General features: G+C 35.8%; 50 protein-coding genes and 1 pseudogene (1 of these 51 running past the window's edge). 18 read left to right on the top strand and 33 right to left on the bottom strand.

Annotation, left to right across the window (positions count from 1 at the left end; all coding sequences use genetic code 11):
- Positions 1–459: the end of an LptF/LptG family permease gene (locus NBX25_RS00255; RefSeq protein ID WP_123909321.1), read on the top strand. It extends 654 nt beyond the left edge of the window; only the last 459 of its 1,113 coding nucleotides appear in the window; the start codon falls outside the window, past its left edge; its stop codon occupies positions 457–459.
- Here NBX25_RS00255 and NBX25_RS00250 read toward each other — a convergent pair.
- On the bottom strand, positions 453–1,169 hold the full coding sequence (locus tag NBX25_RS00250) for a biotin--[acetyl-CoA-carboxylase] ligase (protein WP_250252221.1): 717 nt from the start codon (positions 1,167–1,169) through the stop codon (positions 453–455). The genes NBX25_RS00255 and NBX25_RS00250 overlap by 7 nt on opposite strands.
- A gap of 87 nt (positions 1,170–1,256) precedes the next feature.
- Between NBX25_RS00250 and rsfS the strand changes: the two genes are divergently transcribed.
- The 9 genes from rsfS (at position 1,257) to NBX25_RS00205 (ending at position 10,324) form a co-directional block, all read left to right on the top strand.
- Positions 1,257–1,622, top strand: coding sequence for a ribosome silencing factor (gene rsfS, locus NBX25_RS00245; RefSeq protein WP_123909319.1), 366 nt, complete (start codon positions 1,257–1,259; stop codon positions 1,620–1,622).
- A gap of 21 nt (positions 1,623–1,643) precedes the next feature.
- Positions 1,644–3,665 (top strand): ATP-dependent zinc metalloprotease FtsH, encoded by a 2,022-nt coding sequence (gene ftsH / locus NBX25_RS00240; RefSeq protein WP_123909318.1) that lies wholly within the window; start codon positions 1,644–1,646, stop codon positions 3,663–3,665.
- Positions 3,666–3,801: 136 nt separating this feature from the next.
- Entirely contained in the window at positions 3,802–4,383 is a 582-nt protein-coding gene (locus tag NBX25_RS00235) for an LUD domain-containing protein (RefSeq protein ID WP_164464417.1), read from the top strand.
- A gap of 24 nt (positions 4,384–4,407) precedes the next feature.
- Positions 4,408–5,280 (top strand): phosphatidate cytidylyltransferase, encoded by an 873-nt coding sequence (locus NBX25_RS00230; RefSeq protein ID WP_250252219.1) that lies wholly within the window; start codon positions 4,408–4,410, stop codon positions 5,278–5,280.
- Positions 5,281–5,284: 4 nt separating this feature from the next.
- On the top strand, positions 5,285–5,941 hold the full coding sequence (locus NBX25_RS00225) for a phosphatidylserine decarboxylase family protein (RefSeq protein WP_250252217.1): 657 nt from the start codon (positions 5,285–5,287) through the stop codon (positions 5,939–5,941).
- 453 nt (positions 5,942–6,394) lie between these two features.
- Positions 6,395–7,387 (top strand): Two component regulator three Y domain-containing protein, encoded by a 993-nt coding sequence (locus NBX25_RS00220; protein WP_250252215.1) that lies wholly within the window; start codon positions 6,395–6,397, stop codon positions 7,385–7,387.
- Positions 7,388–7,484: 97 nt separating this feature from the next.
- The gene (locus tag NBX25_RS00215) at positions 7,485–7,898 is read left to right on the top strand and encodes a transposase (protein ID WP_250252213.1); all 414 of its coding nucleotides are present in this window, start codon (positions 7,485–7,487) and stop codon (positions 7,896–7,898) included.
- Entirely contained in the window at positions 7,898–8,215 is a 318-nt protein-coding gene (locus NBX25_RS00210; RefSeq protein ID WP_250252212.1) for a helix-turn-helix domain-containing protein, read from the top strand. The genes NBX25_RS00215 and NBX25_RS00210 overlap by 1 nt, the downstream gene beginning before the upstream one ends.
- Before the next feature lie 297 nt (positions 8,216–8,512).
- Entirely contained in the window at positions 8,513–10,324 is a 1,812-nt protein-coding gene (locus NBX25_RS00205; RefSeq protein WP_250252210.1) for a phage tail-like protein, read from the top strand.
- Positions 10,325–10,373: 49 nt separating this feature from the next.
- Here NBX25_RS00205 and NBX25_RS00200 read toward each other — a convergent pair whose 3' ends face one another.
- From NBX25_RS00200 to NBX25_RS00185, 4 genes are all read right to left on the bottom strand, one after another.
- Positions 10,374–10,721 carry a DUF1801 domain-containing protein gene (locus NBX25_RS00200; RefSeq protein ID WP_250252208.1) on the bottom strand — a complete coding sequence of 116 codons (348 nt, stop codon included), beginning with the start codon at positions 10,719–10,721 and terminating at the stop codon, positions 10,374–10,376.
- Between the two features lie 22 nt (positions 10,722–10,743).
- The gene (locus tag NBX25_RS00195; RefSeq protein ID WP_123858658.1) at positions 10,744–12,582 is read right to left on the bottom strand and encodes an ABC transporter ATP-binding protein; all 1,839 of its coding nucleotides are present in this window, start codon (positions 12,580–12,582) and stop codon (positions 10,744–10,746) included.
- Between the two features lie 231 nt (positions 12,583–12,813).
- The gene (locus tag NBX25_RS00190) at positions 12,814–13,737 is read right to left on the bottom strand and encodes a M28 family peptidase (RefSeq protein ID WP_123858659.1); all 924 of its coding nucleotides are present in this window, start codon (positions 13,735–13,737) and stop codon (positions 12,814–12,816) included.
- Between the two features lie 176 nt (positions 13,738–13,913).
- The gene (locus NBX25_RS00185; protein ID WP_123858660.1) at positions 13,914–14,303 is read right to left on the bottom strand and encodes a DUF4293 family protein; all 390 of its coding nucleotides are present in this window, start codon (positions 14,301–14,303) and stop codon (positions 13,914–13,916) included.
- Between the two features lie 143 nt (positions 14,304–14,446).
- Here NBX25_RS00185 and rho point away from each other — a divergent pair, with 143 nt between their 5' ends.
- A complete protein-coding gene (rho, locus tag NBX25_RS00180; protein WP_250252206.1) occupies positions 14,447–16,273 on the top strand; it encodes a transcription termination factor Rho in 1,827 nt (608 codons plus the stop codon).
- Between the two features lie 28 nt (positions 16,274–16,301).
- On the opposite strand, the gene NBX25_RS00175 is transcribed toward rho, so the two are convergent.
- Positions 16,302–17,051: a 4-hydroxy-tetrahydrodipicolinate reductase gene (locus NBX25_RS00175; RefSeq protein ID WP_123909311.1), complete on the bottom strand. Its 750-nt coding sequence runs from the start codon at positions 17,049–17,051 to the stop codon at positions 16,302–16,304.
- Positions 17,052–17,328: 277 nt separating this feature from the next.
- Between NBX25_RS00175 and NBX25_RS00170 the strand changes: the two genes are divergently transcribed.
- Positions 17,329–17,925, top strand: a complete 597-nt coding sequence (locus NBX25_RS00170) for a superoxide dismutase (RefSeq protein WP_123909310.1) — start codon at positions 17,329–17,331, stop codon at positions 17,923–17,925.
- A 70-nt stretch (positions 17,926–17,995) separates the two neighbouring features.
- Here NBX25_RS00170 and NBX25_RS00165 read toward each other — a convergent pair whose 3' ends face one another.
- Together NBX25_RS00165 and NBX25_RS00160 are read right to left on the bottom strand one after the other, a co-directional pair.
- On the bottom strand, positions 17,996–18,427 hold the full coding sequence (locus NBX25_RS00165) for a DUF6146 family protein (protein ID WP_123909309.1): 432 nt from the start codon (positions 18,425–18,427) through the stop codon (positions 17,996–17,998).
- A gap of 49 nt (positions 18,428–18,476) precedes the next feature.
- Positions 18,477–19,676 carry an endonuclease/exonuclease/phosphatase family protein gene (locus NBX25_RS00160; protein WP_250252204.1) on the bottom strand — a complete coding sequence of 400 codons (1,200 nt, stop codon included), beginning with the start codon at positions 19,674–19,676 and terminating at the stop codon, positions 18,477–18,479.
- Between the two features lie 414 nt (positions 19,677–20,090).
- Between NBX25_RS00160 and NBX25_RS00155 the strand changes: the two genes are divergently transcribed.
- The 3 genes from NBX25_RS00155 to NBX25_RS00145 all read left to right on the top strand — a co-directional run bounded on the left by NBX25_RS00155 (position 20,091) and on the right by NBX25_RS00145 (position 25,543).
- Complete coding sequence (locus NBX25_RS00155; protein WP_250252202.1) at positions 20,091–22,835, top strand: TonB-dependent receptor; 2,745 nt, start codon at positions 20,091–20,093, stop codon at positions 22,833–22,835.
- 12 nt (positions 22,836–22,847) lie between these two features.
- Entirely contained in the window at positions 22,848–25,007 is a 2,160-nt protein-coding gene (locus NBX25_RS00150; RefSeq protein WP_250252200.1) for a DUF5689 domain-containing protein, read from the top strand.
- Between the two features lie 215 nt (positions 25,008–25,222).
- Positions 25,223–25,543 carry a hypothetical protein gene (locus tag NBX25_RS00145; RefSeq protein ID WP_123909305.1) on the top strand — a complete coding sequence of 107 codons (321 nt, stop codon included), beginning with the start codon at positions 25,223–25,225 and terminating at the stop codon, positions 25,541–25,543.
- A gap of 63 nt (positions 25,544–25,606) precedes the next feature.
- Here NBX25_RS00145 and NBX25_RS00140 read toward each other — a convergent pair whose 3' ends face one another.
- From NBX25_RS00140 to NBX25_RS00120, 5 genes are all read right to left on the bottom strand, one after another.
- Positions 25,607–26,077, bottom strand: coding sequence for a DUF6702 family protein (locus tag NBX25_RS00140; RefSeq protein WP_228407579.1), 471 nt, complete (start codon positions 26,075–26,077; stop codon positions 25,607–25,609).
- A 58-nt stretch (positions 26,078–26,135) separates the two neighbouring features.
- A complete protein-coding gene (locus NBX25_RS00135; protein ID WP_123858671.1) occupies positions 26,136–26,888 on the bottom strand; it encodes an LOG family protein in 753 nt (250 codons plus the stop codon).
- Positions 26,889–26,896: 8 nt separating this feature from the next.
- Positions 26,897–27,610 (bottom strand): nucleotidyltransferase family protein, encoded by a 714-nt coding sequence (locus NBX25_RS00130; protein ID WP_250252198.1) that lies wholly within the window; start codon positions 27,608–27,610, stop codon positions 26,897–26,899.
- A gap of 58 nt (positions 27,611–27,668) precedes the next feature.
- Positions 27,669–28,082, bottom strand: a complete 414-nt coding sequence (locus NBX25_RS00125; RefSeq protein ID WP_123858673.1) for a RapZ C-terminal domain-containing protein — start codon at positions 28,080–28,082, stop codon at positions 27,669–27,671.
- Positions 28,083–28,164: 82 nt separating this feature from the next.
- Positions 28,165–29,181 carry an aminoglycoside phosphotransferase family protein gene (locus tag NBX25_RS00120; RefSeq protein WP_123911791.1) on the bottom strand — a complete coding sequence of 339 codons (1,017 nt, stop codon included), beginning with the start codon at positions 29,179–29,181 and terminating at the stop codon, positions 28,165–28,167.
- 240 nt (positions 29,182–29,421) lie between these two features.
- On the opposite strand from NBX25_RS00120, the gene xrtF reads away from it, so the two are divergent.
- Together xrtF and NBX25_RS00110 are read left to right on the top strand one after the other, a co-directional pair.
- Positions 29,422–29,952, top strand: a complete 531-nt coding sequence (gene xrtF, locus NBX25_RS00115; protein WP_123909303.1) for an exosortase family protein XrtF — start codon at positions 29,422–29,424, stop codon at positions 29,950–29,952.
- Positions 29,939–30,373, top strand: a complete 435-nt coding sequence (locus tag NBX25_RS00110; protein ID WP_250252196.1) for an exosortase F system-associated membrane protein — start codon at positions 29,939–29,941, stop codon at positions 30,371–30,373. The genes xrtF and NBX25_RS00110 overlap by 14 nt, the downstream gene beginning before the upstream one ends.
- Positions 30,374–30,434: 61 nt before the next feature.
- Here the strand turns inward: NBX25_RS00110 and NBX25_RS00105 are convergent, their stop codons facing one another.
- The 19 genes from NBX25_RS00105 to NBX25_RS00015 form a co-directional block, all read right to left on the bottom strand.
- A complete protein-coding gene (locus NBX25_RS00105) occupies positions 30,435–31,433 on the bottom strand; it encodes a cation diffusion facilitator family transporter (protein WP_123909301.1) in 999 nt (332 codons plus the stop codon).
- Positions 31,434–31,490: 57 nt separating this feature from the next.
- On the bottom strand, positions 31,491–32,483 hold the full coding sequence (locus tag NBX25_RS00100) for an aspartate-semialdehyde dehydrogenase (protein ID WP_123858677.1): 993 nt from the start codon (positions 32,481–32,483) through the stop codon (positions 31,491–31,493).
- Between the two features lie 67 nt (positions 32,484–32,550).
- A complete protein-coding gene (locus NBX25_RS00095) occupies positions 32,551–32,982 on the bottom strand; it encodes a hypothetical protein (protein ID WP_250252194.1) in 432 nt (143 codons plus the stop codon).
- Between the two features lie 85 nt (positions 32,983–33,067).
- Positions 33,068–35,743: a TonB-dependent receptor gene (locus NBX25_RS00090; protein WP_250252192.1), complete on the bottom strand. Its 2,676-nt coding sequence runs from the start codon at positions 35,741–35,743 to the stop codon at positions 33,068–33,070.
- Between the two features lie 208 nt (positions 35,744–35,951).
- Positions 35,952–36,812: a carboxylating nicotinate-nucleotide diphosphorylase gene (gene nadC, locus NBX25_RS00085; RefSeq protein ID WP_250252190.1), complete on the bottom strand. Its 861-nt coding sequence runs from the start codon at positions 36,810–36,812 to the stop codon at positions 35,952–35,954.
- Positions 36,813–36,822: 10 nt separating this feature from the next.
- The gene (locus tag NBX25_RS00080) at positions 36,823–37,392 is read right to left on the bottom strand and encodes a hypothetical protein (RefSeq protein ID WP_250252188.1); all 570 of its coding nucleotides are present in this window, start codon (positions 37,390–37,392) and stop codon (positions 36,823–36,825) included.
- 89 nt (positions 37,393–37,481) lie between these two features.
- The gene (gene nadB / locus NBX25_RS00075) at positions 37,482–39,053 is read right to left on the bottom strand and encodes an L-aspartate oxidase (protein ID WP_123909296.1); all 1,572 of its coding nucleotides are present in this window, start codon (positions 39,051–39,053) and stop codon (positions 37,482–37,484) included.
- 30 nt (positions 39,054–39,083) lie between these two features.
- The gene (locus NBX25_RS00070; protein ID WP_250252186.1) at positions 39,084–39,710 is read right to left on the bottom strand and encodes an NAD(P)H-dependent oxidoreductase; all 627 of its coding nucleotides are present in this window, start codon (positions 39,708–39,710) and stop codon (positions 39,084–39,086) included.
- A 123-nt stretch (positions 39,711–39,833) separates the two neighbouring features.
- A complete protein-coding gene (locus NBX25_RS00065) occupies positions 39,834–42,098 on the bottom strand; it encodes an FIDD domain-containing protein (RefSeq protein WP_123909294.1) in 2,265 nt (754 codons plus the stop codon).
- A 36-nt stretch (positions 42,099–42,134) separates the two neighbouring features.
- A complete protein-coding gene (locus tag NBX25_RS00060; protein WP_250252184.1) occupies positions 42,135–44,402 on the bottom strand; it encodes an FIDD domain-containing protein in 2,268 nt (755 codons plus the stop codon).
- Between the two features lie 162 nt (positions 44,403–44,564).
- On the bottom strand, positions 44,565–45,041 hold the full coding sequence (gene rnhA, locus NBX25_RS00055) for a ribonuclease HI (RefSeq protein ID WP_123909292.1): 477 nt from the start codon (positions 45,039–45,041) through the stop codon (positions 44,565–44,567).
- A 24-nt stretch (positions 45,042–45,065) separates the two neighbouring features.
- Positions 45,066–46,652 carry a replicative DNA helicase gene (gene dnaB / locus NBX25_RS00050; protein WP_123909291.1) on the bottom strand — a complete coding sequence of 529 codons (1,587 nt, stop codon included), beginning with the start codon at positions 46,650–46,652 and terminating at the stop codon, positions 45,066–45,068.
- 152 nt (positions 46,653–46,804) lie between these two features.
- Positions 46,805–48,904: an FIDD domain-containing protein gene (locus NBX25_RS00045; RefSeq protein WP_123909290.1), complete on the bottom strand. Its 2,100-nt coding sequence runs from the start codon at positions 48,902–48,904 to the stop codon at positions 46,805–46,807.
- Positions 48,905–48,938: 34 nt separating this feature from the next.
- Positions 48,939–49,526 carry a hypothetical protein gene (locus NBX25_RS00040; RefSeq protein ID WP_123909289.1) on the bottom strand — a complete coding sequence of 196 codons (588 nt, stop codon included), beginning with the start codon at positions 49,524–49,526 and terminating at the stop codon, positions 48,939–48,941.
- Positions 49,527–49,824: 298 nt separating this feature from the next.
- Positions 49,825–51,060 carry an MFS transporter gene (locus tag NBX25_RS00035; RefSeq protein WP_123909288.1) on the bottom strand — a complete coding sequence of 412 codons (1,236 nt, stop codon included), beginning with the start codon at positions 51,058–51,060 and terminating at the stop codon, positions 49,825–49,827.
- Positions 51,061–51,152: 92 nt separating this feature from the next.
- Positions 51,153–51,515, bottom strand: coding sequence for a hypothetical protein (locus tag NBX25_RS00030; protein ID WP_123909287.1), 363 nt, complete (start codon positions 51,513–51,515; stop codon positions 51,153–51,155).
- Between the two features lie 69 nt (positions 51,516–51,584).
- On the bottom strand, positions 51,585–53,084 hold the full coding sequence (locus tag NBX25_RS00025; RefSeq protein WP_250252182.1) for a GH3 auxin-responsive promoter family protein: 1,500 nt from the start codon (positions 53,082–53,084) through the stop codon (positions 51,585–51,587).
- A gap of 139 nt (positions 53,085–53,223) precedes the next feature.
- The gene (locus NBX25_RS00020) at positions 53,224–53,520 is read right to left on the bottom strand and encodes a hypothetical protein (RefSeq protein ID WP_123909285.1); all 297 of its coding nucleotides are present in this window, start codon (positions 53,518–53,520) and stop codon (positions 53,224–53,226) included.
- Positions 53,521–53,696: 176 nt separating this feature from the next.
- Entirely contained in the window at positions 53,697–54,092 is a 396-nt protein-coding gene (locus NBX25_RS00015; RefSeq protein ID WP_123909284.1) for a hypothetical protein, read from the bottom strand.
- A 251-nt stretch (positions 54,093–54,343) separates the two neighbouring features.
- Here NBX25_RS00015 and mfd point away from each other — a divergent pair, with 251 nt between their 5' ends.
- A complete protein-coding gene (gene mfd / locus NBX25_RS00010; protein WP_250252180.1) occupies positions 54,344–57,607 on the top strand; it encodes a transcription-repair coupling factor in 3,264 nt (1,087 codons plus the stop codon).
- Here the strand turns inward: mfd and NBX25_RS00005 are convergent.
- Positions 57,546–57,671: pseudogene (locus NBX25_RS00005) on the bottom strand (methylated-DNA--[protein]-cysteine S-methyltransferase); the annotation flags it as partial. The gene mfd and the pseudogene NBX25_RS00005 sit on opposite strands and share 62 nt — an antisense overlap.

The following is a 57,671-nucleotide window of genomic DNA, read 5'->3' as shown; positions in this document are numbered from 1 at the left end:
GAAAAGACCATCAATAAAGATAATACAGAAAAGCTGAGTAATGGGATAGAGCTTAGGAAAAACTATAGCCATTCCCCTGAAGAGCTTTTCCCAAATGAACTTTTAGGACAGAATAAAACAACACCCGAACTTTTAAAATTCATAGAAAGAGAAAAAGCCAGAGGAAACAGTAACCTGAACTCTTATCTGAATGAGCTTCATCAGAGGACATCAATGCCTGTTTCTATTATTATTTTGACCTTCCTTGCGCTTTCTCTGTCTTCTCAAAAGAAGAGAGGGGGATTAGGGATTAACCTTGCGATAGGGATTTCATTGGCCTTCCTGTTTGTCTTTTCATTTGAAGCTTTAAAAGTGGTTTCAGAAAATAAAAGCTTATCTCCGGCTTTAGCGATGTGGTTGCCTAATCTGGTATTTCTTCCGCTTACTCTATATCTTTATATCAAAAGAGCTAATCAATAGAGGAGTTTTACCTCCTTGTGGTAAAAAGAACGCATACCGTCTTTTTCCAATTCGATCCAAAGTTCTCCTTTGTCATCTGCATTGCGGATGATGCCATTTTGTCGCTCTTTTTCAATTTCAAAAACAGAGATCTCATCCTTTCGAAACAGACTCTCATTGAAACGATCCAGTATTTCCTGGTCAGAAGGGATGTTTTTTAGTTTTTCTGACAAGAACTCATGGAGGTTAACACTAAGCTCTTCAAGGTTGAATTCATGCCCTGTCTGCGTCAGAAGTGAGCCGGCATTTGAAATTTCTTCAAATTTGTCCTGAAGGATATTGATTCCGGTTCCAATGATGAAGTAATTATTTTGATTAATTTTTTTCTTTTCAATCAAAATTCCAACGATTTTTTTACCTTTAAGGATAATATCATTCGGCCATTTAATTTTTACATCATAATCAGCCAAATTGGCAAGGAAATCCCTGACAATAATTGCGGTATAATAATTGAATATAAAGTCGGAGCACAGGATGTTTTGAGTATTCACTGCCAGCGTATATGCCAGGTTTTTTCCGGCAGTCGGAATCCAGACATTTCCATACTGACCACGACCTTTAGTTTGGCTAAAAGTATGTAATCCTATAAAATCTGAATTTTCGTAAAGTAAAAACTTTGATATTTCGTCATTAGTAGAAGAACATTCTTTCAGATAGAAGAGTTGGCTCATTTAAGAAAACTTTAAGACATTAAGGAGGTAAAAGTAAGGTTAAAGTAAAGAAAAAACAATAAATTTGCAGATTATAGTATTTTTTTAATGAATAAAACAGCAGAAAAACAAGCACTAATAGATAAAATCGTTGAAGCACTTCAAGATGTAAAAGCAGAAGATATTATGATCTTTGATCTTTCAAACATTGAAAATTCAGTAGCGGAAACGTTCGTAATATGTAGCGGTAACTCGAATACACAGGTTTCAGCATTAGCTGGTAGTGTAGAAAAAAAAGTAAGAAACGACCTGAAAGACAGACCTTGGCATGTAGAAGGTACGGAAAATGCAATGTGGGTATTGGTAGATTACGTTTCAGTAGTGGTTCACATATTCCAGAAAGATGTTCGTGAGTATTACGATATAGAAGAACTTTGGGGTGACGCAGTCATTACCAAAATTGAAAATGAATAATAAAAATTTTAAAAAGTCTAAATGAATAACAAAGGATTCAACTGGTTCTTTCCTATTGCAATCATAGCTCTTTTGCTTTTCTTTGGTTCCAATTTCCTTGGTGGAGATGCAGCAAAAACTATTGATGAAGATGGTTTCTTTAGAGAAATGCAGGCGGGTAAAGTCCAGAATATTATTATATACAAAGACATAGAGAAAGCTGATGTTTTCCTTACCAAAGAAGCAAAATCAGCAATGGTTTCCAAAACCGGAAAGGAAAATAACCCTTTTTCAGCTTTAGATATGGCCCCAAAAGCAGATTACTCTGTAAAATATGGGGACCTTCAACTTTTTCTTCAGAAATTTGAACAGATCAAAGCAACTAATCCGGCTATTAAAACTGCTAAAGATTATGGAACCGGAAAAAGTCCTTTCGCAGATATTCTTATATCTGCATTAATCTGGATTGCAATTCTGGGATTATTCTACTTCCTTCTTTTCAGAAAGATGGGTGGAGGCGGAGGTCCTGGCGGACAGATCTTCTCTATTGGAAAATCTAAAGCTAAGCTTTTCGATGAAAAAGAAAGAATTCAGGTAACGTTTAAAGATGTTGCAGGATTAGAAGGTGCTAAAGAAGAAGTACAGGAAGTGGTAGACTTCTTGAAAAACTCTGAAAAATACACAAAATTAGGAGGTAAGATTCCTAAAGGAGTACTATTGGTAGGGCCTCCGGGAACAGGTAAAACCTTATTGGCAAAAGCTGTTGCTGGTGAAGCTAAAGTTCCATTCTTTTCCCTTTCAGGATCTGATTTCGTGGAAATGTTTGTTGGAGTAGGTGCTTCAAGAGTAAGAGACCTTTTTGCTCAGGCTAAAGCCAAATCTCCGGCGATTATCTTTATCGATGAGATTGATGCTATCGGACGTGCAAGAGGAAAAAATAACTTCTCAGGCGGAAACGATGAAAGAGAAAACACATTGAACCAGCTTCTTACTGAAATGGACGGTTTCGGAACAGATACGAATGTTATCGTAATGGCTGCAACCAACAGAGCGGATATCCTTGATAAAGCTTTGATGAGAGCAGGACGTTTTGACCGTTCGATCTATGTAGACCTTCCGGAACTTCACGAAAGAAGACAGATTTTTGATGTTCACTTGAAGAAAATCAAACTGGATGACAATGTAGACAGAGAATTCCTTGCTAAGCAGACTCCCGGATTCAGTGGAGCAGATATTGCTAACGTTTGTAACGAAGCAGCGCTTATTGCAGCAAGAAATAATCATACTTCAGTAACAAAACAGGATTTCCTTGATGCTGTAGACAGAATCATAGGAGGTCTTGAAAAGAAAAATAAAGCTATCAAACCTTCTGAAAAGAGAAGAGTAGCTTATCACGAGGCAGGACACGCAACTATTTCATGGTTGGTAGAACATGCTTCACCACTTTTAAAAGTGACGATTGTTCCAAGAGGACGTTCACTAGGAGCAGCTTGGTATCTTCCGGAAGAAAGACAGCTTACGACTACTGAGCAGATGTTGGATGAAATGTGTGCAACATTAGGAGGTAGAGCAGCTGAGCAGGTAATCTTCAACAATATCTCTACAGGAGCCCTTTCTGATTTGGAAACGGTAACGAAGAGAGCACAAGCAATGGTAACCATCTACGGATTAAGCCCGAACATCGGTAATATTTCTTACTATGACAGTTCAGGTCAGTCTGAATATTCATTCGGAAAACCATATTCTGAAGAAACAGCTACTAAGATTGATGCAGAGATCAAATCGATTATCGAAAATCAATATGAAAGAGCGGTTAGAATTCTTGCTGATAACAAAGATAAATTAGATGCTCTAGCGAATAAACTTTTAGAAAAAGAAGTAATCTTCCGCGAAGATTTAGAGGAAATCTTTGGTAAAAGAGCTTGGGATCCTGAATTGACAGAGAAACCGGTTACCAATACGATTCCTGCAAAAGATCTGCCGGAAGTGCTAGAAACACCTCAGATTAAAGAAAAAGAGGATGAAAGCGAAATACAGGCTCCAGAAAGCCCAACACAGCTTTAAAAATCCTTACAAAATAGGAATTATAAAACCTGACAACTTTAAAATTGTCAGGTTTTTTCATATTTAAGGAGATATTTTGGAATCTATTGTAATTTATTTTCTATTTTTGTATAAAGTTGACTAAAAATAAATTAAGTTGAATTTATTCAAGAGGATTGTAAGCAAACTTACCAACCAGCCTGAGGAAGAGGATAAACAGAGCCTGGAGAAGCTTGGGGATTCGCTAAAAAATGCGGATCTCGACTATAAGTTTGCGCAATTATTTACGCATTCGGGGGGATTTTTTAATTATTGTGCAGATGAAGCGGAGGCTCTACAAACTTTAAATCAAATTATCAAAATAGAAGGTATTAACAACCTGTTCTGTTGGGATAAGGAACTTCAGAACTTTTTAAATGTTGTGAAGAGTTCTTATACTTCAGAATTGCAGCCGTCTAATGAAGCCGCATTTATCACCTGTGAATACCTGATTGCCTATGACGGAAGAATTATGCTTTCTCACAATAATATTCTTCATTATCATTCTTCAAGGCTGCCGGATAGAATTATCATCATTGCCAATGTTTCACAGATTGTAAACAATCTGAATGATGCCATGGGGAAAATAAAAAGAAATGGAAATATAAAGAACCTTACTTCCATCAGCGGAAGCCAGTCAAAAATGGACAGTTCTTCCAATTCCAATACAAAACTGTTTTTATTGCTGCTTGAAGATTAAGCATCCACTACTAAATTTTAAATTTTGGACAAAAACCTCATTCAAAGAACCGTTTCAGGTCTCGTATATGTAGCCATTATCATTCTTTGTTCGACTCCGCTAGGGGCGCAACTTATTAACAGTGTTTTCCCTGGTCTTATTCAGCAACAATATCTCTATCATGGATTGATGAGTTTTTTGTTGGTTGTAGGTACCTGGGAATGTGTTAAAATAATGAAGTTTGGAAAAGGCTATGAAAAATGGGTAGTGTATCCATTGGTCATTTTTATATTTTACATTTTTTCCAAAAGATACTTCCATCATGATTTCTTTTTTGATTTCAGATTGAGTGAAATATTAGCTCTTGCTCTCATTGGTATCGCTATAGTCACTTTATTTAAGTTTCCTAACGAATTATACTTCGATAGCGGAAAATTGATTTTTACCGTTATTTATGTTGCCTTGCCATTCAGTTTTGCGTTGGGATTGCCTAAGTTCTCAAGCTATAATGATAGTTTCTCTCTGGAAGTTCTTTTCCTTTTCATACTGATCTGGAGTAGTGATACTTTTGCTTATCTCGTAGGAAAGTTCTTTGGAAAACATAAGATGGCCCCTAAAATTTCACCTAAAAAAACATGGGAAGGATATGCTGGAGGTGTTGTTTTAACCTTGGTTTTATCTTACTTTATAGAGCATTATCAGCCAGAGTTAAGAGGGAACTGGATGGTTGTTGGATTTTTAGTGGCAGCTTTTGCTCCATTGGGAGATTTGGTAGAAAGCCAACTGAAGAGAAACTTCGGTGTGAAGGATAGTGGAAACATTATTCCTGGACATGGAGGAGTATTAGATAGGCTGGATAGTTTTATTATCTGCGTTCCTGTCGTATATTTGTACTTTATTTTAGAAAAATTTATTTAATCTCATGAAATTACATAGAGAATCAAAAGGGACGATTACCGTAGCCACGATACTTTTTCTGGTATTAGGGGCATTAGCTATCTATTTCCTTAAAATATGGTCTTTGCTGATCATTGCACCTTTGTTGGTTATTTACTGTCTTGTATTCTGGTTTTTCAGAGTGCCGAACCGTACTATTCTTGACCACAAAGAGAATGTAATCGCTCCGGTTGACGGAAAAGTGGTAATGATCAAAGAAGTGGAAGAAAATGAATTCATTAAAGGAAAGGCCATTCAGGTTTCTATCTTCATGTCTCCTTTGAACGTTCATATTTGTAGATATCCGGTTACAGGGAAGGTAGTCTATAAAAAATATCATCCTGGGAAATACCTGGTAGCGTGGCATGAAAAGTCATCTACAGAGAATGAAAGAACAACAGTTGCTATTGAAACTGAAACCAATCATAAAGTGGTTTTCAGACAGATTGCAGGATATGTAGCCAGAAGGATCGTATTCTATTGTAATGAAGGAGATCAGGCGAAAGCCGGACATGAGTTCGGATTTATCAAATTCGGGTCAAGAATGGATATATTCCTGCCTTTGGATACTGAGATCATTTGTAAGATTGGAGACATTACCAAAGGAGGTTTGGATGTTGTTGCCAAACTGAAAGAAAATTAAAATTTTTATTGAATATAAATGTAAAAGAGGGTCGTTTAGGCCCTCTTTTCTATTTGATTACTATAATGCCCTCATTTAATCATTGAGTTTAACTACGCGTGAGTAACATTGCGTATCGAGGCGTTAAAGTTTTTAACTCCGGATCAATACTTTTGCAGCTACAAAAACACAGGTTATTCATGCTTTTATGCTATACGAGGGATAACTGAGTATATTTTATGGTTTTTAGTGTTGATTTTTTATCATTAGTCATATTTTGTTTAATAATTTAATCTGATTTTTAGTAAATTAGAACTGAAAAACACAAATCATATTCTTTTATCTCTGAAAATTATGGACAGATATTTTGTTTTGTAAGTTTTATGTGATCTAAAAGCGATTAATATTGGGAAATTTATGCTTTCAGTAGTACAAATGCCAACTTGAGCTTGTGAAAACATAAAAAACAACAAGATGATTTATAAGTATTTCTTTAAAGTGATTAACGATGAAGCGGAGAAAATGGATGATGATTATGACAGCAATTATCTTCATCTCATTAATCGGTATCTGCTTTTACTGTTTTTCATATTTCTGTTTTATTCCATTTTTATCATAACCTTTTTCGGGGATATGTTCATCTCAACGTTTCTTACAGTTATTACTTTTTTCTGGTTGTTTTTAATGGCTATAAAAGGAAAAACGAAACGGTTTAAAAAGATTCTGAAACCTGTTATCATCGGGATATTTGTTTTGCTCACTTTTATTGTAAACTTTTTTAATATTTATACTTATAAAAATGCAGGAGTAGAATACTTTTATTTCTGCCTTCTGTTTGCTGTTCCATTCTTTTTGAATTATAAAAAAGATGCTCTGTCTATCTTTTTTATAACGTTTATGATCAGTATTAATTTTATTGTATGTCTGTATTTTGATTTTGATTTCCTGCCAAAGAGCAGATTTATAGAGTCGGAAGATTTTAAAACAATAAAGCTCCTTAATATTTTATTTTCTATTGCATCTTTTCTTATGGACATTGTTTTCATTACCCAGAAAGATCAGCTCATTCATGGTTTGATTACCGATAAAAGAGAGAAAGATTCTACCATCAAAGACCTTGTTAAAACCAACACGGAGCTGATGAAACATCAGATGTTTATCAACCATCTTTCAGAAGAAAATATTGAGGAAATTTTAGGTCTGGCTGAGCATAATTCTCCCATGTTTTTTGAAAAGTTTCAGGTGTTTTTTCCTCATTTTATTCCAGGTATTTTAAAGATAAATCCTAACCTTATTCATTCTGAACTGTATTTCTGTGCTTTGATGAAACTTGATTTTGATACCAAGAAAATAGCACAGTGTACCAAAAACAGTATTCGTGCTGTTGAAAGCAAAAAATACAGGATCCGGAAAAAACTGAATATTCCCTCTGAGATTAACATTAATAGCTTTTTGATTAAAATTTAAATATAATTTCGATTTTTGTTACGCACACGTAATGTTGAGTGGTAGCAGATGGTGTTTTTTATTTCTCTTGTCAATATTTTTACTTAAAAATAGTGTGATGAATATTAAGAACATTCATATTGGAAATCTGCTCAGATCCAAAGTGGAAGAGCATCAGATGTCAATAGAAAGAATTTCCAGGTTTTTAGACAAAACGGAAAATGAAATAGAAAAGATGTATCATGCAAAGAGCATGGATACTGATGTTCTATTGAAATGGTGTAAGCTGTTAAAATTTGATTTTTTCAGATTTTATACCGGTCATTTAATTTTGTATGCGCCACAGACAAGCCTTGATAACACTGCCACTCAGGAAAATAGTACGATAGTCTTCAGAAAAAATATCTATACACAGGAAGTAAAGGATTTTATACTGGAAAAAATAAGAACCGGAAAAATGACAGCTCACGAAGTTGTTGAAAGGTATAAAATTCCCAAAACAACCCTGTATAAATGGATAAAAAAAGTATAATGCCGGATTACAAGCAGATTTATAGCGATATTCTTACAGAAAAGTTTCCTGAAAAATTAATAGATAGCGCTGTTAAGCGTAAGCTGGAAACATTGGATTCTGCCATTGATGTTTTAAAGTTTAATCAATTAATTTTTGGTGACCCAGACTATGTTATTGGACGTAATAATCAAAGGCTTCGGTCTTACGATGAAGCGTCTATTTTGAAAATCCTAAGATACCAGAAAAGAAATGAGCTTACCAATCTTCAACTCAGTACTCATTTTAAAATAAGCAGAAATACAATTACCAAATGGAAAAGCATTTTCAAATTGTAAATGAATATTATGTTTTGTGCAATCAAAATATTTTATTTTTTTTAAATTAATGTCAAATAATGGAATTTGATTATTGATGAAAATGGTTTTTAAAATTATGTTTAGTTTTTATTAAATAATTCAAATTTTTATTTGTTGTTTTTATTGCTGTAAGTGATTGATGTTTTGTGAGTTTTACTACGCGTGAGTAGTATTGCGTATCTGGATTTGATATGATAAATAGCTGTGGATGATAATTTTGTGTCGGTTAAATGACTTAACTGGATTTTTAATCATTAAACATTAATAACTCATACAATGATGGACACAAAATTTACAATGTCCTCAATCAAAGTCTTGTTAATAGCAATGCTCTTTGGTTTTGGAAAAACCTATTCACAGACCAATAATGGTGCTGTAGGGATTAATACTACATCACCCAATTCAAATTCTGTTTTGGATGTGGTTTCAGGAAATAATAACAAAGGAGTACTTATTCCCAGATTAACTGAAACGCAGCGAAATACAATTGTCATTACCCCATCCAAAGATGATGGTTTGACCATTTACAATACTTCAGAAGATTGTATCAATTACTGGAGTCTTGCAGATAACGAATGGAAAAGTGTCTGCGGACAGATGGGGAAATCTGTTTTTACTGTAGACTGTTCCACATCAAAAGCAATGGGAAGCTATGTAAAAGGTAAAGAACTTACCAATTCAAATTACCTGAGCATTACAGTGAATGTAACAAAAGTGGGTAATTATACAATTTCCGGAACGACTTCTAACGGATATAATTTTTATGGAACCGGAGTTTTCCTTAATACCGGAACACAAACAATACAAATTTCGGGACAGGGTACTCCTGTGAATATCCAGACAGATAATGTCACATTGGCAGCAAACGGAGCAGACGTTACATGTACACCTGCAATTTCTATTGTGGTTCTAAGCCCTGCTGGAACTTATACTATGAGTTGCGGAACTGCAACCGTAAACGGAGTTTATAAAGTAGGAACAGCTCTTACCGCTTCCAATACGATTACTTTACCTGTGAACGTGGCGGCATTAGGGAGTTATAATATTACAACGAATACTGTTGACGGAATTTCTTTCAGCGGATCAGGAACATTTACTGCTACAGGAAATCAGAATGTTACGCTGCAAGGTACAGGTTCTCCTTCTTCCACAACTGTAAAAACAATAACAATCACTTCGGACAGCCAAGGTGGAGTTTCAACAACCTGTACAGTAAATGTGATCGTAGTTGTTCCAAAGAAAAAGCTTTTGTCGATCGGAACAGCACCAAACGGTTGTGGCTACAATGTATCGGGAACTTCACCGTCAGGTATGGTGACCAAAGCCGCAGCTAATTTTGGAACATTGGCCAATAGTATCGTAAAATATGAGGGCTGGGATCAGATCATAGATGGTACAGACAGCCCGAATGCTACACAGTTGACAAACTGGACAACCGGAGCCAATCCTGTAGATATTATCGTAATAGGATATGCATGGGGAATGAATGCTGCAGAAGCACAGGTGTTAAAGAACTATCTGGCAAAAGGAGGTGTAATTGTTGCTTATTCTGAAAGCAATAGTGGTATGCAGAATCTTTTCAGAAATGTTTTTGACGGATCGGTAAATACAGGAAGTGTAAACAGTGCTGGGGCTATCTATAAACTGCCACTGACTAATGATGAAATATTGAATGGTCCCTTTGGAGATATACGAGGACTACAGTGGGGAGAAGATGCTTCTGCTACAACGTATGCAACAGGACTGCCTTCGAGTGAAATTACAGTATATTCAGGCGACACGAACATCTCTACCGCTTCACCGTCAGGAACTATAGGCAGAGTAACAGCATTTAAACACAATACGCTTAACTTCATCTGGGTAGGAGATGGTGGATTCAACTCTCAGTGTGGAACCGTTGCTTCCCCAAATACGTCAGATACGATATGCCCGTTCTACGCAGATACTAACTATAAGCCAATTGCTAAACCCAATTATGGAAATGGAGTGGCTGCTTATGAAATGAATGTGTATAACTCAATATTCTATGCAAATGCTCTTGCCTGGGCGATTAAAAAGGCAGAATTCAGTGGAATAAACACAAAATGATAAGGTTTTTTAAAGATAACTCCGGTACGAATATTCGTACCGGAGTTTTTTATTTGATATAAATTTTTATTTCTTCTAGAAGGCCCAATATAAATTCCGTGGGTAAATCTTCTTCCGCGTCAATTAAAAGAATTTTAAATTTCTTTCTTCCATCCTGTGTCAATTCAGGGTAGTCTAATTTATCACCGTGATAAAAGCTAAGATAATGTTTCTTATATTTTTTGCTGTAGTAGAAATAGCACAGCATTTTCTTTTTATACTTAATAAATGGAAGTCCGAAGCTGAATGTTTCTGTAATGTTTTCAGGATCTGAAGCCAGGATGGTTTCCCGTAAAAAAAGAAGAGTACTTCTTTCAGGCTCTTCGATTCTGTAGAAATACTCTTGTATAGGATTCATTTTTATATGGATTTAAAAATAATTAGTCAAAGTTTTGAAGTTCAACAAGTTTGTTATACATGCCCTTTTTAGCAATAAGGTCATGATGAGTTCCCTGTTCTACAATTGTTCCTTTTTCCATTACCACAATCCAGTCTGCTTTTTGGATGGTAGAAAGTCGGTGAGCAATCACAAGTGAAGTTCTGTTTTCCATCATTTTTTCCAAAGCATCTTGTACAAATCTTTCAGACTCTGTATCTAAAGCTGAAGTGGCTTCATCCAGGATCATAATTGGTGGATTCTTCAATACGGCTCTTGCAATAGATACCCTTTGTTTCTGACCTCCGGAAAGCTTATTTCCATCATCTCCGATATTGGTATCATATCCTTCAGAAAGACCGGTAATAAATGTATCGGCATTCGCAATTTTAGCCGCCGCAATCACCTCTTCTCTGGTAGCATCAGGTTTACCCATCAGAATATTGTTGTAAACAGAATCGTTGAACAATACAGATTCCTGAGTTACCATTCCCAGAAGCTGGCGGTATTCCTGTAGCTTCAAATGCTTAATATCTACACCATCAATAAGGATTTGTCCTTCAGAAACATCATAGAATCTTGCTAAAAGATTAGCAATAGTGGTTTTTCCACTTCCACTTTGTCCTACCAATGCAACCGTTTTACCCTTAGGAATTGTTAGCTCAAAGTTTTTAAGGATCAGATTGGCTTTATCATAATAGAACCCAATATTCTTGAATTCAATATTGTTATTAAGCGTTGAAATGGAAACCGGTTCTGCAATTTCTTCGATTTTTACATCAGCATCAAGAATTTCCAATACTCTTTTCAGGGAAGCTTCTCCTTTCTGTACATTGGAAATGGATGTTGATAAACTTTTTGCAGGCGGAAGAATCTGGAAGAACATTCCCAGGAATACCAGGAAATCAGCAGGCGATATGCTTTGTTCCACAATGATTTGTTTACCTCCATACCATGCAATGATCAAAAAGGTGATAGAACCTAGGAATTCGCTCATTGGAGAGGCTAATTCTTTCTTTTTACCTAAGTTGATAGAACTTGATATCCACTTGTTCATTGATTTCATGAAACGGTTGTCCATGATCTTTTCGGCATTAAATATTTTAATAACCTTTGAAGATTTTAAAGTTTCATCTACAATAGAAAAGATGGTTCCCAACTCATGTTGTGCTTCATGAGAATCTTTTTTAAGACTTTTTCCAATGAGCGCAATCATTGTTCCCATTACAGGAAGTACAAGCAGAGAGAAAAGAGTCATTTCCGCACTCAGGAAAAATAAAGTAATCAATGTGCTGATAAGCATGAAAGGCGCATTGATAAGTTCTATTAAACTTCCCAAAATATTTCCTTCAACATCACCTACATCATTAGACATACGGGACATCATATCACCTTTTCGGCTTTCTGTAAAAAAGGATACCGGTAAAGAAAGTATTTTTCTGTACATCGCACCACGGAGATCTTTAGTAACTCCAACACGATAGTTGATGAGCAATAAGGACCCGAAGTATCGGAATGCATTTCTTAAAAAGAACATAAAGGCAGTAATCACACAAAGCCATGCGAGAACCGTAAGGGCACCGTGAGTACTGACTAGTGTCTGAACATAATAGTTGGAATATTCTTTTATATAAGTGAAGAAATCTGTAATGTCACCGGAATAAACAGGAGGTACTTCATATTTTTCAGGCTTAATGGTGCCGAAAAGCATCCCTAAAACCGGTAAAATAGTCCCCAGAGAAGCAATCTGAAATACAGAATACAGAATGTTGAAAAATAAACTTCCGTAGATATATTTTTGATGGGGTTTGGCGAACCTCAGAATTTTTTTATACTCATTCATTCAATGAAAAATTTGGATAGCAAAATTACGTAAAATTAGAAGATAAGACGTTCTTAATCCGGTTTTACTTTAATTGATAAGTTTCAAAATGAGGATTTTTGTTACAACGCTTTGAAATAAAGTGAGAAAGAAGTGTAAAATACGGGTAAAACTCAAGGTTAAAAAATACAGAATTTCGGTTAAGGTCAAAATAAAACCGCCTTATAGGCGGCATGTATGTGAAAGTCAGAATTAATTAAAATTGACCTGATCGTTATACTTTGGAGCAAAATTTTTAGGGCTTAATTTATCTAATGTCTTTCCAAAATTATTGATGATCTGGGTCATATTATCAACATCAACAATATTCATGTCATCATTCACATGATGATAATGCGTTGCTTTGGTCATATCAACCGTTGAAAATGAATGCGCAATAATTTTCTTTTTTACAAAGCTTACATTATCAGAACGATAAAAGAGTTGCTGCTTAGCATATGGATCAGCATTGATTTTTAAACCATTTACTGCATGTTTATTGAATAGCTCATCAAGATCTGAAAAGCCGTCTCCAGTCATATATAATGCATTTTTACCCCATTGAGATTCAGTAGCTACCATTTCAAAATTAAAAAGGGCGGCCATATTATTGTAAATTTTATCAAGATTTTTATCCTCAGAGATAGCCTGTGATCCTAACATTCCTTTTTCTTCTCCGTTGAAAGCCATGAAAACCATTGAAAATTCAGGCTTCTTATTTTTAAAATAATCTGCGATGCCTACCAGTGTGGTAATTCCGCTTGCGTCATCATCGGCACCATTGTAAATGTTGTCTCCACTTTTATTGTTGGTTCCAATATGATCAAAATGTCCTGAAAAGCCAAGGTTTTTATCAGATTTACCTTTCTTTATACCGCAAACATTATAAGCGGTTTTACCATTGTAGTCAAAAGGAATCAGATAGGAGTTTCCGGTACAGTATTCAAGATTGTTTTCCTTAAATAATGTAGCAATATAGTTGGCTGCATTATCATTTTCCGGGGTTCCGATTTCTCGTCCCTTCATTTCATCAGAGGCGAGAGTGGAAATAACGGTTTTTACTCTTTCTTTTGAAACTTCTTGAGCAAAAGTGGATATGGAGAATAAGGATAAAGTAAGATAAGTTAGCTTTTTCATAGTCTTTAATTAAAAGTTATTGGATCTGTCGTCTTTTTGATCAAAATGTTGCAAGGAAGTTACATAAATTACCTGATTCGGAAAGAATTGCAGATTAGAATTGAAGAGTACAGCTATATAAAAATAAAAAACAGCTCCAAAAAGGAACTGTTCTTACTCAAAAAATCGTTGTAAGGTTATCGTAGTCTGTCTACAGATTTCACGAGCCTCTCATCTTTTCGGATGTATACGTTTGCTATCAGCAGACATATTACCGCAATTAATGGGAAAATCGGCTCAATACCCTTCTCAGGAAAATGTATTCCTCCGGATAAGTTTAGCAGCCAGTACGCCAATACACCAATCAACAAAGCGTTTATAATGATGCTGATGGTATTCAGCAAAATTTGTCTTTTTCTGTTTTTAAAACTAAAAACACTTAATGATCCAATAATAACAAGGATAATACATCCTATATTAAGTACAGGGATGCTGTCTGAAATTACGACATCCTGTCCTGTTATAAAAAGGAAAACAGCAGCTAAAACTGCTAATAAAGTCCATATAGTTTGTATTCTCTGTAGCATTGAATATTAAATTCTAGGCAAAAATAATATAAATTTTGCACAATTCAAAAATAAGTGTAGATTTGCATTATACAATGTACTTGAAAACAAAAGTCACCGGACTTACTTTTCTTACTCACAATTAATTACATTTTTACATAAATATGTTTAACATAGAAACGTTAAGGTCAAAATCCGTAACGGAACTGACTAAAATCTTAAAGGATTTGGGCGTTAAAGTTGCAAGAAACAGCAATGATAATGATAAGATCTTTGCAATTCTTGACTTTCAGGCTTCTAATCCTAAAGTATCAAAAGATTATTTCAACGCCACGGAAACCAGCGCCAATACTGAAGAAGCTCCAGCAGAAAAAACTGTAAAAGCTCCGGTAAAAAAAGCTGCTCCAAAGAAAGCCCCAGCAAAGCCAAGGGTAAGTGCGAAAGCACCGGCAGAACCAAAAGTAGAGGAAAAAGTAGAAGAAAAAACGCCGGTTGCTGAAGAAGTAAAAACAGAAGAGCCTATAGCTGAAGCAGTAGAAGCAACAGTAAATGAAGAATCATCTGCAGCCAATTCAGCTAAGAAAAAAAGAAAAAGAGTTTCTACCAATACTGGAAATACAGAAACTTCTCAGGAGAAAACAGAAGCTCCTAAAAACACAGAATCTCAAGAGCCTGCCCAGGCAGATGAAAAGCCTAACAATACCCCTTCTCAACAACCACAGGCTAACAGACCTCAAAAAGGACACAACCATCCACAGAACAGTGGAAACCAACATAAAAACCAGCATCAGCATCAAAACCAACACCAAAATCAGAATCAAAACAGACATTCTGAAAAGGCAGAGGAGCAGCATGACCATAAAAAAGAATTCAGTTTCGATGGAATGGTAAGCATTGAAGGGGTGTTGGAAATATTACCTGATAACTATGGATTTTTACGTTCATCGGATTTCAGTTATATTTCTTCTCCTGATGATGTGTATGTTTCTACAGCACAGATCAGAAATTATGGATTAAAAACGGGAGATACCGTTAAAGGAATTGTAAGACTTCCAAAAGAAGGCGAAAAGTACTTTTCTTTATTAAAACCTACAGAAGTAAACGGACGTGACCTTGCATTTATTAAGGATCGTGTTGCATTTGAATATCTTACACCACTTTTCCCTGAAGAGAAATTCAATCTTGCAGGAAGTGAGTCTACCATTTCGACAAGAATTGTAGATTTATTTGCACCAATCGGAAAAGGGCAGAGAGCGATGATTGTAGCACAGCCTAAAACAGGTAAGACCATGTTGCTTAAAGATATTGCCAATTCTATTGCGGCTAATCACCCGGAAGTATATATGATGGTTCTTCTGATTGATGAGCGTCCGGAAGAGGTTACAGATATGGAAAGAAGTGTAAATGCAGAAGTTATTGCTTCTACATTTGATGAAGCTGCAGAAAAACATGTGAAAGTAGCTAACCTTGTTCTGGCAAAAGCGCAGAGAATGGTTGAATGTGGGCACGATGTAGTGATCCTATTGGACTCTATTACGAGATTAGCAAGAGCATACAATACAGTAACGCCTGCATCAGGTAAAGTTCTTTCCGGTGGGGTAGATGCGAATGCACTTCATAAGCCGAAAAGATTCTTCGGAGCGGCAAGAAAAATTGAAGGTGGTGGTTCCTTAACGATTATTGCTACTGCATTAATTGATACGGGTTCTAAAATGGATGAAGTTATCTTTGAAGAATTCAAAGGTACAGGAAACATGGAGCTTCAATTAGACAGAAAAATTGCGAACAGAAGAATTTATCCTGCTATTGATTTAATTTCTTCAAGCACCCGTAGAGATGATCTTCTTCTGGATGAAGTAACTTCTCAGCGAATGTGGATTTTTAGAAAATATCTTTCTGAAATGAATCCTGTAGAAGCAATGGAATTTGTAAATAAAAACATCAAAGGAACTCTTAATAATGAAGAATTCCTGATGTCTATGAATAAATAATAAATTAAATTGTTAATAGGCCGGGCTTCTATACTTTGAAATAAGGATGCAATAAATCCTCAAATTTATAGAAGCCCGGTTTTTTATTGATAAGATGTTCGGCAGCAAACAAAGCTCCGTTACCAAAGGCATCTCTTGAAATAGATTCATGAATGAGTCTTACCGTCTGGAATGGAAAACCGAAAATAACCTCATGTTTTCCAACAATTCCGCCGGCTCTGATGGTATTTATCTTTTCATCCTTCAAATCCAGAACATCTGCAATCCGGATGGCAGTTCCTGAAATTCCCTGTTTATCTTTAAAATGCTCTTCCACTATTTCTATATCTACAGAAGGAGCAATCTTTTTTAAGAACTGAGCGGCATATAGTAAATAGTTAATCCCCAAAGTAATATTAGGTGACCAAAATACAGTCGCTTTCTGAGCTAGTTTATTCAGAAAACGTACTTCCTTATCAGAATAATGGGAAATCGCTGATATGATTCTTACCTTCTTTTGTGCGGCAGATTCTCCGTAAGTATAAATTCCATCCTGGGATGAAAAGTCAATGATGGCATCTACCGGATGCTCTTCAAGTAATTCCTCTACGCTTATTCTTTTCTCTGAATAAAAATGACCGGGATCATCACTTTCCACTCCAAGAAAGTCTGCAGCATCTCTGGTAGAAGATCTGTTTGATTTTCTGTAAATCCATTGTAGAGAATGATCTTTGTTTTGAAGAATAACTGACGCTACAGCTTTTCCTGCTTTTCCAAATCCAAAAAGTCCGATTTTCATAATAAAAAGTATTTAAAGTTAAACATTCAGTGAGAGAAGTATTTTTTATAAAAACTTATCATATTGTGGAAGTTACGAAATTGAAAATAAACGATGCTTTGAATAGGATGTGGAATATCAAAGTAGACAGATTACCTGATGAAATTAGAAATATTTAAAAAATTAATTCATTCTAAATCAATATATCAATGTTAAAGATTTATTAAAGTAATCCCCAATCTTTGATAATACCTTAAATATTGGCTAATTTTGAAGTATAACATTAAAAATAAAGATTATGTCATTTGAATTACCAAAATTAGGATATGCATACGATGCATTAGAGCCTACGATCGATGCAAGAACTATGGAAATCCACTATACGAAACACCACCAAGCGTATATTGACAATTTAAATAAAGCCATTGAAGGAACTGATTTAGCAGGAAAAACTATTGAAGAAATCTGCAAGACAGGAACTGATAAACCAGCTGTAAGAAACAATGGAGGAGGACACTTCAACCACTCTTTATTCTGGGAAATTTTAACTCCTGGTGGAAGCAAAGAACCAGTAGGAAACGTAAAAGCTGCTATCGAAAACTATGGTGGCCTTGAAAAATTCAAAACGGATTTCTCTGATGCTGCTAAAACAAGATTCGGTTCAGGATGGGCTTGGTTGGTAAAAAATACTGACGGATCTGTATCTGTTTCTTCAACTCCAAACCAAGACAACCCATTAATGCCTGTTGCAGACGTTAAAGGAACTCCGGTTTTAGGATTAGATGTTTGGGAGCACGCTTATTACCTAAACTATCAAAACAGAAGACCTGATTATGTTTCTGCATTCTTTGATGTAGTAAACTGGGATAAGGTAGAGGAATTATTCAACAAATAATTTTCAGCTATTATAAAAATAAAAGGTTCAGAATTTTCTGAACCTTTTTTATTAGATATGATACTTTGAATTACCTTCCGCCTCTGAAGACATCGCTTCCGGATAAACCGTTCATTTTTAATCCATACTTCCAGTTTACATATGCAAATACCTGGTAAAGCTTGTATTCAAACTTTATCCCATAATTTTCTCTTGGATTATAATCGATTCCGGATTCTATGATGTTTCTATATTTTCCAGTGCTGTAATAGCTGTTCCATTCATTTACCAGGAATGTATTTTTTGCTTTCAGAAAAGATTCTGAATATTGGCTTATAGGTTTGGCTACAGCATTCAGGAAATAATCAAATTCAGTGTCAATGACAGTAAGATCCCATTCTCCGTCATCATTTTTAGACGGTTTCATTTCATGCTGCTCCTTATCATTTTTAGAGTTGTTTTGCTGTGAAAGACAACTGAAAGGGATGAGAGCAATAAACAGAATTAGAACAAAATTTTTCATGATTCAATTATTTATTAAAAAAGCACTCCAATAAGAGTGCCTTTCTGTATTATTTTTTAATATATTCTTTCTGAACTACGGAAACCGCAGGGAAGTGGTCACTGTATCCACCAGTGAATCGGTCACCATCCCAAGAACGTAAAGGATATCCTTTCCACTGTCCTTCTTTGTTTACCAGATAAGCCGGAGCATAAATCTCAGCTTTAAAAATGGTATAAGTAGGAGTGATTTTTTCAGGAGAATAAAGATTTCTTGAAACAATAATCTGGTCAAACAAGTTCGGAGCATCTCTGTATGCAAGAGAAGCTACCCCTGCCTTATATAATTTATACATTAAATTATAATAAGGAGTCTTATCAGACAATTCACTTGGATCCCCCACTGCAGCCAAATGTTTTTTCAAACTTGGACTTACCGGGTCATCATTATAGTCACCCATTGAGAATAATTTAATTCCTGGATTTTCAGCAGTTACTTTGTCCATTTCCTCTTTCAATACAGTAGCGGCAGTATTTCTTTTCGCTAGGGAAATAGCTTCTCCCCCTCTTCTGGATGGCCAGTGATTCATAAAGATTCCTACTTTTTCTCCATCCAATAATCCGATAGCAATTACAATGTCTCTGGTATATTCTCTTTTTCCGTTCTCATCATAGATCTTAATCTCTTTTTTATACGAATTTAAAACAGAGAATCTTCCTTTCTGATAAATAATAGCTACATCAATTCCTCTGGAATCATAAGAATTGAAATGTACAATGCCATAGTTGCTCTTAGCTAAAGCAGGCTGCTTGATTAGGTCTTCAATTACCTGTCTGTTTTCTACCTCGATCAATCCACATATGGCAGGGTTATCGTTGGTATATTGTCTTCCAAGTTCAGAAATCACCTTAGCTTCATTAGCCAGCTTCTGATTGTAGTACTTTGTTCCCCATCTTTTTGGGCTGTTAGCCGTAAAGTCTTCGGATAAGAACTGTTTTCTGATTACTTTTTTGCCAATCAAAAGATCATCACTCCATTCCCCTTTATAGTCTTCTGTAGTTTCCAGATATTTAAGAGAATCTACGGGTACACTTCTGTGAAATTTAGGATTGGAACGTGGGAGTGTTCCGTCAATATAATCTGCAGAAGGTATTGTGTCCCAAAGGTTTTCAACGTTCAGGAATGCGACAGCTGCTCTCTTTACCTGCCTCTGTTGTGAGAAAGCAAAACCAAAGCAAAATAGGGCGGCAATGATTAAATATTTTTTCATATTCTTAGTATATTCAAAAAATTGAGGGGGTAAAATTACTAATTTTATATAAGAATAAAGATTAAAATAACCTGAGTTTAATTTAATAAAATGTTAAGGTTTAGATAGAAAGTATGAAAGAAATGCACCATCATTCATTATTTTGACATTGTTAAGTGAGATTTATTATTTATATAATGCTAAAAAATAGGCTGTTTGTTTGGGATTAAAAATATTTTGTAATGATTGTTGAGTAGTTTTCCTAATATCTACTATCCTTTTTTGTGATTGATTAAAATTCGGGCATATTTTTAGGATAATGAGTGTAGGTTAAGAAAAATTAATAGAATAAATAACTAAAAATGTTTGAGTTAATGAAAATAGTTCTAAATTTGTTGCCCCTTAAATAAAGAAGGAGTTAAAAATAAGTTTATTATGATTAAAAAACTATCCCTAATCTCTTTGTTTACTTTAATGCCTGCCTCTTTCTATTTTGCGCAAACAACTGTATTTGCGTATGTTAAAGATCAGGATGGTAAGCCTTTAGAGAAAGCAGAAGTAGATCTAGCACAGTCCATTGATGACACATCTGTGGATAAAATTGGATACTTCCAGTTTGTGGATTTAAAACCTGGCCACTATCTTATCACAGTGACAAAACCAAATTTTGAGTCTAAGATCTTAGAGTTTGATGTAACTGCAGATGAGAAGAGAAAAGATTTAGGTGTTATTACACTTAATTACAACTTAGGATCAGATGCAGGAGTAATAGTTATTGACGACTCGGCAACTGATACTGAAGATGGAGGCTCATCAATGCAGCCTACAGTAGGACTTTTAAGCTCAGGAAGAGATGCTTTCCAAAATGTTTCCGCTTTTGAACTAGGTGCTTACTGGTTCAGACCAAGAGGAGTAGACAACAGATTTGAGGATGTTCTTTTTAATGGTGTTTCCATGTCGAAAAATGATGATGGAAGGATTGATTTCAATAACTGGGGAGGACTAAATGACGTAACGAGATATCCTTACGAAAATGTAGATAATATTACTCCTTCTGAATATACTTTTGGTAATTTAGGTGGGGTTGTATATTATAATACGAGAGCATCCAGCTATAGAAAACAGACTTCATTAGCCTATTCATTTACCAATAGAAGCTACCTGCACAGAGCAATGGCTACTTATTCTTCAGGTCTTTCCAAAAATGGTTGGGCATTTACTTTCTCAGGAAGCAGAAGATGGGGAGATAGAGCAATCATTGATGGGGTGTATCAGGATGCCTATGCTTATTTTGCCTCTATTGAAAAGAAGTTCAGCGATAGACACTCTATTAACTTAACTGCTTTTGGATCTCCTACATACAGAGCTTCCAATGCACCAAATACTCAGGAGGTTTATGATATCATGGGCAAAAACTATAACTCCTACTGGGGGTGGCAGGATGGAGAGAAAAGAAACTCCAGAATCAGAAACGTTTTTGAACCGATGTTTATCTTAACAGATTACCTGAAAATAGGTAAAAACTCAAACTGGACAAATACCGTTTCTTATCAGTTTGGTAGCGATGCCAGAAGTAGATTAGACTGGTTCCACGCTTCAGATCCGAACCCTACTTACTATAGAAAATTACCAAGCTTCGGACTGCTTACAGAAGACGAATTCAGACAACAGGCACAAATCGACTGGAATTATTTGTATAATGCAAACCGTCTTAACCTTACCGATATGAAAGGTGCGGCCAGAGGTGCCGTATATACAATTGTAGAAGACGTAAATAAAGATAAAACTTTCAATTTCTCTTCTCACTTTGATACAAAATTAAAAGACAACTGGAAGTTAAACATCAACTTCAACTATCAGAATTTAAAATCTGACAACTTCAGAAGAATTAAGGATTTATTAGGAGCTAACTTTGCTTATAACCTTAATGCATTCAATGGAGACGCAAAATATGATGCTGATAATAATGATGTAACAGTAAGAAAAGGAGATAGAACTCAGTACTCTTACGAGCTTACAAGAAATCACTATGCATTGAACGTTTCTACTGAAATAGATTTTAACAAGTGGAATGTAGTAGCTTCAATCTTCTCTTCATATTCTGAAGCTTACAGAGAAGGTAATTTCAGAAGTGGTCTTGCTAGATTCAGAGATAATTCAAAGGGTAAAAGTGCAATATACGATGCTTTAGATGCAGGAATTAAAGGAAAGATTACCTATAAGATCAATGGTAAAAACTTTATCGTGTACAACGGAGCATTCTTTAGCTTAGCACCTACATTGAATGAGATCTATATTAACCCAAGAATGGTTGACTACTTAACCCCTGGAGTTACCAATCAGATGATTAGCTCTAATGATTTAAGTTACATCTTAAGAGGTCAGATTTTAAAACTTAGGTTATCTGCTTATTATACTACCATTCAAAATGCTACTGAAATCTCAAGATATTATGCTGACGTAAATGACGGTACCTTAGGAAACTCTTTCAGTACGCTGGTAAACGAAGCAATGAGTGGAGTTAACAAGAGATATATGGGTCTTGAATTAGGTTTTGACGTTAAAGTTACCCCTACTTTAAGTGCAGTAGGGGTGGCAAGTATAGGTGAATATAAATACACCAATAACCCTGAAGTTTCTACTTTTGATGACCTTAATGGGTTCAGAGGAACAGATGTTTGGGGGAAAGCCAATGTAAAAGATTATAAAGTAGCCGGAACTCCACAAAAAGCATTCTCTTTCGGATTGAAATACAACTCTCCAAAATATTGGTGGGTGGGAGCATCTGCTAACTATCTAATGGATCAGTATCTTGACTTCTCTGCGTTGAACAAGACACCTTATATGTATACTGACCCACAGACTAACGACCCTTTCCCGGGTGCAACTCCTGAATTGATAGAACAAATTACTAAACAGAAGAAATTTGACAATCAGTTTATGTTGAATGCTAATGCTGGTAAATCTTTCCAATTCGGAAAATACAGAATGGGTGTAAGTGTGTCTGTAAATAACATTCTGAACAACAGAAATTATGTAACCGGAGGATTTGAACAAGGACGAAATGTAAACTTTAGTGATGCTCTTGCTGATGCTCAAAGAGCAACTCCTTATTTTGGACCAAAACTTTGGTATGACAGAGGAATCACTTTCTTCACTAATGTTTATTTAAGATTCTAAAAACGATTACACATGAAAAAATATAATTCAATTTTAAAATATATTTTCGTCATGGCATCTTCTCTGTTCGTAGTAACAGGTTGTGTCCAAGATGATAAATACGATCAGCCTAATCTTGATGGGTATGATTGTGCTGATAAAAAAGGAATAGTAGTACCATTTGCAGACGTAAAAGCGAAGTATCAGAATGCAAGATACGTATTCCCTAAAGATACAACGCCAGACAATGAAGCTGACGATTTATATATGGTAGGATATGTTTCTTCTACGGATGAAACAGGAAATATTTATAAAACAATCTACGTTCAGGATGCATTAGAAAATCCTACACAAGGGTTTACAGTGAGTGTAGACGCAGTAAGTACTTATACAAAATATCCTCAGGGATCAAAAGTATATATTAAACTGAACGGTCTTGCTATTGGAACTTACGGTGGTCTGGTACAACTTGGTGTAGAAACAGGAGCTGAAACTTCTGCAACTTCTGTATCAAGAATTCCTGAGAAGCTTGTTGCAAAACAAATCTTCAGATCTTGTGCTCCAAAAGGAAAAATTATTCCTAAGGTGATGAAATTGGCAGATATGGTTGCTGCGAATGATCAGTATTTCGGATGCCTTATTCAGGTAGATGATGTAGAGTTTGATGCAAGAGCGTTGTGTACTACTTATGCTCCAAGTGGAGTAACAGTAGATAAAACAATTGGAGAAGGATGGGTTAGTGGAAAATATGCGAAAACTGCAGTAGTAAGAAACAGTGGTTTTGCTTCATTCGCAAGTCAGCTTCTTCCTTCTGGAAAAGGTAAGTTTGTTGGAATCTACAGTAAATTCCAATCGGGATCTACTACAACCTACCAATTGTATGTAAACAAGGCTGAAGATCTTGAGATGAAGACTTTCCCACGTTTAGATGGCCTTACAGCAGGTCCATGTGATTTTAACCCAAGCACTCTTACAGCTAAAACAGTGGCTGATATCAAGCAATTGGCTGCCGGAACTACAAACTGGGTACAGATTACAGGGGATTATTATCTTAAAGCTCAGGTAGTAGCTAATGATGAAACAGGAAACCTTTACAAATATGTTTATGTAGAAGATGCTACAGGAGGTATCAGAGTAAATATGAATAAAACGAATCTTTATCTTGATAGCAGATTCAGATTAGGTAAAGATGTAAATATTAAGCTTAAAAATCTTTATGTAAGAAGCGTTAATGGTGAAGTTCAGCTAGGGGCTTTATTCAGTAACAATACCCAGTTTGGACAGATCGAAGAAGTAGAAATGTATAAATATTTCTTTGATAGCAATACAGCATCAAGAGCGGTTGTTCCTACAGAAAAAACAATTTCTCAGTTAACGATGGCTGATGTTGGAAGATGGATCAAAATTAAAGACGTTGAATTTGTTAAAGGAGATTTAGGAAGAACATTAACTGACGGTAGTAATGTGACTAGCAGAACCCTTGAAGATTGCTCAGGTAATACTGTTGTTTTAAGAACAAGCGGCCAGGCAAGTTTTGGTAATATAAAGCCGGGAGGTTATGAAGTAAAAGGCGGAAAAGGTGATGTATATGCTATTCTAAGTGTATTCAATGGAACTTATCAGTTATGGATTACTAAACTGGCTAACATCGACTTTGATGCACCGAGATGTGACGGAAGTGTGTATATTCCAATTCCTGTTGTTTACAGTGATGATTTTGCAGCTGGTGGATTCAGTACAGATTGGACTACCGTAAACAAAGTAGGACCTAACCAGTTCTGGCAAACATCTAACCAAGGAAACGGAACCAATTATTATGCAGTAATGAATGGTAACGCAGGTGGTGCTAATAATAACATTGCCAATGAAGATTGGTTGATCTCTAAATCAGTAAGCTTAGCTGGTAAAACTAAAGCTGCAGTAAGCTTTACAACGGATTTAAGATATGCTGGAAATGCATTACAAGTGTATGCTACAGATAACTATACAGGAGATGTTACAACAACTAATTGGACTCTTCTTCCTGCAACTCTGGATACGAATGCTAATGCATTTGGAGACTGGGTAGGTTCCGGAAATGTTGACTTAGGTGCTTTCTTAGGTAAAAACGTAAGAATTGCATTTAAATATACTTCTACAACTTCTGGAGCAGCAACTTGGGAAGTAGATGACTTCAAAATTAAAGCACAATAATTATTGTTTTTATAAAATTGAAACCGGCTCGATAGAGCCGGTTTTTTTGATGCCCTAATTTGAACATTTTGTTGTTTCATTCATTTTTATTTCTTGTATTTAGCATTGGCTACCCCAATTTATTGTTATAACCATGTATTCCTAAATAAATATGACCAATAAAATCAAAATGATAATTGCATTTGTATGCTTTATAGGGTGGATGCTATACATCTATGTCTGATTATTATAATAAAAAACTAAATGGGTTGGGATATGATTACAGATTTAAATATGGATCAGAAGTAAGGAAAGACCACCGCAATGGAGAATTTAAATTAGGAGGGCGATATCTTGTAGCCTATGATTCTACGAATATCAAAAATGGATTTTTAATATTAGATAAATTTGATGTAACAGATTCTCTTGCCAAATATCAAATTGAGGAAGAATATGACGATTATCCTCAAGGCTGGTTTTTAGAAAAGATTCCTTTTCAGTATGATAAAAGTGATATTGAATATGAAGTAGGGAGATATGTATTGAGCAAGCAATAAATAGGTATAAAAAACAAAAAACCACTGCAATTGCAGTGGTTTTTATATTACAAAATTAATTATCTAAAAAGAAACCTCATTCACTTCTTTTCCTCGTTGGAAGTTCATCATTTTCTGGCTGCCTTTGTAGGCAATACTCACCAGGTTGATTTGCTTCGGAAAAGAGCTTAAAAGGATCGTATTTTTTATCTTTAAGGTATTAATATCCGAAACCCCTCCGGTCTCAAAATATACCCATACAGTTTCTCCGCTGATCTGACTTCCCGTGAAGGTAATTGTTTTGGGAGCACCATTGACAAATACATCAAAATTATTGTTCACATATTTTTTCACCTCGGCTTCAAATCCTGCTGTGTTAGGATTGATCTTAATAGCGTCAGAGATATGGCTTGTATTCATTTTTGTGGTAAACTTCAATGTCTTGCTTCCATCAATATAATCCACTTTGGTCATTGAAGAGAAAAAGTCTACATACATAAAACTCATTAACACAAAAAATGTTAAAATTCCTGATATATATAAAAGTTTTTTCATCTTAATTAATAGATTTACAATCATACTTGCTAGTTATAGTTCACAAATAATATGCCAATTAAAAATTTACATTCACAGAATATTTATCATAGAAACCTTTAATATGTGCTACTGCCTCATCAGCAGTGTCTACCACACGATAAAGATCAAGATCATCTTCTGCAATCATTCCTTCTTTTAACAAGGTTGCTTTGAACCAGTCTAATAATCCTCCCCAGAATTCAGTGCCTACCAAGACAATTGGAAACTTACCAATTTTATTGGTTTGAATCAAAGTTAAAGCTTCAGTAAGCTCATCCAGTGTTCCGAATCCTCCTGGCATTACTACGAAACCTTGGGAATATTTTACAAACATTACTTTTCTTACGAAAAAGTAATCAAAATTCATGGAGTAGGATTTATTGATATAAGGATTAAAATGCTGCTCAAAAGGAAGGTCAATATTAAGTCCGATTGATTTTCCTTTAGCATTGAAAGCTCCCTTATTTCCGGCTTCCATAATTCCTGGGCCACCTCCGGTAATAATTCCAAAACCTAATTTTGTGATTTTTTCTGCGATTTCCACAGCCATTTCATAGTATTTATTTTCGGGTTTCAGACGTGCTGAACCGAATATAGATACACAAGGACCTATTTTTGCCAGTTTTTCGTAGCCATCCACAAATTCAGCCATGATCTTAAAGACCATCCAACTGTCTTTGGTAATAGTTTCATCCCATGTTTTTTGTCTGAAACTGTTATGTAGCTTTGTTTCGTTACTATCTAATTCCGGGTTTACCAGGCTTTCATCCCTAATTCCATCCATTTCCATTGCAAAAATTATTTAAAATGTTTTTCGGCTTCTATTACAGATTCTGGTCTTCCTACATCTATAAGAATACTGTCATGCAGAAAGCCATGTATATGCTCAGTCTGCATCAGGTCCAGGTATTCTTCCATAACAGAAAATTTGCCTTTTCTTTTTATTTTTTCAAAGATGACAGGGTTGATACAATGAACCCCACTGAAAGCAAGAGCTTTAAACCCTTTATTGAATTCAGCAAGCCTCTGTTCACCCGTTTGCACATTCAGCCAACCTCTTAATACCATATCATCATTGAAAAGAAGCTTTCTCGAACTTTCACGATCCGATACTGCTAAAGTAGCAAAATCTTTTATTTTTTTGTGATACGTTACCAATTCATTAATATTGAGATCAGTTAAAATATCAGCATTTAAAATTAAAAAATCTTCTCCATGATCAAGAAATCTTCTGGCAAAAATCAAGCCGCCTCCGGTTTCCAATAGTTCATTGGTTTCATCAGAGATTTCAATCTTACAGCCGAAGTTATCATTTTTATTTAAAAAATCAACAATTTGATCTCCAAAATGATGAATATTAATCACAAAATCTTGTATTCCGTATCCTTTTAGATAATTGATATTTCTTTCTAAAAGAGGGATACCATTCACTTTTGCCAAAGCTTTAGGATGATGATCTGTAAACGGCTTAAGCCTGGTGCCTTTTCCGGCGGCGAAAATAAGAGCCTTCATATAGTATGAGTAATAAGTGATGAATAATGAGTAATGTAATAGTGGTAAGCAAATATTACTAATTACTATTGTTCAGTTGAGGTTGTTCGTCGTGATGAATGGTTACTTCAGTGCCATTTGGGTATTTTTCTTTGATGAACTCCGCAATTTTTATAGCAGAATACACAGATCTGTGTTGTCCGCCGGTACATCCGAAATTGATCTGAAGATTTTCAAATCCTCTTTCCAGATAATCTTCAATATTAATAGATACAAGAGATTTTATCAATTCCAGGAATTTAGGCATTTCAGTTTTGGTTTCAAGATATTCCTGAACGCCGATATCATTGCCGGTTTGGATTTTATATTCTTCAATTCTTCCGGGATTTAATATTCCTCTGCAGTCAAAGGCAAAACCGCCTCCGTTTCCTGAATGATCTTTTGGAATTCCTCCTTTTTTGTAAGAGAAACTATGGATGTCAATATGTAGCATTTTCTTCTTTTTTATTTTTAAACCATTAAGGTATTTTACGGTAAGTTGTATTTGTTCTCAAAATACTATTTTATAATTTTTTTTATTTTAAAATAGTATCAATTTTCTTCTTAGTTTCTTGTAATGTTAATTGTTCTATAACCTTATTCAGTTCCGGGTAATTTTTCATGTCTTCCCAGGAGGCTGCAAATTGGGTAATGTTTTGGATTCCTTTTTCAAGACTGCCTATAAAATGCTGTTTCCTTTGAATCAGTCCTCTGAAGCCGTAAGCTCCCAGAACCTGAAGGAATCTCATCATCTGAATTGGCTTAACTGAGTTTTTTAGTTGATGTTGAATTTTTTGATCTTCAAATCGTTGAATATAGAAATCCAGCATTTCATTTTTAAAATTTTCGGGAAAATCGGCTTTAGCTTGAAACAGGAATGAAATGACGTCATACATTAAAGGGCCTTTCATTGCCGATTGATAATCGATGAAAGAAACTTCATCTTTTTCATTCACCATGATGTTTCTTGCCTGAAAATCCCGAATCATGATGCCTTTAGGTTCCAGATTCTCTACCAAGGCAGCAATTTTTTTAAACTCTTTTAGTAATGTAGATTTATTATATTCCAGTTCCAGAACATCTGCTACAAAGTTTTTAAAATAATAGAGATCATGAATCACAGGAAGTTCATCATAGGTTTCATATTCAAATGTTTTAGAAAAATCAATTTTTCCCTGTGTTTGAGTCTGTAGTCTGAAAAGTTTTTCAAGAGTTTGTTCTACCAAAGATTGTATACGGGGTGATACATGTTCTTTTGTAATGATTTCTGACAAAGTCTGTGCCCCTAAAAATTCCTGAACATACATTTTTCTGTCTTCTGAGATGGCAAGAATAGCAGGTGTATTAAGATTAAGCTCAGAAAAAACGTTGGAATAATAAAGAAAACTTTCATTTTCCGGAATATTCTCGTTGTAGGTGATGATGTATTTTTCAGTATCGGTTACGGCCAGAAAGTTGACCCTCGCAGAACCGCTTTGAGCTAATGTGATGAATTCAGTTGATTTTTTACCAAGATGGTTTTCAAAAAATCGATTTGCGTTTTCGGAAGTCATAATAATATAGAAACAAATATAGTAATTTAACATGAATAGTTTTAAGAAGGGAGTAGTGCGCTGGAAGAGCTGGGGATGGCTGATGAAAATTAAGTGATAAAGTTTATTTTATAAACTTTTTTTGAATGATTTTGAGTAGTTTTTTTATTATTTATCACCGAATAGTGTGTTTTTAGCTTTCTGTTTTAACTTTCTTGCTTCTCATTCAGGTTATTAGGCTCTAATTTTTATCTTTGTAGAATGTTAAAGGACTTTAAGCCGGTGTTAGGAATTTTATTGCGCTTCATCATTATTTACCTGGTGTTGCTCTTTGCTTATCAATTTTATCTGAATGGAAATAAAGATTCAGGTTTGGATCCGTTTTCAAGAATTATTGCCAATCAGGTAAGTGCTATACAAAATGTTTTGAGCTATCCTACTGAGCTTTACAATGATGTAAAGAATGAACAGGTCTGGTTTTATGTGCAGAAACAATATGTAACAAGAATGGTAGAAGGATGTAATGCCATCTCGGTCATGATCCTGTTTGTATCATTTGTTTTTGCCTTTTATAAAGGATCTAAGACATTTGTTTTTGTGCTGGCAGGGCTGGTTTTACTTTATATTATGAATCTTTTACGGATTGTAGGATTGAATATTGTGATGGCAGAACACAAGGAATATGGTAAAATGTTTCACGATTTTGTTTTCCCGGCAGTTATTTACGGGAGTGTGGTTTTGCTTTGGTTAATCTGGATTAAATTCTTTGCTTTAAAACATGAAAATTCTTAGTGGGCTTCTTGTTATTTTAGGAATCTGTGGTCTGATAGGGGTCAGAGTGATGGAAGATAAAATATTTTACGATCCGTTTCTTGGGTACTTCCATGAGGCCAATAAAAATATTAGCTTCCCGGTATTTGAATGGGGGAAGTTAGTAGGTGGATATTTGTTCAGATTTATTCTTAATCTATTTTTTTCCTGCCTGATTATTCAGGGACTATTTAAAAATAAACAGTGGACGATACAGGGCGCTTTGATGATGGTGATTGTTTTTGCAATTGCTTTTCCTCTCTATCTGTTTTGTATTCAAAATAAATTCGAAATAGGATATCTCTTTTCATTTTATATGAGAAGGTTCGTAATTCAGCCTTTAATTATATTACTGATTGTTCCTATGTTTTATTACAGAAAACAAATGATAAAGAGTAGATAAGGTTAAGAATTTACTTGAATCTTTTCTTTCTTAACCTTCTTGACCTTTGTATTTCTATTAATTATTCTACCGTATGTTTATCTACGCTGGTTACATTTTCAGCGGTCCATTCCACTCTTTTTACGAAATCTTTTTGCCGAACGGGGCAGTTTTCAATCTGGCATACCGGACATGAAATAGGTTTACAGTCATCCATATGAAAATTGAACTCAATATTTCGTTTAATATTTTTAGCTAAGAGAATAATCACTTTTTCCATTTCATTGTGAGCATCCCTAAGGTCATAATACCAGGGCAGGGTGATATGAGCATCAATATGTAATGAAGCACCAAACTGCTGGATCTTCATATTGTGAACATCAATCCATTCTGTATGCCTGTTTGCTTCAAGGATTCTGATGACCTGATGCAGTATTTCAGGATCCTGTTCATCCATAATACCACTTAATGATTTTCGAACGATTTTATAGCCTACAAATATGATATAGAGTCCAAATACTAAAGCAACAACAGAATCCAGCCAATAGATTTTAGTAAAGTAGACTACTACCAAACTGGCTACTACTCCAAGGGTAGTGATGGTATCAGACTGAAGGTGTTTTCCAGAAGAAATAAGAACCAATGAATTCTCTTTTTGCCCCTTCTTTATGGAAATGTAGCCCAAAAGATAATTGATAATGGCTGTGGCTGTAATGATCCAGATTCCCAAATCAATTTTGCTTAGCGTTTTTCCTACAATAAGGCTATGGATACCTTCATAAATAATCATCAGACCGGCAATGGCAATTAAAGCCCCTTCAATACCGGAAGTGACAAATTCAACCTTTCCATGGCCGTATGGATGGTCTTCATCCTTAGGTTTAGCGGCAAGATGAAGTGAATATAATCCCATAAATGCACTGATGACATTCACAATGCTTTCCATGGCATCAGAGAATACGGCATCGGAGTTGGTAAGTTTCCAGGCAATAATCTTTCCAATGAAAAGGATAACTCCAAAGGCAGCAATGAGCTTCTGGAATCCTATTTTATCTTTGTGGGTGTTCTTCTGTGTATTCATATTGTGTTTGATAAAAAAAAGAATCTCAATTCTGAGACTCTTTTTTATTTTGTTAGTTTATACTAAGTTGTTTGCTACAAGATATTCTGCAATTTGTACAGCGTTTGTTGCTGCTCCTTTCCTCAGATTGTCTGCTACGATCCAAAGGTTGAGCGTTTTCGGCTGTGACAGGTCCCGTCTGATTCTTCCTACGAAGACTTCATCTTTTCCTTCTGAATATAGAGGCATCGGGTAGTGGTTGTTTTTTACATCGTCCATTACTACCACTCCAGGAGTCTCAGATAAAATCTTTCTTACTTCGTCCAGTTCAAATTCGTTTTCAAATTCAATATTTACACTTTCTGAGTGACCTCCCTGAACTGGAACTCTTACTGCAGTGGCTGTTAAATTGAATGTATCGTCACCAAGAATTTTCTTAGGTTCCTTCATCAATTTAATTTCTTCTTTAGTATAATCATCCTCTGCAAATACATCGCAATGAGGCAATGCATTTTTGAAGATCTGATATGGATATACTTTAGCAGTAGAATCATCACCGCTGATCTCTCCGTTTAATTGGTCAACAGCTGCTTTACCTGTTCCTGTTACAGATTGGTAAGTAGAAACAATCACTCTTTTTAAATCATATTTTTTGTTCAAAGGTCCTAAAACCATTACCAACTGAATGGTAGAACAGTTCGGATTTGCAATGATCTTGTCTTCTTTAGTCAATACATCTGCATTAATTTCAGGAACGACTAATTTTTTATCAGGATCCATTCTCCATGCTGAAGAGTTATCGATTACAGTTACTCCAGCTTCTGCAAATAAAGGGGCAAATTCAAGAGAAGTAGAACCTCCTGCAGAAAAGATAGCAATATCCGGTTTGGCAGCTATAGCGTCCTTCATGCTTACAATCGTAAATTCCTTCTGTTTATACTTCACCTTTTTACCTACAGATTTTTCGGAAGCTACCGGAATTAATTCTGTTACAGGGAAGTTCCTTTCTTCCAAAACTTTAAGCATAACTTGTCCAACCATTCCTGTTGAACCTACTACAGCTACTTTCATTGATTTAATTAAAAATTTAAGATTAAACTATTTATAAATTATAACGCATATAATTTCTTTGTTTGTTTTAAGCCCCAAAGACTTTTATCCATGGGAATGCAAATGCGAATAAACCTACTGCAATTAATCCCATAATCGTAATCCCAAGGGAAATTGTATCATTAGATTTTACTTTTTTGTTAACGATCGTCATTAATACTGCTGCAATAAGCATAGAAAATGGATGTTCAACATATTGGAATCTCAAATCTGCATTTTTCATTACTGAGCCCATGTCCATTCCTTTTGTAAAGTTGATTACCAACATAATGATTCCTAGTAAGAACTGAACGTGGAAGAAAATCATTGTGAAAAGGGTAGTTTTTTTCAAAAACTTGTTCACTTTCCCACTGAAACCGAACATGGTAGCTAAAAGTGCAATGATAAATAACGCTACCAGAAGAAGTTCAAGATACCCGAATCCTTTGTGGGCATTTTTCAAAATTCCGTAAAAATCCATATTTTCTATTTTTTTGTACACAAAGATAACAAAAATCCCGGCTCAAAGCCGGGATTCATATTTATAAAATCTAATATTGTGATAATTAGAAGTTGAATGATAGCGTTGCTGCCCAAGTTCTTCCGAATCCGAATAAAACACGGTTATCAGTTGCAACACCTTTGTACATGTAGCCTAATTGCTCATAAGTTTTCTTAGCAGTGTTGTTTGAACCGTCAGCTAACTTAGAAGGAGCATCAGATGAGAATACATTTGTTGACGCATCAGAAATATAGAATGTATCAAATAAGTTGTAAACGTTTGCTCCGATTGTGAAATACTGAGAAGCGTCTTTTAACTTAATTCTGTATGAAATACCTAAATCAAATAGATTGAAGTCAGGTAATTGTAATACTCCTTTATCTTGTGCTGCCTGATTGGAGAAAGTAGCAATATCAATAGATGAATATACTTTTCCTACATATCTCCATGTTCCAAAGATGCTAAGGTCTTTTACCGGTTTAACGGTAGCTCCTAATGAAGCTGTCATTTGAGGAATACTGTTATTGCTTGTTCCTCCTACTTTTACTTTGTCTAGGTAAAGAGTTGATGCGCTTGCAGTTGAAGATCCTGATAATGAAAGAGGATTGTTGTTGTCATCAAAAGCAGATCCTGTAGCATTTCCTTTGTAGTAGTAGTCACCCCAAGAGAACATTCCCTGGAATTCTAAGAAGGTTGTAGGCTTATATACTGCATCAAATTCAACTCCCTGGTGAATTTCAGTAATTCCACTGATTTCAGCATATCCTGTAGTTGTTGAATTGTCAGCTAATGTAAATGTCTGGTTAGTTCTTCTTAGCCATCTGTCTCTCCATTCAGTTCTGTACAAGTTAAGGTTTGCACTGAATTTAGGAGATCTGAAACCATATCCAACTTCAGCAGAGAAGATTTTCTCATTAGTTAAGCTAGGGTTTACAACCTGGAAGTTACTTGGGTATACAGAGTTCATGAATGGCTGCTTGCTGTAGTAACCAATGTTTGCAAATACATTGTTGTGATCATCAATGTTATAGTTGGCACCCCCTTTAATATTATATCCGAAAAGATTTTTGAATCCGGTTTTTGTATTAACAATTTGTCCCTGTTGTTTAGTTACTCCATCCTGAACGAAGTTATCAATTCTTTGATATCCTTGGTTAGAAACGGATCCCTGAAGGAATGCAGATAATTTATCTTTAGTATATTCAACCTGACCGAATGCACTGTACCAGATAACTTCTCCATCGTTGCTATATCCGATTTGTTCATTTAATGGAGCTGTTTTTCCTCCTAGTGGATTCCATGCAAGCTGCTTATAATCATATCCTCTTGATGGTGTGTAAGGAGGAACATTATTGTTTAGAATCTCTCTATATCCTTTTGCTCCATATAGATCAGAAACTACTTGATAGTGATAACCGTAGTAATATCTGTCATCTGTACCGATTGAGAAATTCCAGTTGTCATTAACTTTGTGTTGGAAATTTGCTAAGATCCCATACCAGTTGTGAGAGTTGATACTTGATCTTCTGATAATACCGTCTCTTACCTGATATTGTCTTCCATTAGCAGGATTAGTCACCATGTAAGGGTTACCGGCTGCAACTAAATTACTATTTAAAGCAAAGATTTGGTTGTAGTCATATGTTCCGTCAGCTCTTCGGTAAGAGTTGATGTTGTTTGTTGCAGGGGTACCATTACTGTTGAATTTCCCGTTCCAGAAGCTTCCAAGATCTCCTGTTCCACCACCTCTACCATTAGACATGTATAAAACAGTACTTAACTTTGATTTTTCACTCATTGTCCAATCCCAGTTCAACATCATTACTGGCTTCGAGTAATAGTTTGCTCTGTTTGCAATTGGAGTTCTTGATCCATCTGGATTTACGTAATATCCCCAGTCAGAGTTATAGGTTCTGTCAGGAGTGTTATCGCGATCTGGATTATAGTTGATGTAATCCTTGATGAAAGGAGAATACGTTCTTTGATCGTGCCATTGAGGAGATCCTGTAATGGTGAATTGGAAATTGTGTTTTTTGTTTGGTTCCCAACCTAGAGCAAAGAAGTAAGCATAGGATTCATAATCTGTATTTTGAATGTATGTGCTTCCAGCTTGTCTGCTCATTAAGAATGAAGAAGACCAACCTTTTTCTGATTTACCAGTATTATAAGCGAAAGATGTTTTTAAAAAGTCATTGTTACCAACTCCTAATCTAACAACACCTCCTTTTTTCATATCTGCAGATCTTGTAAGGAAGTTCATTGTACCTCCTACAGAAGCAATCGCTAATTTAGAAGAACCAAGTCCTCTTTGTATTTGCATTGTACTTGTTACATCTGATAGACCTGTCCAGTTTGACATGTAAACAGTACCCCCTTCCATATCATTTACAGGCATACCGTTTACCATTACTGCGATGTTTCTTGATTCGAATCCTCTGATTACAATTTGAGAGTCTCCGAAACCACCACCACCTTTAGTTGCATATACAGAAGGTGTTGTGTTTAAAATTTCAACAAGTTCCTGATTCCCTTGTCTTTCAAGAATTTGTGCTGCTTTAATAGTAGAAACAGCTACAGGTGTTTTTCTATCCTTAGCGATATCTGTAACACCTTTTAAGATTACCTCTTCAATGTCTTTAGACTTAGCTTGCACTGTGTCCTTGCCTTGTTGAGCGTAATAAACACTAGCTGTAGATAAAGTAATTACCGCAGTTAGTATTGATTTGTTGATTAATTTCATAATCGTTAGTAATAATTAGATTTAATTTTCTGCAAAATTCGCAAAATATATTTTAACTATTATTAACTCAATGTTAATTTTTAATCAGTCTTAATAATGTTAAATGCTTGATTGTTAGTAAAATGGCTAAAAAGCGACTTTTTATATGAAAAAAGTCATGTTATTGAATTTTTAATAAAGAGGGGGTGTTTTTATTAAAAATTCAACGCTATTTCACTGCTTTGAGACTCAAATCTATATTCTCAGCCGAGTGTGTTAAAGCCCCTACAGAAATGTACGTAACACCTGTAGATGCAATTTCTTTAAGCATATCACGGGTAATTCCGCCAGAAGCTTCAGACTCAGTAGAACCGTTTATCATTTTCACAGCTTTCTTCATGGTTTTAACATCCATATTATCAAGCATGATTCTGTCCACTTTTGCATTGATGGCTTCCTGAACTTCTTCCAGATTTCTGGTTTCAACTTCAATTTTCAACTTTTTCTTCGTCTTTTTAACGTAATCTTTAGCCATTTTCACCGCATTGGTGATGCTTCCGTTATAATCGATATGGTTGTCTTTAAGCATAATCATATCATAAAGACCATACCTATGGTTGGTTCCACCTCCAATAGCAACGGCCCATTTTTCACACATTCTGAAGTTGGGGGTCGTTTTTCTTGTATCTAAAAGTCTGGTTTTGGTTCCTACTAATCTTGAATCCCAGTCATGAGTTAGTGTTGCAATACCACTCATTCTCTGCATACAATTAAGAACAAATCTCTCAGTAGAAAGAATAGATCTAGCACTTCCTGTTACGATAAGAGCTATATCTCCTACTTTACAAGGGGTTCCATCTTTAATAAAAGTTTCAACCTTAAGATTTTTATCAAAAGTTTTAAAAATGATTGCTGCCAATTCTACTCCTGCAAGGATACAGTCTTGTTTTACAAGTAGCTTAGCACTTTGCTGAAGGTCCTCAGGGATAGTGGAAAGTGTAGAGTGGTCTCCGTCCTGGATATCTTCCTCAAGAGCACTTTTTATAAATGTTTTTAATGCTTTATCTGTAACGTAGGCCGGTCTTTTCATATTTTTAATTTTAGTAATAATAGGCTGATTTTTTTCCGAATAATAAATCATGAATTACGAATAACAAAATTACTTCATTTTCTTTAGCTTTTACTTTTTCAAATTCTATTTTATTTTTTATCCGGTTATTATCTTGATCTGTGACTTCAAATTCTATAACATATTTTCCGTTACTTTTTCCATATTTATATAATCCATCAAGAAAATATCTCCAACGAAGGTCTTTCCAATTGTATTCACGATTGTGAAACAAAAGTTTATCTTCATTGAATTGTAAAATAGGATGTTGAGAATTATTGATGTAATAAAGAGTTAACGGTATTTTATTATCATTAATAATTTCATTCAGATCAAAATTGTCCCTTCCAAAATAATATGGTTTTCCTAATTCAATAATATTGCATAATAAATTTAAAGGAAGAGGATGTTTTGCTCTGGAGATAATTATTTTTTTTAAAAAACTAAATATATCTTTTACAAAAAACAGCATAATACCTGCACTTCCAAAAAACATTAAATTTCGAAGATCCTGTGGTTTAAAAAAGAAAATGGAGCACATGGCGATTCCTGCAATAAACATGATTATTAAGATCCGTAAAAATTGCAAAATATTAACAATAGTGAGAATTCTCAAACTGAATATTTCCATTCTTTATGTCATTGACTTTTTTACACTAAATCTTTATTGTAAAATGCCCCTTTATTCTCTTTCATTTCCATAGATTGGGTAATGATGAGGTGAGCAACGGTAGTCAGGTTTCTTAGTTCTGATAATTGTGGAGAAAGGATAGAGTAGTGGTAGATTTCATCAACAGCAGCTGCAATTTCCTGGTGTTTTTGTAACGCCATATTCAAACGTCTGTTGCTTCTCACAATTCCTACCAGGTCGCTCATCATTTCCTGAAGTTGTTTTCTCAGGTAGCTGACGATGACCATTTCATCCATGATCTTCATTCCTTCTTCATTCCACTCCGGAACTGCTTTTAAATCATCAAAGTTGAATAGGTTTTCATTAAGAAGAGATACTGTTTTCATGGCAGCATTATGTCCAAAGACTAATCCTTCCAATAGTGAGTTTGAAGCTAATCTGTTAGCTCCGTGTAATCCGGAATTGGTACATTCTCCTACTGCAAAAAGATTTCTGATAGAAGATTGTCCGTCTCTGTCTACTTCAATACCTCCCATCAGATAATGGCAGGCAGGAACTACGGGAATTAATTGAGTGAATGGATCAATGCCTTCGTTTTTGCACTTCTTGTAAATATTCGGAAAGTGTTCTAAGAATTTTTCATGATTCATTTCCTTGCAATCTAAGCCGACAAATTCGTCTCCGGTAATTTTCATTTCGGCGTCAATAGCTCTTGCAACAATGTCTCTTGAGGCGAGTTCTTCACGTTCATCATATTTATGCATGAACTTTTCACCTCTTTTGGTTCTTAATTTTGCTCCGTCTCCACGAACGGCTTCTGAAATTAAAAACAACATTCCATCCATTTTGCTATACAAAGCTGTTGGGTGGAACTGGTAATACTGCATATTGGAAACCTTTCCTTTTGCACGGGCTACGAAAGCAATTCCATCTCCTGTTGCAATAGTAGGATTGGTTGTGTTTTTATAAACATGTCCGGCACCTCCTGTGGCAGCCAGTGTAATTTTAGAGGTGATTTTTTTGATGGTTTTGGATTTTTCATCCAAAATATAAGCTCCATAACAATGAATGTCTCCTTCATTCAATTCTTTTCCAGGAACGTGGTGTTGGGTAATGATGTCAATTACATAGTGATGGTCTAGAATCTCAATATTCGGACTGCTGTTAGCTGTTTCCAAGAGCGCTCTTTCAATTTCAAAACCTGTAATATCTTTATGATGGACGATTCTGTTTTCGGTATGGCCTCCTTCTCTTCCCAGGGCAAATTTGCCATTTTTCATATCGAATTGAGCACCCCATTCTACAATTTCATTGAATCTTGCAGGAGCTTCCTTTACTACCATTTCTACAACATCACGCTTATTTTCTCCGTCTCCGGCGCGCATGGTGTCTTCTATGTGTTTTTCAAAATTGTCTTTCTGAAAGTCGGTGACTACAGCAAGGCCTCCTTGTGCGTATTTGGTATTGCTTTCATCTTCATCAGACTTTGTTACAATGATGATTTTGGCATCAGGGAGTTGTTCAGAAACTTTAATGGCATAAGAAAGTCCGGAAATTCCGGAACCGATTACTAATACATCCGCTTTTATCATGTGCTTGCTTTAGATACAATCATTTAAATATTAAATAAATTTAAACAATTTTTCGTTTGGTTTTCTTACTTTTTTCATATGCTGGAAGTGATCTTCCTCAGAACGGTAACCTAAAGCGAGGGTAACGGTTACTTTTTCTGTTTCAGGATTGATATTCAGAATTTCTTCTATCAGATCTTGCCTGAAGCCTTCCATGGGGCATGAATCTATGTTTTCAATAGCAGCGGCATACATCAGATTGGCTAATACGATATACGACTGTTTTTCTGCCCAGTTGAAAATTTCATCCAGTGTTTTTTGATTAATATGCTTATTAATACTATTCTTGAATGGGACAAGTTGCTCAAGTGGAGTTTCTCTTACCTCGGAAATATGTTTAAAATATCCTTTGATATAATTTTCTTCAATGATCTTCTTTGAAACAATCACAACAAGATGAGAGCACGTGGAAATCTGGGATGGGTTATAAAAAGCAGGAATTAATTTCTGTTTCATTTCCTCACTTTCAACAATGATAATCTTATAAGGTTGAAGTCCCAGAGAACTTGCAGACAGCTTTCCCGACTCAAGAATGTTGTGAAGGGTTTCCTGAGGAATAATTTGATTATTAAATTTTTTCACAGAATATCTTCTGTTTAAAGCCTCCAAATAATTCATAGCACAAATTTAAGAATTGAATATGAATAAAGGGACTTTAAAATGAAATATATCCTCTTAATTTCATACAAAAAATCACCCCGCATAGCGGAGTGACTCTTCTAATATGAATGATAAACGTGATTAATTTCTGTTTTTAACAATAATCCAGCCTGCAAAGTTGATAGGAGTAATCTTATTATTGTTATTTTCATTCCATGAAACGGAATACCAATAGCTTCCAGTAGGAACTCTTCTTCCGTTAGCAGTGCCATTCCATCTGTATCCATTGGTTTTATCTGCTTTGAAAACCTGTAAACCGTATCTGTCATAAATATTAACTTCAAAATTAGGTTTAACAGCCAATGCAGAATAATCAATAAAGTCATTGATGCCGTCATCATTAGGGGTAATGATATTAATGAGGTTAGGAACGGTAACGTTAATGGTAATGGGTTCACAGTTATAATTATCTTTTACATAGATCTTGGCAACTCCTCTTGGGATATTGGTGAATACATTGGAATCCTGCCAGACGATATTATCCATTGAATATTGATAAGGTGGCATTCCGCCGTTTACGTGTACGGTAACAGATCCTCCTGAAATGTCTACACTTGAGATGACAGGGCTCTCAGCTGGAATTACTGTTACGGTCTGTGTCGTGATACATTCTCCGGTTTTTAGTTTTACCCAATAGGTGCCAACACCAACATTTTTAATAGCCTGTGTGGTGGCTCCGGTGCTCCATTCATAACTTTTGAATCCTGGGCCGGCATCCAGTGTTGTTTTGCTTTCCATACAGATGATTTTGTCTTTTAAAACTCTGGATGGAGCCGGAGCATTAACTTTTAGAGTAAGTTTAGCGATTGAAAAGCATCCGGTTGCATTGAAAACTTTGACATAGGCAACTCCATTGGGAGCAATATATGCACCCGGATTAGTTATTTCGTTTGTTCCATTAAGCGCGTCTGTTAATGATGGGTAATATTTTTTTGTAAATGCAGCCGGATTTGGGATAACGCTGGCATTGATAAGATTAAAAGAGGCGGTCAGTGGATTGCTTTCTATAAAACATGATTCTATTTGAACATCATAAACAGTTATAACTGGATGAGTATTCAGTGTGATTTTGGCTGTGCTTACACATCCCTGTGCTGTAATTACCCTCACATAGATAATCCCTGGTGGAGAGACGTAAGCTGAGGGATTAGTAATCTGATTGGTGCTGGCGTTCAGGTCATGTATACTTGGATAGAATTCTTTTGTAGTACCTGTTAAGGTGGTAACGGCAGCTGAATTGAGATCAAAAATACCAACTCCTCCATTATTGTTGTTACATTCTGTAAGGCTAGCATCAGTTGCTGCAAACGGCGTAGGATCTAGTTGGATGATTCCGTCTCCGTTATCACAAAGTGTTGAGGTGGGATCTTTAACAATTACTTTTATAGTAGTGTTTCCTGTATACTGAAAGCTGGTAGGATTGGCAATAGGAGTGGCAGATCCCAGAATGTAATAAGTGAAAATATAATTACCGGGATTATTTACAAATTGTATATTATATGAAGTAAGATCTACAGTTCCGCTTCCTGTTGCAGGATTGGTACAAACAAAAGGTTTTAGAGTATTGTTTAAAATAGGAACTTTATCTACAAAAACCTTGGCATTTTGGATAGAGTGGCGGGCGCTGGCTCCTCCTGTTGCTGCTGAAAAACCAAAATATCCCTGTGTCATTCCTACCGCATTCCCAGAAGGAGCAAATGACTGATCGGCAATAAGTACCCCGTCTATCTTAATTTTAATGATCCAGTTGGTGGGGTTGGTGAGATCTGTTTCTCCGTTTACTTCAACGTGTCTGTAGGTATTGCCTACAAATGGTTGAGTGGGATTCAGATCAGGAGAGTGGAATGTACTTCCCGGAGTATTATTGAATTCTATATTATTGCCAGCAGTATTGTTGGTACCATATAAAACATGCACTTTACTCATCTGGCCTTCTGTAGTATTATTAAAAATATCAAAACCTACCATAAGTCCTGATGCATTGGCTGGAATTCCAAGACCTCCTCCTGACACAAATCCTGTTGGAGGGTTGGCTAAATACCAGAATGTAAAACCATCTCCACGTCCAAACTGTGTTGTTCCGTTTCCATCAATTCTGAAATCAAATTCTACCTTCCATTTATCACAATAGCTTAAGGTGATTGGGGTGGCTAATTTTATGGCTCCATACTTACTTGTTTGGTCTGTAGTAAGTCTTATAAAATCTCCGCTTACAATAGCGTCGGATACAAGATCCCAACCTGTGGTATTTACCGGATTTCCGGTAAGTTGATAGGTTTGAGAGAAGGTTTTTCCTGGGAGACAGAGTAAAATGCCCAGTATAAAAAAGAGTAGAGTTTTTTTCATAGGAAAGTATTGTGATGTTGTTATTTGTATTAATGTTTATTCCATATTTTTTACCAATACCCAGCCTGAATATTTTGTTTCAGTGTTGTTTTTGTTGTTTTCATTCCAAGAGATTGTATACCAATAGGTAGCACTAGGGATTTTTTTACCATAAGCCCTTCCGTCCCAGGTGTAATTTCTTATTTTGCTAGCTTCGTATAGTTTATTCCCGTACCTGTCATAGACTGTGAAGACTAAGTTTTTCTTGTAAGCTAACGCGGAATAATCTATGAAGTCATTTTTATTGTCTCCGTTAGGAGTGATGGCATTGATGAGGTTAGGAACAGTTATCTGAACCTGAATAGGAGAACAATTATAAAAATCTTTCACAAAGACCTTAACTTCTCCTCTGGCAAGACCGGTAAAAGTGTTTGATGTCTGCCAATTAATTCCATCTATCGAATATTGGTAAGGTGGTCTTCCTCCGGCGACATTAACTATAATGGTATTGTTATGAATATCTATGTTGGATATTACAGGATTGACAGAGGGTTGTACATTTACAATTTGTGTAGTAATACAGTTTCCTGTTTTAAGTTTTACCCAATACGTTCCGACACTTACATCTTTAATGGATGAAGTGGTAGCTCCGGTGCTCCACAAATAGTCGTCAAAACCAGGGCCGGCATCCAAATCGGTTTTGTTCTCTATACAGATGGTTTTGTCTTTGAGAATTGAAGATTTAACGGGAGGAAGTACAACAAGATTGATCTTGGCTATAGCAAAACAGCCGTTGGTATCTGTTACTTTTGCATACACTGCTGTGTTTGTTGAAGTATATTGATAAGGGTCAGTAATCTCATTGGTGTCGTTAATAGCATTGGCAACTGTTTTGTAGTATTTTTTAATGATACCGGTAGTTAGCGAAGTTACATTGGCTGTTGTTAAATTAAATATGGCATTAGATATATTGTTCTCAATAAAGCAGGATTGTATGGTGTCGTCTCTTACCAGCGTTTCGGGATAGAAAGTAAGGGTGATTTTTGCTGTACCTATACATCCTAGAGGGGTGGTTATTTTTACATAAACTGTTCCCTGTGCAGATACATAAGTATCCGGAGATAAAATTTCATTCGTTCCCGCATTTAAATCATTGAGTGTTTTGTAGTATTTCTTTGTAACACCAATTATGTCAGTTACATTAGCGGAATTTAGGTTGAAAGTTGCTGTTCCTGCTTTATTGTTATTACATTCGGTAAGTGTTTTGTCGTTAGCTTTAAGAGGTGCCAGATCTAGCTGGATTTTTCCATCAGGATTGTCACAAAGTACTCCGGCATTATCTTTAATAACAATAGTTATCGTTTTATTGGTGTTAAAATCATAGCTTGTAGGGTTGGCTATAGGGGTGGAGCTTCCCTGAGGATAGTAAGTGAATGTATAGTTTCCTGGATTGGAAACAAACTGAGCGTTAAAATCAGTTAGGTTGACACTTCCATAGCCGGTGGTGGGGTTTGGGCAGAAAGATTGAGTGGCTAAGGTCTTTAAAATGGAAACCTTATCAGTATATATTTTTACATTTTTAATGGAATGTTTAGCACTTGCTGCTCCGGTAGAGGCCGAAAAGCCAAAATATCCCTGGGTCATAGTAGCAGCTCCTGCTGAAGGGATAAATGATTGTGATGTGATGGTATTGCCATCTATCTTTACGGTAATAATCCAGTTGGTGGGGGTGGCGGGATCTGTTATTCCTGTAACTTCAACGTGTTTATAAGTAGATCCTACAAAAGGTTGGGTAGAATTGAGGTCTGGAGAATGAAATGAACTTCCTGGAGTATTGTAGTATTCCAGTCCATTCGTATCTATAGTATTAGGAACTACTCCATAGGCAACATGAACTTTGCTCATCAGCCCGCCTCCTGCCATATTGTTATAGATATCAAAACCTACAATCAGACCCGTTGCATTTTGTGGAATTCCCAGTCCTGCTCCTTGTTGGCTGGTGACTGGAGGATTGGCAAGATACCAGAATGCAAATCCGTCTCCTTTACCTGTTGATGTTCCATTTCCATCAATTCTGAAATCAAACTCAACTCTCCATTTATCACAATACTTTAAATTAATAGGGTCGTTGAGCTTTATGGCGCCGGCTTTATTGGTGATGTCATCCGTGAGCATGATGAAATCTGTATTGGCAACTGCGCTAGGGACTATAGTCCATCCAGTGGTATTGATAGGGTTTCCGGTGAGCTGATAGGTCTGGGCAAAGGATGTTCCAGATAGGGTAAGTAAAAGAATAGAGAAGTAAAATAATAAATTTTTATTCATTTCACTGGGAATTTAATTAGTGTAAATATATTAAATCCCAATTAAAAAATAGTTGTTTTATGTTAATTTTGTTAAAAAAATTAGATATTATTCAAAAAATGATATTTATTATGATAAAGTAGTGAATGTTGTGCGTGTTATTTGGGATTAGTATTAATTAAATTAAAAGAGCGAATTGTTTTCAAGTCCTTCAAAATAAGTGTCAATTTCCAGTTCAGAAGAACTGGCTGCAGCAACGGCTAATTTGTCACAAAGTTCATTTTCGAAATGACCTGCATGTCCCTTTACCCAATGCATCGTAGGTTTATGTTGATTGTAAACTTCAATGAATCTTTTCCAAAGATCCGGGTTCTTTACGTTTTTCCAGCCTCTTTTGATCCATCCAGTAATCCAATTCTGGTTAACGGCATCTGCTACATACTTGCTATCAGTATATACATGAATATCATTTTCCGTAGATTTTAGTTTTTCCAGTGCAGAAATTACAGCAAGGAGTTCCATTCTGTTGTTGGTGGTTTTTCGAAAGCCTTTAGAAAATGTTTTCTGATAGTTTTTTTCAGGAACACGCATAAGAATACCATATCCGCCTTTTCCGGGATTTCCACTGCATGCACCATCTGTATAAATTTCGATTCTCAAATCTGCTTTATAAAATTGAATTATTTAAAATGGGAAGTCATCATCATCATCAAAATCATTCATGGAAGATCCTGAAAGTTTCGAACTGTCCGGAAGATCAAACGCTGCCCCCGGTTGGATGGTTGTTTTGATTTTATCAAAACCGCTTGGTTCCCCAAAGTTCGATGGATATCCACCTCCCATGCCGCCATCAAGAGCCGCTTCAATATCACCAAATTTTGCAAAGTGCTTTAAGAAAGATAGTCTTACATCCGCTGTGGCACCATTCCTGTGTTTTGCGATAATTAATTCGGCCTGATTTTCCGTGGAAGTTTCCTGTCCCTCTTCATCATTATCCCAAACAGTAATTTTATAGTATTCCGGTCTGAAGATGAAAGATACAATATCTGCATCCTGCTCAATCGCTCCGGATTCCCTCAGATCTGAAAGCTGAGGTCTTTTTCCGGGACGCGTTTCCACACTACGTGAAAGCTGAGAAAGTGCAATTACCGGGACGTTCAATTCTTTTGCAATCGCTTTTAATGAACGGGAGATCATGGAAATTTCCTGTTCACGGTTTCCAACTCCTTTTCCGCTGCTCCCCGCTGTCATCAGCTGAAGGTAGTCGACCATTATCAGTCTTACCCCGTGCTGCATTACCAGTCTTCGGCATTTTGCACGGAAGTCGAAGATCGAAAGTGATGGCGTTTCATCTATATATAAAGGAGCGTTTTCCAATTCAGATACGTTGGAGAATAGTCTTTGCCATTCTTCATCGTCAAGAGTTCCTTTTCGGAGTTTTTCGGATGAGATTCTTGTTTCCGAGGCGATCATCCTGGTAATAAGCTGTACTGAAGCCATCTCGAGAGAGAATAGTGCCATTGGGATTTTATGGCCCACAGCAATATTTCTTGCCATCGAAAGAAGAAAGGCGGTTTTTCCCATCGCCGGACGGGCAGCAATGATAATAAGGTCGGAATTCTGCCAGCCTCCGGTTTCTTTATCTACATCCCTAAATCCTGAAGGAACACCGGAAAGTCCCTCTTTGTCTTTTAAAGATTTGATGGTGTCAATCGCTTGTTTTACTAATGAATTAGCCGTGTCAAAACCTTTTTTAATGGTTCCGTTGGTGATCTCAAAGAAAGATTGTTCTGCTTTATCCAGAAGTTCAAATACATCCGTTGATTCTTTATAAGAAGAATCAATCACATTCGCAGAAACGTTAATAAGACTTCTTAAAATATATTTTTCAAGAATAACACGAACGTGATACTCAATGTGGGCAGATGAACTTACTCCCATAGTAAGGTCAATGATATAATGATCTCCTCCTGCCTGACTTAATTTATCCTCTTTTTTAAGATCCTGAATAATAGTCATTAAATCTACCGGATGGTTGCCTTCGTAAAGCTTTAAGATGATAGAAAAAATAACCTGATGTCTGGGATCGTAAAATACTTCCGGAGTAAGGAGGTCAATGGAATGATCAAGACCTTTCTTGTCAATCAAAAAAGTTCCGATAACAAGTCTTTCAAAATCCACTGCATTAGGAGGCATTTTTCCATCCGCAATAGACAGTTCTTTTGCAAAGTTTCCGTGTGTAAGGGATGATAATGTTTCTTTCTGCGCCATGGTGCAAAGATAGCTTATTTAAAAAATATTAAAAAAATAGTATTCAACAAATTATTAGCAGTCTTTGTGAAAATACGACCAATAGGAGGTTGGGTATGTTGATAAAAAAATCACCTCAGTTGAGGTGACTTTTTTATTATATAAGTGAGAGGTTACTCTCTGTTTTTCACAATAATCCATCCTGAGAATTTGAATGGTGTGTTCTTTTGGTTATTCTCATTCCAGGTTAATGAGTACCAATAAGTGCCAGTAGGTATTTTTTTACCGGCAATTGTTCCGTCCCATTTGTATCCATTGGATTTGTCAGCCTGGTGAATTTTAACACCATATCTGTCGAAAATACTTAAAGTCAGATTTAGTTTGCCTGCAATTGCAGAGTAATCCATAACATCATTAATTCCGTCTCCGTTTGGAGTGATAACGTTGACGATGTTAGGTACTAATGCCTCAATTTCAATAGGATCACAATCGTAAGCATCTTTTACATATATTTTGTAATTACCTCTTGCAACATTAGTGAATACATTAGAATCCTGCCATACAACATTGTCTATAGAGTACTTGTAGTCAGGAGTTCCTCCAATTACATTAACTGTTAGATTTGTTGTAGATACATCAATGCTTGTGATTACAGGTTGCTCAGAAGGGTATACTGTTACCTTTTGAGTGGAAATACATTCTCCAACTTTACTGGTAAGCTTTACCCAATAGGTGCCTACTCCTACATTGCTGATGCTTTGTGTCGTTGCTCCGGTGCTCCATTCGTATTTTTTGAATCCAGGTCCTGCATCCAGAGTGGTTTTGTCTTCCATACAGATGATTTTATCCTTAAGTACGCTGGATTTTTCCGGAGGAAGTACTTTAAGTGTTACTTTAACAACATTGAAGCATCCAAGATTGTCATATACTCTTACATATATTACACCATTAGGAGCGGTATAGGTCTTATAGTTTGTTATTTCATTGGTTGCATCTACAGCATCAGCCAGTGAAGGGAAGTACTTTTTCTTATAACCAGAAGCTGCTGTTATAACCGGTGCGTTTTCAAGGTTGAACAGCCCCATAGAAGGCGTTGCTTCTATATGACACTCAGTAAGTGTAGGTTCGGCAAGAACTTTTACCAGCGGGTGGAATTTTAATTTAATTTCTGTAATCGTAATACATCCATACTCGTTGGTTGCTTTTACAAAAGCGGATCCTTCAGCAGAAACATATTGATAAGGATTGGTTATTTCGTTAATGACATGGTCCAGGTCATACATTGAAGGGTAGTACTTTACAGTAAGATTAGGGGTTAGTCCTATATCTGCTGTTGATAAGTCATATAATGCTGTTCCTGAGTTGTTATTGCTACATGAGGTAAGTTCTCCGGGAGTTAATGCAAAAGATCTGTCAAAAAACTTGATGTCTCCAAATTCCCTACACTGATTTAAGAAGTTAACGGGTTTGGTAGGGTCAACATAAGAAATAGAGTAAGTATAATTCGCAGTTGTATTTACCGGAATAGGGGTTGTGATAGGGTCGTAATCACTCGCCGCATCCGCTGCACTTCGGTAATATTTTATAACAAAATTAGGGTTGTTATTTCTGATGTGATTGGATAGTGTGGCGAAATCAAATGTTACAGGATTTCCACAAATGTCAATATTTCCATCCTGTTTCGGGCCAGGCTTTAGAAACGGGAAAGGTTGGTAGATTTTTAATGAATTGTTGTCAAATGGAGTAAGTAGTGTTGCTGTTCCTCCGAAGCTTAACTTGAAAGGGGCAACCTCTGTTGAGTAGTTATTTAAAAATAAATGATATACCTGTCCTGGAAGTACATCGATATATTTTACAAATCCAGTTCCGCCACCGCCTTCTGTAATCTCTGTAGAAGTCATATCAAGTCCTGTTAAAGGTGGAGTGATAGAACTTCCTAATCCTGCAAAAGAACATCTTAGAGGTGTTTCTCTTATGTTGGCGCAGTCGTGGTTTGGACCGTAAAGTGCAAAGTCGTAATCGATGCTGGCTGCTGTAGGACCTATGGGGGTGACTAGAAAGGTAAGTGTTCCAGCTGTTTGTATGCTGAAAGTAAACCACATAGAGTTTGTTTCGTTGGTTAGACAGCCACTTCCTTCTTTTGTGCTTCCGTACCCATTAGGTTTCAGGGAGATCTCTGAATCACTGCATATGGGTATAGCGGTGATGCAGTCCTGTTGTGCAAAAACCATTTGGGTAATGAAAATTAGAAAAATCAGTAGATATTTTTTCATTTTGACCGATTTAAAATTGAATCCTTAATGTGAGTTATTTGTTCGTTTGGATAAGTTGTTTACCCCATCCTGGTACAGAATCTAGTGCTGTTGCAGCTTTTTGATATTGCATCTCAGCTTCAGATTTGTTTCCGGATTTTTCAGCAGACTTTGCCTTTAAAATCGCCAGTCTGGGATTGTTAGGATCAGAGTTCTCAGCTTTGGAAATAAACTGTGTAATAGCTTGTGCTCCTTTTGCAGGATATCTGTAAATGCCTATCTGCATACTTTGAAGAGTGATAAGGCCTAAAAGAGTATTTATTTCAGCATTGTCTGGCTGCGAGAGTGAGGTTCCAAGGGCAAATTTTTCAGCCATTGCATTTGATTCAGTAGCTGAAGCAGTAGACTTTTTTGATAATAATTCTGCTTTAAGATACATAGACACAGCAGCATAGTAATTAGCTTGCCATTTTTCAGAAGTTTTGGTTTCTGTAAATTTCTTAAACAGTTTGTCGAAATCACCTTCAGTATTGGTGGTGTTGAGCTGTAAAGCGCTTTGTTGTAATGCTTTGTCAGTAAAAGTCTGAGCGCTTGCCCAGAAACCAGTCACGAAAAAGCTTAAAATAAATAAAAGTTTATTCATAAAGGGGGTATTTGTGACAAATATATGAAATTATTAATGTTTAATGATGAATTGTGATATATATTTATGAATATGGCTTATTGTTTCGATATGTGGTATTTTTTATTTTTGGTTGGTTTATATGGAAATTGTAATATTTGTTGGGTTTTTGTTTTTAAATTGTGGTGTGAATTGTGAGTTATTTGAAATAAATTAGGTGTAAAATAAAAATAAGGATAGAAAATATTCTATCCTTATTTTATAGGGGTGTGATTTTTATTGGTTTTAAGTGTTTTTAAATCAATTGATAATAAAATTGCTAATATTGCATCTTTCTCAGTTTTGGATTGGTGCTTCCAACAACTAAGGCTACCAGGACTGTCATGCATCCGCCAAATACTACAGAGCGAACTACACCTAGTAATTTAGCCATTACTCCACTTTCAAATTGTCCCATCTCATTGCTGGACATAATAAATATAGAATTAACACTCAATACACGTCCTCTTATATGATCTGGAGTTTTTAACTGTACAATGGTTCCTCTAATGACTACGGAAATACCATCAAGCATTCCACTTAATACCAGGAACATAAAAGAAAGCCAGTAAAGTTTTGATAGCCCAAATCCTACAATACAGATTCCAAATCCGGTCACTACCGCAAGCAGTATTTTTCCCTGGTTTTTACGTAAAGGAATAATAGATAAAAGTGTGATAATGAACATGGAACCAATATCAGAAGCAGCGTTCAGCAGGCCAAATCCTTCCGCTCCTGAATTCAGGATATCTGTTGCAAATACAGGAATCATAGCTACTGCTCCTCCAAAAAGTACGGCAAACATGTCAAGGCACAAAGCGCCCAGAATTTCCTTTGTTTTAAAAATATAAGTAATTCCCTCACGCATACTTTCCACAACATCTACATTTTCTTTCTTATGCTCAGAATGCTGCTGGCTCAGTTGCCAGAAAAAAAGTGATGCAATAAATATCAGAGATAAAATAACAACCAATGTCCATCGTACTCCGAAATATCCGATAAGAAGTCCTCCGGCTGCATGTCCGCAAACTGAAGATATCAGGAAGGTTGCCTGGTTAAGAGTGACCGCATTGGGTAAGTTTTCTTTCTTTACAATTTTAGGAATCATAGAAGGAACAATGGGGCCTATAAAGGCTCTTGCTATTCCTGTAAAAAATATAACTCCATAAATGAAATAGGTGATCTGATGCCCTGTAAAATGCATTTGAACATTAAAAAAAGCAGGAATCAAAAGAAGTCCGATGAGAAAAATATAAGCATAATTACAAATGAGTAACAATCTCTTCTTTTCATTCATATCAATAACATGGCCGGCATATAAAGCACAGCTCACCGCGGGAATAACCTCTGAAAGTCCGATAAGGCCAATTGAAAAAGGATCTTTGGTTAATTGATACACCCACCATCCTAATAAAGTGGCAAGCATTCTGAAAGCTAAAACAATAAAAAATCTCCCGGTAAGAAGATTTCTGAACTCAACATTTTGTAATGTTTGTAACGGGGTAAAGGAAATCATGAACAAAAATAGCCCTAAAAATTTATTTAGGGCTATGTATATGTCGTTTTTTAAAAGATATATTAAATATATATCAAAAGATAAAATCTATTTTAGTCTGCTCTTGAAGAACTGATAACGATAGCAGCAACTCCTGCCGCTCCGATAATAGTAGCACCTGCTGCAATTCTTGCCTTTCTTCTATCTTTTACTGCTGCTACATTAGATTTTGGAATAATTATTTCTGTACTGTCTTTTTTTCCGGCAGTACCTACAAGATTATCTCCAACAATATTTCTGAATAGTATTTTCTGCTTCGGGGATCCGTCTCTCATGGTAACTTTGTAAACTTTTCCGGCTTCCAGGTTAGAGTAATTGTTTTTTGAAATATCCTCGTTGTATTTTGTAGTCGCGCAAGAGGTAATAACAAATAAAGACGTTAATAAAGATGATTTCAACAGTACAGATGCTTTCATTATTTTCGTTTAGTTTTTCAAATTTATAATTTTTTTTGAATATACGTTTTTGGAATTGAAAAAATATCTCTAAAATTTGTAAATTTCTAACAGATCTGCGATATTTCTGTCATTGGCCAATCTTGGAGTCTTATTTTGTCCGCCCAGTTTTCCTTGGGACTTTGCATATTCGTGGAATGCATTTTTTTTCAGCCTAGTAATATAAAGCTTTTGCAAAATATTTCCGGAAATCAGATCATCATAATAGGTGTTTCTGTTTCTCAGCTGCTGGTCCAGTTCATCTCTGAATGCTTCCATATTTTCAGGATCTTTTTCAAATTCAATCAGCCATTCGTGATAAGGAAGACCCTTCCCCGGATTAACCTGTGGGGCTAAATGAAATTCAGTGATCTGTGCCGGAAGTTTTTCGAGAGTCGCTTTTAAAGCTTCCTCTACCTCAAATGCAATAACATGCTCTCCGAAGGCTGAAGTAAAATGTTTGGTTCTTCCACTTACCAGAACTCTATATGGTTTTTTATCAATAAATCTTACTACATCGCCAATAGAGTAGGCCCATAATCCTGAGTTAGTTGTTAAAATCAAGGCGTAATCTTTATGAAGCTCAATTTCTTTTAACGTTAATCTTCTGGAATTAGGTTTCCCATATTCTTCCAATGGAATGAATTCATAAAAAATACCATGGTTGGTCAGAAGAAGAAGACCTTCCTTTGTATAATCATCCTGAAAAGCAAAAAATCCTTCAGAAGCAGGAAAAGTTTGAATGATATCTACTTTTCCGCCCAATAAATCTTCCATTTTATCACGGTAAGGTTCATAATTTACACCACCTGTGACAATAAGCTGGAGATTAGGGAAAAGTTGTTTTATTTTTTTTCCATGTTTTGCAGTCAGTTTTTCAAAATACATGATAAGCCAGGGAGGTATTCCTGAAATCAGGGTCATGTTTTGTTTTTCCGTTTCTTCAACAATCTTGTCTACTTTTGCTTCCCAGTCTTCCATGATATTGGTTTCCCAGCTTGGTAATCTGTTTTTTTGAAGGTAATTAGGAATATGATGGGCGACAATACCGGATAATCTTCCCGTTTTAATTCCGAAAACTTCTTCCAGTTCAGGACTTCCCTGAAGAAAGATCATTTTTCCGTTAACAAAATCCGCATTGTTCTTTTTGCTGATATAATGGAATAATGCACTTTGAGCCCCTGCAATCTGATAAGGCATTCCTTCTTTAGAGATAGGAATGTATTTTGAACCTGAAGTTGTTCCTGACGTTTTGGCAAAATATTCAGGAGTATCTGTCCATAAGATGTTTCCTTGTCCTTTTTTTACTCTTTCTATGTAAGGTTTTAAATCTTCATAATCGGCAACAGGAACTCTGTCCTGAAAATCCTTTACAGAACGGATGTTTTCAAAATCATGTTCCCGCCCAAAAAGTGTTTTCTGAGCTGTGCTGACAAGGGAAATCAATAAGTCCTCTTGGTTTCTCTCTGCATTTTTTTTGAATTCCTCTGCCTTTTGAACATGCTTTTTTGCCCAGATAAGTGCCGCGTTTTTCTTGAAGAAGTTTAACATGGTTCAAATTTATAAATAAGTAGAGAATTGTGGAATTATTTTTTAGAACAGAAGGCATAAAAAAAACCGATGAAATAAATCCATCGGCTTTTCTCGAAATTTGATTATGAAAATAACAACTATATGTTGATGTTATGCTTTATTTATTTGCTTTATACCTTTTGTCCGGAGTACCATCTTTTTTAAGATGTTTGTTTTCTTTATATCTCTTATCCGGAGTGCCGTCTTTTTTCATTTTAGCGGCAGGTTGAGCAGGTTTTACTTCTGCCGGCTTAGCTGTTTTAGCGGCCATAGGTTTTGCAGCTTTTACTTCTGCAGGTTTAGTGGCGGCAGCTTTTACAGGCGCATGAGGAGTACTTGTAGCGGGAGCAGTCTGCTGAGCAGTAGCAAGGCCTAATCCTAAGACTAATGACATTGCTGATAATAATTTTTTCATAGGAATACTGTTTATTTTTGTTGAATAAAGATATACAAAAAGTAGGCTAAAAATTTTGGTTTTTTAAACTTAACTAAAGTTTATTACAGCTTAAAAAAAAATTAAAGTAGTTGGCTGAAGAATAAAAAAAGCCTGCTTTCGGTTAGGAGAACAGGCTTTTGAATAATTAGTGGATGTTAACGTGTACAATTGGCTGTCCATGTTTTACCATCCTGGGTATAAAAAATTTTCAATGTATTGTTATCAATTCTGATATAAGAAGTGGCAGTAGATCCTACCATTACTAAGGTGTTGTCTCCCTGTTTGTTGAATTCTATTCCATTGAGACTCGGAATACTGTTTGAGAAGGAAAAGTTGTACTTAGTACCACTGGCAATCTTTGTTACGAATACGCTTCCTGCATCCGTACTGATGTTGGTAGAGCCTCCATCTTTATAAGATACACTTCCTTTATAGGTTCCTGCAAAAAAGTCGTTGTCTGCCGGATCATCATCCTTGCTACACGACCAAAAAGATAATGCTGTAAAAACAAACAGCATCAAAACTCCTAGAATTTTCATTGCTTTTTTCATAATACTACTTTTAATGTTTGGTTCATTGTGAAATCCCAAACACTATGCCATGAGAAAATATTCGATTTTTTTTAACAGGTAATTAATTAAATTAATAAAAAATTAAGATTTAAATAGCCTAAGTAATTCATTTTAAATCTTAAAGTCTGCGGATTTCGATTCAAAGAAAAAAATATCCTTACCTTTGTATACCATTAAACGGTTTCGGAAAACTCCCGAAATCGCTTTTGTCGTTTATACCATTACTATTTATGCAGTTAAAATCCATCAATGAAAAGTTCCTTCCGGATCTGATGCAAAAAGAATTCGGAAAAGAAATTTTTACCCAGTTAGAAAATAGTCAGCATATTGCCGTGAAGGGGAGCGCAGGTTCCTCAGTTTCTGTTTTTGTGGCTGAACTGTTTTTGGTTCAGAAAAAAAATATTCTTTATCTGGTAGATGATAAAGAGGATGCATTGTATGCGAATACCGAAATGGAAGATTTGCTGGGGAAAGAAAAGGTATTGTATTTTCCGGCGACTCACCTTGAGCCTTACCAGGTGGAAAAAACACAGAATGCTAATCTTGTGCTAAGGACAGAAGTACTGAATAAAATCAATTCCGGGAGGTCTCCAAAAGTAATTGTTGCCTATGCCGGAGCTTTATCAGAAAAGGTATTGAAGAAGGAGGATTTTAAAGCCATTTCCCATCATATAAAAGTAGGAGATCAACTGGATTTCGATTTTGTAGATGAACTTCTTAACCATTATCATTTCCAACAGGCAGATTTTGTTTCAGAACCTGGAGAATTTTCTGTAAGAGGAGGGATTGTGGATGTATTTTCTTATTCCTATGAAAAACCATACAGGATCACGTTCTTTGGTAATGAAGTAGAAAGCATTAAAACGTTTGACATAGAAACTCAGCTTTCTGTAGATAAAGTGAAAGATTTTCAGTTGGTATCCAATATGAATTTTTCAGTAACGGGAAGCAGGGTTTCATTACTGCAGCTACTGCCTAAAGAAAGCTATGTGGTTTCTAAAAATGGAATGATCGGGATGCAGAAGATTAAAACATTCTATGAAAAATCTCTTGAAAAATATGAAACCTTAAGTAAGGAGGTCGCTCATAGAACTCCACAAGAACTTTTTATTTCTGATCAGGAGTTTTTATTTGATTATAAAAAATTTAATACGGTTGACTTCGGAAATGTTACTATTGAAGGATTGAAGGATATTGCTGAAGTAAAAATGGAGCAGCTTCCACAACCTTCTTTCCATAAAAACTTTGAGCTTTTGATTGAAGATATGGAAGAAAAGCAGGAAGATGGATTTGATACCTGGATTTCCTTTTCAACGGAAAAGCAGAAAGAAAGATTGGAGTCTATCTTTGAAGAGCTTGAACATGAACTTCCTTTTAAAAGCTTTAAATCAGAACTCCATGAAGGGTTTGTAGATAACGGACACAAGCTGTTGGTATATACCGATCACCAGATCTTTGACCGTTATCAAAGGTATAAGGCTAAAAATACCTTTGCAAAATCAGAGCAGCTTACTTTAAAAGACCTGATGTCTTTGAAGATTGGTGATTATATTGCCCATATCGATCATGGAATCGGAAAGTTTATGGGATTGGTGAAAGTGAATAATGACGGAAAAATTCAGGAATGTTTTAAACTGACCTATAAAAATGGAGATTTATTATATGTCAGTATTCATTCATTGCACAAGATCTCAAAATATAATGGGCCGGATGGAAGGGAGATTGTGCTCAGCAAACTTGGTTCTCCAACCTGGAAGTCTTTAAAACAAAAAACAAAAGCTAAGGTAAAACAGATTGCATTTGATCTTATTAAACTATACGCGCAAAGAAAAACGGCAAAAGGATTTGCTTATACACCAGATTCTTATCTGCAGAATGAGTTGGAAGCAAGCTTTATTTATGAAGATACTCCGGATCAGGAAAAAGCTACTGTAGATGTGAAAAGAGATATGGAAGCAGATACGGTAATGGATCGATTGGTTTGCGGGGATGTAGGTTTCGGAAAAACAGAGGTCGCAATCCGTGCTGCTTTCAAAGCCGCAACAGATGGAAAACAAGTTGCAGTATTGGTTCCTACTACTATTCTGGCATTTCAGCACTATAGAAGTTTCAAGGAGAGACTTAAAGATTTTCCGGTAAATGTTTCCTATGTTAACCGATTCAGAACTGCGAAACAGAAATCTGAAACCCTGGATGCCCTGAAAAACGGAAAAGTAGATATTATTATCGGAACCCATCAGTTAGCAGGCAGTTCTGTTAAATTTAAGGATCTTGGATTATTGATTATTGATGAAGAGCATAAGTTTGGAGTTTCTGTAAAAGATAAATTAAAAACTCTGAAAAGTAATGTGGATACCCTTACTCTTACTGCTACTCCGATTCCGAGAACATTGCAGTTTTCTTTGATGGCTGCAAGGGATTTATCCGTAATTAAAACACCACCACCTAACAGGCAGCCGGTAGATACTCAGCTGGTAGGATTTAATGAAGAAATAATTCGTGATGCTATTTCTTATGAAATTCAGAGGGATGGCCAGGTTTATTTCATTAATAACAGAATTGAAAACCTTAAAGATATTGCCGGACTTATCCAACGTCTGGTTCCTGATGCAAGAGTAATTACAGGACATGGGCAGATGGATGGTAAACAGCTGGAGAAAAATGTGCTTGATTTCATGGAAGGGAAGTATGATGTACTTGTTTCTACCACGATTGTAGAAAGTGGAGTGGATGTTCCCAACGCGAATACCATCTTTATCAATGATGCTCAAAGATTTGGAATGGCAGATCTTCACCAGATGAGAGGAAGAGTAGGGCGAAGCAACAGGAAGGCTTTCTGCTTTTTGATTACTCCACCTTATGATATGATGACCTCGGATGCCAGAAAACGTCTGGAGGCTATTGAGCAGTTTTCTGATCTTGGAAGTGGTTTCCAGATTGCGATGAAAGATCTTGAAATTCGTGGGGCTGGAGACTTGCTGGGAGCAGAACAAAGTGGCTTTATCAATGAGATGGGATTTGAAACATACCAGAAATTGATGCAGGAAGCTCTGGAGGAATTGAAGGATGATGTTGATTTTGAGAATCTATTTGATAACGAAGAAGACAGACAGAAGCTTTTCAAATCTGTAAAAGATGTTAATATTGATACGGATCTGGAGCTGATGTTACCGGATTTCTATATCTCCAATACTGAAGAGCGGTTGTTGTTGTATCAGAAAATTGCCGAGATTAGTAATGAAAAAGATCTTCATCAGTTTGAACTTGAACTGATTGACAGGTTCGGTGCATTGCCGAAAGAAGCTGTGAATTTACTGAAAAGTGTTTCTTTGAAATGGCTTGCCGCAGATATAGGCTTTGAGAAGATTGTAATGAAAAACGGTGTTTTTTTAGGTTATTTCCCAAGCAATCCCCAGGATAAATTCTATCAGCTACCAGCTCCCCATTGGAACCTATCACACGGTGACACGGGATTAAAATCGCAATTTTATTGATCCCATTAGCTGTTCCTACGGCACGTATAGCTTTTGGGTTTCCCAGAAATTCGGACTGTTGTTT

It is taken from the genome of Chryseobacterium sp. Marseille-Q3244 (genome assembly GCF_940807095.1).
Taxonomy (GTDB): domain Bacteria; phylum Bacteroidota; class Bacteroidia; order Flavobacteriales; family Weeksellaceae; genus Chryseobacterium.
Note: the sequence above shows the minus strand (reverse complement) of the source record. Positions and strands in the feature narration are given on the sequence as shown.

Bases quoted from the DNA above. Each gene is read 5' to 3' on its own strand.
- NBX25_RS00165 (WP_123909309.1), bottom strand. From the start codon at position 18,427: ATGAAAAATTTTGTTCTAATTCTGTTTATTGCTCTCATCCCTTTCAGT.
- NBX25_RS00215 (WP_250252213.1), top strand. From the start codon at position 7,485: ATGAATATTAAGAACATTCATATTGGAAATCTGCTCAGATCCAAAGTG.
- NBX25_RS00090 (WP_250252192.1), bottom strand. From the start codon at position 35,743: ATGAAATTAATCAACAAATCAATACTAACTGCGGTAATTACTTTATCT.
- NBX25_RS00220 (WP_250252215.1), top strand. From the start codon at position 6,395: ATGATTTATAAGTATTTCTTTAAAGTGATTAACGATGAAGCGGAGAAA.
- NBX25_RS00110 (WP_250252196.1), top strand. From the start codon at position 29,939: ATGAAAATTCTTAGTGGGCTTCTTGTTATTTTAGGAATCTGTGGTCTG.
- rsfS (WP_123909319.1), top strand. From the start codon at position 1,257: ATGAATAAAACAGCAGAAAAACAAGCACTAATAGATAAAATCGTTGAA.
- NBX25_RS00070 (WP_250252186.1), bottom strand. From the start codon at position 39,710: ATGAATTATTTGGAGGCTTTAAACAGAAGATATTCTGTGAAAAAATTT.
- NBX25_RS00060 (WP_250252184.1), bottom strand. From the start codon at position 44,402: ATGAATAAAAATTTATTATTTTACTTCTCTATTCTTTTACTTACCCTA.
- NBX25_RS00100 (WP_123858677.1), bottom strand. From the start codon at position 32,483: ATGAAAGTAGCTGTAGTAGGTTCAACAGGAATGGTTGGACAAGTTATG.
- NBX25_RS00080 (WP_250252188.1), bottom strand. From the start codon at position 37,392: ATGTTTATTGCAGGAATCGCCATGTGCTCCATTTTCTTTTTTAAACCA.
- NBX25_RS00025 (WP_250252182.1), bottom strand. From the start codon at position 53,084: ATGTTAAACTTCTTCAAGAAAAACGCGGCACTTATCTGGGCAAAAAAG.
- NBX25_RS00160 (WP_250252204.1), bottom strand. From the start codon at position 19,676: ATGAAAAAATATTTAATCATTGCCGCCCTATTTTGCTTTGGTTTTGCT.
- rho (WP_250252206.1), top strand. From the start codon at position 14,447: ATGTTTAACATAGAAACGTTAAGGTCAAAATCCGTAACGGAACTGACT.
- NBX25_RS00190 (WP_123858659.1), bottom strand. From the start codon at position 13,737: ATGAAAAAGCTAACTTATCTTACTTTATCCTTATTCTCCATATCCACT.
- xrtF (WP_123909303.1), top strand. From the start codon at position 29,422: ATGTTAAAGGACTTTAAGCCGGTGTTAGGAATTTTATTGCGCTTCATC.
- NBX25_RS00195 (WP_123858658.1), bottom strand. From the start codon at position 12,582: ATGAATGAGTATAAAAAAATTCTGAGGTTCGCCAAACCCCATCAAAAA.
- NBX25_RS00210 (WP_250252212.1), top strand. From the start codon at position 7,898: ATGCCGGATTACAAGCAGATTTATAGCGATATTCTTACAGAAAAGTTT.
- NBX25_RS00155 (WP_250252202.1), top strand. From the start codon at position 20,091: ATGATTAAAAAACTATCCCTAATCTCTTTGTTTACTTTAATGCCTGCC.
- NBX25_RS00065 (WP_123909294.1), bottom strand. From the start codon at position 42,098: ATGAAAAAAACTCTACTCTTTTTTATACTGGGCATTTTACTCTGTCTC.
- NBX25_RS00120 (WP_123911791.1), bottom strand. From the start codon at position 29,181: ATGACTTCCGAAAACGCAAATCGATTTTTTGAAAACCATCTTGGTAAA.
- NBX25_RS00140 (WP_228407579.1), bottom strand. From the start codon at position 26,077: ATGAAAAAACTTTTATATATATCAGGAATTTTAACATTTTTTGTGTTA.
- NBX25_RS00095 (WP_250252194.1), bottom strand. From the start codon at position 32,982: ATGGATTTTTACGGAATTTTGAAAAATGCCCACAAAGGATTCGGGTAT.
- NBX25_RS00145 (WP_123909305.1), top strand. From the start codon at position 25,223: ATGTCTGATTATTATAATAAAAAACTAAATGGGTTGGGATATGATTAC.
- NBX25_RS00015 (WP_123909284.1), bottom strand. From the start codon at position 54,092: ATGAAAAAAGCAATGAAAATTCTAGGAGTTTTGATGCTGTTTGTTTTT.
- NBX25_RS00125 (WP_123858673.1), bottom strand. From the start codon at position 28,082: ATGCTACATATTGACATCCATAGTTTCTCTTACAAAAAAGGAGGAATT.
- NBX25_RS00035 (WP_123909288.1), bottom strand. From the start codon at position 51,060: ATGATTTCCTTTACCCCGTTACAAACATTACAAAATGTTGAGTTCAGA.
- dnaB (WP_123909291.1), bottom strand. From the start codon at position 46,652: ATGGCGCAGAAAGAAACATTATCATCCCTTACACACGGAAACTTTGCA.
- nadC (WP_250252190.1), bottom strand. From the start codon at position 36,812: ATGAAAAGACCGGCCTACGTTACAGATAAAGCATTAAAAACATTTATA.
- NBX25_RS00105 (WP_123909301.1), bottom strand. From the start codon at position 31,433: ATGAATACACAGAAGAACACCCACAAAGATAAAATAGGATTCCAGAAG.
- NBX25_RS00135 (WP_123858671.1), bottom strand. From the start codon at position 26,888: ATGGAAATGGATGGAATTAGGGATGAAAGCCTGGTAAACCCGGAATTA.
- NBX25_RS00040 (WP_123909289.1), bottom strand. From the start codon at position 49,526: ATGAATAAACTTTTATTTATTTTAAGCTTTTTCGTGACTGGTTTCTGG.
- NBX25_RS00205 (WP_250252210.1), top strand. From the start codon at position 8,513: ATGATGGACACAAAATTTACAATGTCCTCAATCAAAGTCTTGTTAATA.
- ftsH (WP_123909318.1), top strand. From the start codon at position 1,644: ATGAATAACAAAGGATTCAACTGGTTCTTTCCTATTGCAATCATAGCT.
- NBX25_RS00150 (WP_250252200.1), top strand. From the start codon at position 22,848: ATGAAAAAATATAATTCAATTTTAAAATATATTTTCGTCATGGCATCT.
- NBX25_RS00030 (WP_123909287.1), bottom strand. From the start codon at position 51,515: ATGAAAGCATCTGTACTGTTGAAATCATCTTTATTAACGTCTTTATTT.
- NBX25_RS00250 (WP_250252221.1), bottom strand. From the start codon at position 1,169: ATGAGCCAACTCTTCTATCTGAAAGAATGTTCTTCTACTAATGACGAA.
- NBX25_RS00200 (WP_250252208.1), bottom strand. From the start codon at position 10,721: ATGAATCCTATACAAGAGTATTTCTACAGAATCGAAGAGCCTGAAAGA.
- NBX25_RS00045 (WP_123909290.1), bottom strand. From the start codon at position 48,904: ATGAAAAAATATCTACTGATTTTTCTAATTTTCATTACCCAAATGGTT.
- nadB (WP_123909296.1), bottom strand. From the start codon at position 39,053: ATGATAAAAGCGGATGTATTAGTAATCGGTTCCGGAATTTCCGGACTT.
- NBX25_RS00175 (WP_123909311.1), bottom strand. From the start codon at position 17,051: ATGAAAATCGGACTTTTTGGATTTGGAAAAGCAGGAAAAGCTGTAGCG.
- NBX25_RS00170 (WP_123909310.1), top strand. From the start codon at position 17,329: ATGTCATTTGAATTACCAAAATTAGGATATGCATACGATGCATTAGAG.
- NBX25_RS00020 (WP_123909285.1), bottom strand. From the start codon at position 53,520: ATGAAAAAATTATTATCAGCAATGTCATTAGTCTTAGGATTAGGCCTT.
- NBX25_RS00130 (WP_250252198.1), bottom strand. From the start codon at position 27,610: ATGAAGGCTCTTATTTTCGCCGCCGGAAAAGGCACCAGGCTTAAGCCG.
- NBX25_RS00185 (WP_123858660.1), bottom strand. From the start codon at position 14,303: ATGCTACAGAGAATACAAACTATATGGACTTTATTAGCAGTTTTAGCT.
- NBX25_RS00225 (WP_250252217.1), top strand. From the start codon at position 5,285: ATGAAATTACATAGAGAATCAAAAGGGACGATTACCGTAGCCACGATA.
- mfd (WP_250252180.1), top strand. From the start codon at position 54,344: ATGCAGTTAAAATCCATCAATGAAAAGTTCCTTCCGGATCTGATGCAA.